45 protein-coding genes and 1 tRNA gene (1 of these 46 running past the window's edge) are annotated in these 57,671 nt (G+C 73.4%); 26 read left to right on the top strand and 20 right to left on the bottom strand.

The window, feature by feature from the left end; all coding sequences use genetic code 11:
• On the top strand, window positions 1-257 hold a 257-nt coding region (locus IH44_RS0115070; protein ID WP_030460052.1), incomplete at its 5' end, for a 3-mercaptopyruvate sulfurtransferase.
• A gap of 55 nt (window positions 258-312) precedes the next feature.
• Here the strand turns inward: IH44_RS0115070 and IH44_RS41050 are convergent.
• The 5 genes from IH44_RS41050 to IH44_RS0115095 all read right to left on the bottom strand — a co-directional run bounded on the left by IH44_RS41050 (window position 313) and on the right by IH44_RS0115095 (window position 7,710).
• Window positions 313-1,452: a hypothetical protein gene (locus IH44_RS41050; protein WP_051816923.1), complete on the bottom strand. Its 1,140-nt coding sequence runs from the start codon at window positions 1,450-1,452 to the stop codon at window positions 313-315.
• The gene (locus IH44_RS0115080; protein WP_051816924.1) at window positions 1,449-3,386 is read right to left on the bottom strand and encodes a hypothetical protein; all 1,938 of its coding nucleotides are present in this window, start codon (window positions 3,384-3,386) and stop codon (window positions 1,449-1,451) included. The genes IH44_RS41050 and IH44_RS0115080 overlap by 4 nt, the downstream gene beginning before the upstream one ends.
• Window positions 3,383-4,147: a toll/interleukin-1 receptor domain-containing protein gene (locus IH44_RS0115085; RefSeq protein WP_030460055.1), complete on the bottom strand. Its 765-nt coding sequence runs from the start codon at window positions 4,145-4,147 to the stop codon at window positions 3,383-3,385. The genes IH44_RS0115080 and IH44_RS0115085 overlap by 4 nt, the downstream gene beginning before the upstream one ends.
• A gap of 54 nt (window positions 4,148-4,201) precedes the next feature.
• Window positions 4,202-5,446 (bottom strand): helix-turn-helix domain-containing protein, encoded by a 1,245-nt coding sequence (locus IH44_RS0115090; protein ID WP_030460056.1) that lies wholly within the window; start codon window positions 5,444-5,446, stop codon window positions 4,202-4,204.
• Between the two features lie 152 nt (window positions 5,447-5,598).
• Complete coding sequence (locus IH44_RS0115095; RefSeq protein WP_030460057.1) at window positions 5,599-7,710, bottom strand: MMPL family transporter; 2,112 nt, start codon at window positions 7,708-7,710, stop codon at window positions 5,599-5,601.
• A 396-nt stretch (window positions 7,711-8,106) separates the two neighbouring features.
• On the opposite strand from IH44_RS0115095, the gene IH44_RS0115100 reads away from it, so the two are divergent.
• The gene (locus IH44_RS0115100; RefSeq protein WP_030460058.1) at window positions 8,107-8,661 is read left to right on the top strand and encodes a hypothetical protein; all 555 of its coding nucleotides are present in this window, start codon (window positions 8,107-8,109) and stop codon (window positions 8,659-8,661) included.
• A 7-nt stretch (window positions 8,662-8,668) separates the two neighbouring features.
• On the opposite strand, the gene coaE is transcribed toward IH44_RS0115100, so the two are convergent.
• Window positions 8,669-9,265 carry a dephospho-CoA kinase gene (coaE, locus tag IH44_RS0115105; protein ID WP_030460059.1) on the bottom strand — a complete coding sequence of 199 codons (597 nt, stop codon included), beginning with the start codon at window positions 9,263-9,265 and terminating at the stop codon, window positions 8,669-8,671.
• Between the two features lie 208 nt (window positions 9,266-9,473).
• Between coaE and IH44_RS0115110 the strand changes: the two genes are divergently transcribed.
• On the top strand, window positions 9,474-10,358 hold the full coding sequence (locus IH44_RS0115110) for an alkaline phosphatase family protein (RefSeq protein ID WP_030460060.1): 885 nt from the start codon (window positions 9,474-9,476) through the stop codon (window positions 10,356-10,358).
• Between the two features lie 33 nt (window positions 10,359-10,391).
• Here the strand turns inward: IH44_RS0115110 and IH44_RS0115115 are convergent, their stop codons facing one another.
• The 3 genes from IH44_RS0115115 to rpsA all read right to left on the bottom strand — a co-directional run bounded on the left by IH44_RS0115115 (window position 10,392) and on the right by rpsA (window position 15,013).
• Complete coding sequence (locus tag IH44_RS0115115; protein ID WP_030460061.1) at window positions 10,392-11,036, bottom strand: MBL fold metallo-hydrolase; 645 nt, start codon at window positions 11,034-11,036, stop codon at window positions 10,392-10,394.
• A gap of 27 nt (window positions 11,037-11,063) precedes the next feature.
• Entirely contained in the window at window positions 11,064-13,181 is a 2,118-nt protein-coding gene (locus IH44_RS49400) for an MMPL family transporter (protein WP_198544993.1), read from the bottom strand.
• Window positions 13,182-13,522: 341 nt separating this feature from the next.
• Entirely contained in the window at window positions 13,523-15,013 is a 1,491-nt protein-coding gene (gene rpsA, locus IH44_RS0115125; RefSeq protein WP_030460063.1) for a 30S ribosomal protein S1, read from the bottom strand.
• A 430-nt stretch (window positions 15,014-15,443) separates the two neighbouring features.
• Between rpsA and IH44_RS0115130 the strand changes: the two genes are divergently transcribed.
• Window positions 15,444-16,367, top strand: a complete 924-nt coding sequence (locus IH44_RS0115130) for a class I SAM-dependent methyltransferase (protein ID WP_232794951.1) — start codon at window positions 15,444-15,446, stop codon at window positions 16,365-16,367.
• A gap of 5 nt (window positions 16,368-16,372) precedes the next feature.
• A complete protein-coding gene (hrpB, locus tag IH44_RS0115135; protein ID WP_030460065.1) occupies window positions 16,373-18,910 on the top strand; it encodes an ATP-dependent helicase HrpB in 2,538 nt (845 codons plus the stop codon).
• 7 nt (window positions 18,911-18,917) lie between these two features.
• Here hrpB and IH44_RS46520 read toward each other — a convergent pair whose 3' ends face one another.
• The 3 genes from IH44_RS46520 to polA form a co-directional block, all read right to left on the bottom strand.
• On the bottom strand, window positions 18,918-19,229 hold the full coding sequence (locus IH44_RS46520) for a hypothetical protein (RefSeq protein WP_157852324.1): 312 nt from the start codon (window positions 19,227-19,229) through the stop codon (window positions 18,918-18,920).
• A gap of 255 nt (window positions 19,230-19,484) precedes the next feature.
• Entirely contained in the window at window positions 19,485-20,048 is a 564-nt protein-coding gene (locus IH44_RS0115145; protein WP_030460067.1) for a GNAT family N-acetyltransferase, read from the bottom strand.
• 43 nt (window positions 20,049-20,091) lie between these two features.
• A complete protein-coding gene (gene polA, locus IH44_RS0115150; protein WP_030460068.1) occupies window positions 20,092-22,824 on the bottom strand; it encodes a DNA polymerase I in 2,733 nt (910 codons plus the stop codon).
• A 149-nt stretch (window positions 22,825-22,973) separates the two neighbouring features.
• Between polA and IH44_RS0115155 the strand changes: the two genes are divergently transcribed.
• The 7 genes from IH44_RS0115155 (at window position 22,974) to IH44_RS0115185 (ending at window position 30,263) form a co-directional block, all read left to right on the top strand.
• Window positions 22,974-23,426, top strand: a complete 453-nt coding sequence (locus IH44_RS0115155; protein ID WP_030460069.1) for a PaaI family thioesterase — start codon at window positions 22,974-22,976, stop codon at window positions 23,424-23,426.
• 84 nt (window positions 23,427-23,510) lie between these two features.
• Complete coding sequence (locus IH44_RS0115160; RefSeq protein ID WP_051816926.1) at window positions 23,511-24,170, top strand: hypothetical protein; 660 nt, start codon at window positions 23,511-23,513, stop codon at window positions 24,168-24,170.
• Between the two features lie 314 nt (window positions 24,171-24,484).
• Window positions 24,485-25,726 (top strand): branched-chain amino acid ABC transporter substrate-binding protein, encoded by a 1,242-nt coding sequence (locus IH44_RS0115165; protein ID WP_030460071.1) that lies wholly within the window; start codon window positions 24,485-24,487, stop codon window positions 25,724-25,726.
• Window positions 25,727-25,820: 94 nt separating this feature from the next.
• Window positions 25,821-26,750 carry a branched-chain amino acid ABC transporter permease gene (locus tag IH44_RS0115170; protein ID WP_030460072.1) on the top strand — a complete coding sequence of 310 codons (930 nt, stop codon included), beginning with the start codon at window positions 25,821-25,823 and terminating at the stop codon, window positions 26,748-26,750.
• Window positions 26,751-26,755: 5 nt separating this feature from the next.
• The gene (locus IH44_RS0115175) at window positions 26,756-28,705 is read left to right on the top strand and encodes a branched-chain amino acid ABC transporter permease (protein ID WP_063759612.1); all 1,950 of its coding nucleotides are present in this window, start codon (window positions 26,756-26,758) and stop codon (window positions 28,703-28,705) included.
• Entirely contained in the window at window positions 28,702-29,550 is an 849-nt protein-coding gene (locus IH44_RS0115180) for an ABC transporter ATP-binding protein (protein ID WP_030460074.1), read from the top strand. The genes IH44_RS0115175 and IH44_RS0115180 overlap by 4 nt, the downstream gene beginning before the upstream one ends.
• On the top strand, window positions 29,547-30,263 hold the full coding sequence (locus IH44_RS0115185; protein ID WP_030460075.1) for an ABC transporter ATP-binding protein: 717 nt from the start codon (window positions 29,547-29,549) through the stop codon (window positions 30,261-30,263). The genes IH44_RS0115180 and IH44_RS0115185 overlap by 4 nt, the downstream gene beginning before the upstream one ends.
• Before the next feature lie 76 nt (window positions 30,264-30,339).
• Here the strand turns inward: IH44_RS0115185 and IH44_RS0115190 are convergent, their stop codons facing one another.
• Window positions 30,340-31,023 (bottom strand): ANTAR domain-containing response regulator, encoded by a 684-nt coding sequence (locus IH44_RS0115190; protein WP_369794951.1) that lies wholly within the window; start codon window positions 31,021-31,023, stop codon window positions 30,340-30,342.
• Window positions 31,024-31,085: 62 nt separating this feature from the next.
• Between IH44_RS0115190 and IH44_RS0115195 the strand changes: the two genes are divergently transcribed.
• Together IH44_RS0115195 and IH44_RS0115200 are read left to right on the top strand one after the other, a co-directional pair.
• Window positions 31,086-31,168 (top strand) — tRNA-Leu (locus IH44_RS0115195).
• A gap of 108 nt (window positions 31,169-31,276) precedes the next feature.
• Window positions 31,277-32,059: a hypothetical protein gene (locus tag IH44_RS0115200; RefSeq protein ID WP_030460077.1), complete on the top strand. Its 783-nt coding sequence runs from the start codon at window positions 31,277-31,279 to the stop codon at window positions 32,057-32,059.
• Window positions 32,060-32,147: 88 nt separating this feature from the next.
• Here IH44_RS0115200 and IH44_RS0115205 read toward each other — a convergent pair whose 3' ends face one another.
• Window positions 32,148-33,077, bottom strand: coding sequence for a hypothetical protein (locus tag IH44_RS0115205; RefSeq protein WP_030460078.1), 930 nt, complete (start codon window positions 33,075-33,077; stop codon window positions 32,148-32,150).
• Between the two features lie 162 nt (window positions 33,078-33,239).
• Complete coding sequence (pyk, locus tag IH44_RS0115210; RefSeq protein ID WP_030460079.1) at window positions 33,240-34,667, bottom strand: pyruvate kinase; 1,428 nt, start codon at window positions 34,665-34,667, stop codon at window positions 33,240-33,242.
• A gap of 393 nt (window positions 34,668-35,060) precedes the next feature.
• On the opposite strand from pyk, the gene IH44_RS0115215 reads away from it, so the two are divergent.
• The 11 genes from IH44_RS0115215 to IH44_RS0115265 all read left to right on the top strand — a co-directional run bounded on the left by IH44_RS0115215 (window position 35,061) and on the right by IH44_RS0115265 (window position 48,458).
• The gene (locus IH44_RS0115215) at window positions 35,061-36,902 is read left to right on the top strand and encodes a bifunctional UDP-sugar hydrolase/5'-nucleotidase (protein WP_030460080.1); all 1,842 of its coding nucleotides are present in this window, start codon (window positions 35,061-35,063) and stop codon (window positions 36,900-36,902) included.
• A 228-nt stretch (window positions 36,903-37,130) separates the two neighbouring features.
• Entirely contained in the window at window positions 37,131-38,075 is a 945-nt protein-coding gene (locus tag IH44_RS0115220) for a hypothetical protein (protein ID WP_157852326.1), read from the top strand.
• A 944-nt stretch (window positions 38,076-39,019) separates the two neighbouring features.
• Window positions 39,020-40,396 carry a nitroreductase family protein gene (locus tag IH44_RS0115225; protein ID WP_327059453.1) on the top strand — a complete coding sequence of 459 codons (1,377 nt, stop codon included), beginning with the start codon at window positions 39,020-39,022 and terminating at the stop codon, window positions 40,394-40,396.
• A gap of 7 nt (window positions 40,397-40,403) precedes the next feature.
• The gene (locus tag IH44_RS0115230) at window positions 40,404-41,879 is read left to right on the top strand and encodes a class I adenylate-forming enzyme family protein (RefSeq protein WP_030460083.1); all 1,476 of its coding nucleotides are present in this window, start codon (window positions 40,404-40,406) and stop codon (window positions 41,877-41,879) included.
• A gap of 26 nt (window positions 41,880-41,905) precedes the next feature.
• A complete protein-coding gene (locus IH44_RS0115235; RefSeq protein WP_030460084.1) occupies window positions 41,906-42,169 on the top strand; it encodes a hypothetical protein in 264 nt (87 codons plus the stop codon).
• Entirely contained in the window at window positions 42,162-42,884 is a 723-nt protein-coding gene (locus IH44_RS0115240; RefSeq protein WP_157852328.1) for a dihydrodipicolinate reductase C-terminal domain-containing protein, read from the top strand. The genes IH44_RS0115235 and IH44_RS0115240 overlap by 8 nt, the downstream gene beginning before the upstream one ends.
• On the top strand, window positions 42,881-43,630 hold the full coding sequence (locus IH44_RS0115245; protein WP_030460086.1) for a class II aldolase/adducin family protein: 750 nt from the start codon (window positions 42,881-42,883) through the stop codon (window positions 43,628-43,630). The genes IH44_RS0115240 and IH44_RS0115245 overlap by 4 nt, the downstream gene beginning before the upstream one ends.
• A gap of 103 nt (window positions 43,631-43,733) precedes the next feature.
• Entirely contained in the window at window positions 43,734-44,999 is a 1,266-nt protein-coding gene (locus IH44_RS0115250; protein WP_035955177.1) for an MFS transporter, read from the top strand.
• Window positions 45,000-45,046: 47 nt separating this feature from the next.
• Window positions 45,047-46,498, top strand: a complete 1,452-nt coding sequence (locus IH44_RS41055; protein WP_035955179.1) for a condensation domain-containing protein — start codon at window positions 45,047-45,049, stop codon at window positions 46,496-46,498.
• The gene (locus IH44_RS0115260; protein ID WP_035955181.1) at window positions 46,495-47,322 is read left to right on the top strand and encodes an HAD family hydrolase; all 828 of its coding nucleotides are present in this window, start codon (window positions 46,495-46,497) and stop codon (window positions 47,320-47,322) included. Before IH44_RS41055 ends, IH44_RS0115260 begins: the two co-directional genes overlap by 4 nt.
• Window positions 47,319-48,458 (top strand): acyl-CoA dehydrogenase family protein, encoded by a 1,140-nt coding sequence (locus IH44_RS0115265; protein WP_030460088.1) that lies wholly within the window; start codon window positions 47,319-47,321, stop codon window positions 48,456-48,458. The genes IH44_RS0115260 and IH44_RS0115265 overlap by 4 nt, the downstream gene beginning before the upstream one ends.
• Window positions 48,459-48,489: 31 nt before the next feature.
• Here IH44_RS0115265 and IH44_RS0115270 read toward each other — a convergent pair whose 3' ends face one another.
• From IH44_RS0115270 to IH44_RS0115280, 3 genes are all read right to left on the bottom strand, one after another.
• Window positions 48,490-49,947, bottom strand: a complete 1,458-nt coding sequence (locus IH44_RS0115270; protein ID WP_030460089.1) for an aldehyde dehydrogenase family protein — start codon at window positions 49,945-49,947, stop codon at window positions 48,490-48,492.
• A gap of 57 nt (window positions 49,948-50,004) precedes the next feature.
• A complete protein-coding gene (locus IH44_RS0115275; RefSeq protein WP_030460090.1) occupies window positions 50,005-50,874 on the bottom strand; it encodes a helix-turn-helix transcriptional regulator in 870 nt (289 codons plus the stop codon).
• 127 nt (window positions 50,875-51,001) lie between these two features.
• On the bottom strand, window positions 51,002-53,881 hold the full coding sequence (locus tag IH44_RS0115280) for a LuxR family transcriptional regulator (protein WP_030460091.1): 2,880 nt from the start codon (window positions 53,879-53,881) through the stop codon (window positions 51,002-51,004).
• A gap of 96 nt (window positions 53,882-53,977) precedes the next feature.
• Here IH44_RS0115280 and IH44_RS0115285 point away from each other — a divergent pair, with 96 nt between their 5' ends.
• Window positions 53,978-54,340 carry a nuclear transport factor 2 family protein gene (locus IH44_RS0115285; protein WP_030460092.1) on the top strand — a complete coding sequence of 121 codons (363 nt, stop codon included), beginning with the start codon at window positions 53,978-53,980 and terminating at the stop codon, window positions 54,338-54,340.
• Between the two features lie 156 nt (window positions 54,341-54,496).
• On the opposite strand, the gene IH44_RS0115290 is transcribed toward IH44_RS0115285, so the two are convergent.
• Window positions 54,497-55,957, bottom strand: a complete 1,461-nt coding sequence (locus IH44_RS0115290) for a glutamate synthase subunit beta (protein ID WP_030460093.1) — start codon at window positions 55,955-55,957, stop codon at window positions 54,497-54,499.
• On the bottom strand, window positions 55,950-57,671 hold the 3' portion of the coding sequence (gene gltB, locus IH44_RS0115295; RefSeq protein WP_030460094.1) for a glutamate synthase large subunit. The gene runs 2,874 nt beyond the window's last position; only the last 1,722 of its 4,596 coding nucleotides appear in the window; its start codon lies off the right edge, out of view; its stop codon occupies window positions 55,950-55,952. The genes IH44_RS0115290 and gltB overlap by 8 nt, the downstream gene beginning before the upstream one ends.

Raw genomic sequence — 57,671 nt, forward strand, 5'->3', positions numbered from 1 at the left:
CCACCAACCTCCCCTTCACCGACCTGCTCACCCCCGACGGCCGCCACTACCTCCCCCTCCCCGCCCTGCGCGCCCGCCTCACCGCCGCCACCGCCGGCCGCCCCCACCTCGTCACCACCTGCGGCTCCGGCGTCACCGCCTGCATCCTCGCCTTCGCCGCCCACCTCACCGGCCACCCCGCCCCCGCCGTCTACGACGGCTCCTGGTCCGACTGGGGCCGCCCGGAGACCGGACTCCCGGCGGCCACCGGCGAGTGAACGGAGCCTTGTCCGGTCCTGCACGTCGGTGGCGTGCGGGACCGGACAGGGACGGTCAGTCGTTCTGGAAGTCCTGCCACGGGGCTCCGGGCCGGGGCGGTTCCCGGTCGTACTGGTCGGACGTTCCACCGGTGCCGGCCAGGTCCTCCGGGTCCGGCCCGGCCGCTTCCCGGTCGGGCCGGGCCGCGTGCGTGGCGCGTCCGACCCGGTCGAGCCACACCAGGCCCTCCGCGCTGTCGGGAGAGAGGCCGAGGTCGTTCATCAGGTCGGCCATCTTCTCGGCGAAACCGTCGTCGCCGGTGCCGCTCGCCGCCTGCTTCTCCTGCGTCAGCAGGTCCGTCAGCTCGTCGTCCAACCCGGAGCCCCCGCAGGGGTCTCCCGGAGCACCGGGCCGTCGGCCGACATAGCACCGGAAGACCTCGGGCACATCGGAGTCGTTGGCCGCTGCGGACAGTTCCGCGAGCGGCCCGATGAGCTGCACCGCCTGTTCGATCTCGTCCTCGTGCCTGCTCAGCCACCACACCACCGCGGAACCCGGGCTCTTCAACACCTCACCGGCGAAGTAGTCCCGGCGGCCGCGCTCGTACTGGCGGTGCTGCTCCCAGGCTTCCTCCACCTTGCGGAGGACCGTCATCTTCTCGAGCCGCTCGGTGTCCTCACCGGTCAGGGTCACGGTGATCCCGGCGGCCATGGCCAGCACCAGGCCACCGCCGTCGTACGCGGGACTGCCGAGCAGTCCCGTGAGCCGCATCGCCAGCAGATCGGGCCGGCCGGGATCCTCGTTCGCGGAGACCTGCCGGGCCCGCACGAGGATCGCGTCCGCGGCGAGGCCGGCCAGGTTGGCGTGCGAGGTCAACGACAGCGGCTGGGTCGGCCGCCACAGAACGGTCGCGGAGAACCGGAAGTCGTAGTCCGGCCGGGAGCTCGGGAGCGGCAGGTTCTGCAGGGGCACTTCGCGGAACGGCGGTTCGGTCGGCGGCTCCGGCTCGGGCACCGGCCGCTGCACGGGCGGCACCTCCGATGCGGCCGCCCGGGGGATCCGGGCCATCATGAGCAGCCCCGTGCACGCCACCAGCACCGCGCTGCCGAAGACGCACAGCCAGATCGACCAGCCGAAGTGCCGACCGAGGAAGATCGGTGTCAGGCCGCTCAGCAGAACCGCGAAGAACAGCTGGGCCCGATGACGGGTGTTCACGAGACCTCCGAAGAATTCGTCGTTTCGTTGTCGTGGCGGCGCGGGCCGGTGCCCTGCGCCCGGTCGACGGCCTGCCGCAGCCGTTCGGCGACCGCCCGGCGACCGGCACCGGGGATTTCCGGGCCGGCCCGCTCCCATCCCAGGGCCACCAGGTAGAGCCGGGTGAGCAGGTCGTTCCGGTGCCGGGCCGCCCGGACCAGGACGTCCGGCGCTGCTTCCCAACCGCGTTCGGTCGCGGCCGCGGTGAGCCACTCGTACGCCACGCGGGCCCAACGGGCCGGCTCCGTACCTGACATGACGTTGCGCCAGACTGACTCGACTTCTTCCGAGGTCGGCTCGATCAGCAGGTGGCGCGGATCGAGCAGTCCGATCAGCAGGTCCTCGCCGCGGCGCGGCTCCGGTCCGGCACGGAGCGGGACCCGTTCGGACAGGTGCCGGAACAGCCGGCGGTCGCTGCGGGCCAGTTCGAGTGCCGCCTCGGCCGCTGCGGCCGATCCCTGCCGGCTCGCCAGGTGGTAGAGCCGGGTCAGTGCCATGGACGGATGGGTCGCGGCCAGCACGTGCCGGCACACATCGGTCAGTACCTGCTTGAGGTGCGGCGTCGGGTTGCCCGTCGTGGTCCAGGTGTAGATCTGATCCCGTACGCCCGCAGCGTGCTTCTCGTGGTCGAGCCCCTCGGCGAGCAGCAGCGCCGCCTCCGCCGGCATCGGCTTGCCGGGGGAGGTCCACCGTTCGACGAGGGTGTACAGGTCCTCCGGCCGGCCCATGGCCAGGGCCTGCTCCGCGAAGCGGACCACCAGATCGCGCTGCTCGGGACGGCCGAGCCCCGGTAGCCGGACGGCGTCGCCCATCCAGTCCCGCAGGCCGTCCCGCAGCCCGGGGAAGTAGGTCCAGAAGTGCGACCGTACTGCGCCGCTGTAGGCGAACTGTTTGAACTCGACCCGGCCGTCCGGGTCCCGCGCCATCTCCAACTCGTCGAGCTGGACCCGGAGGTCGGGGCCGTCCAGGGCCGACGCGCTGTCGCGGTCGCGTCCGAGGAGCCGGAGGAGGTCGCCGGTGCCGGCCACCGCAGCGTCGACCGGAGCGCCGTCGAACATCGCGCCCACGAGGAGCAGCGCGCGCTTGGAGCCGTCCTCCAGCGCGCCCACCTGCCGGGCGGCGGTGTCACCCCAGTCGGTGACCACGTGGAGTGCGGCGGTACACCAGTCCTCGAACCCACTGCCGTGCCTCCGGCTCTCCCGCACCTGACCGATCGTCCGGACCAGTCTGGCGATCTCCCGCATGGGGGCCGTTGCCAGCAGGAGGTCGAGATCCGGCCGCTTCAGGTCTTCCGAGGTGAACGGAATCCCGTCCAGCCGGAGGTAGCGGTGCAGCACGATGTCCGGTCGGGGCCGCCCGATCCGGACCACCTGCTGCTGGATCTCCGAGGGGAGCATCGGCTCGATCGGATCGGGGAGGATCACCACCAGCCGGGCACCGGCCTGCTCGGTCGCGGAGCGGTAGACCCCGAGTTTCTGCAGGGCCCGCTCCTGGTCCTGGTCCGCGATCGCCGACAGGTCGAGGAGCAGCCGGTCTCCGGCGGAGATCGCGGCTCGGTCGTCGTCCTTGACCGAGAGTTCCTCGAGTTGCCCTCCCTCGTCGGAGAGTTCGTGCAGGAGGAAGGTTCCGGCGGCTCTCCGGCCGGTGCCGACCGGTCCGGTCAGCAGGACCGTCGCCCCCGGCTTGGCGAGCCGCTCGGCGGCCCGGCCCAGGTTGCCCGGGGGAACGAAGCGCCGGCTCAGCCAGTGCCGGTGGTCCTCCGCGATCCGGAGCCGTTCGGCCCGTGACCCCAGGAACTCACCCGCGCCGTAGCCGTAGTGGATGTGCTGGTCGCCCGAGCCTGCGTGGACGGGGCCTCCGGGATCGGTGACCCAGGTGTGGCCGGGACCGCTCACCTGTCCTGACCGTCCTCGGGCCCGGCCGGCCGGCCCACCTGCTGCCGGAGTTCCCGGACCCGGCCGACGTACTGGATGTCCCCGTCGCCGTTGAACTGCGGGCCGTTGTGCTGAGCCCCGCTGCCGGTGTGGACCGGGCCCCGCGGGGCGGTGACCACCGTCCCGGACAGGTCGCGGCCCACCTGGCCCAGACCGTCCCGCGTCCGGATCCTGGTCCCGCTTTCACCCCTCCCCTTCTTCTCCTTCGTCTCCTTGTCCTTGGTGCCTCCCGCCAGCGGCGGCCTGGTGTCCACCTTGGCCAGCACCGGTACGAGCCGGGACAGGTCGTCCCCGATCCGGTCGAGGTCGGCGTGCGAATTGCGCATGCTGAGCCGGCGGTACTGGCAGTCGGCGAGGACGGACAGCTCCAGCGGCAGGAGGCTCCGGTCGATCCGCACGGAGTCGACCAGCACGGGGATGACCAGCGCCCCGGTCTCGAACGCCTCGATGATCTCCCGGCGCGTCCAGTCGTCCGGGTCCTCCACGGCCGGCCGGCCTCCGGGCGTCCTGGGGTCGAACCACCGGCGGCCGATCACCGCGAGCAGCACGTGGCTGCGCCGGACCGCGGTGATCAGTGCCTGCGGGAACCGGCTCCCGGCCGGAATCGACTTGCTCGCCCGGAACACCTGCTCGCTGCCGAACCTGGCGGACAGCTCGTGCTCCAGCAACGCGGCGACCTCGTCGCCGTCTCCCGTGCGGTAGTTGACGAAGACAGTGGACATGACGAAACAGCCCCTTCTACACGATGGATGGAAAACTCGACTTCTGACGATCGGTCAGCAGCTGTCGGCCAGAGCGCCGAGCAGTGCGGGCTGGAGTTCCCGGACGGCCCGGCTCGTCCGGAACCGCCTGAGCTCGCGGTCGAGTCGGCGCACATCGGCCGTGATGGTCGCGGACCTCACCTCACCCGCGATGCCGAGCAGGTCCTCGGCGACCGCGCACGACTGCTCGACCTCCCCCGCGGCGGCGTGGGCCAGCGCCTGCCGCAGGCCGTACCGGGCCCGGGTGCGCAAGGCGTGCGCCGGGATGCGCCGGCACTCGCGTGCGAGCAGTTCCGCCGCTTCCCGGGGGTGGCCCAGGTCGTACAGGCACCAGCCGCTGACCATCGCAGCCGGGTTGGCGAGGTTGCTCGTTCCGATGACCGGGCTCGACTCCTCTCCGTCGTCCCCGGCGGCGGACAGGAGGCCGTGGGCCTGTTCCAGGCTCCGCAAACACCGCAGGTGGTCTCCTGCCAGGGCGTACCCCTGGGCCTCCCGCTGCGCGGCCAGGCCCCTGATCCGGGGCGGGAGTTTGCGGTCCCCCGCCGCTGCGGCTGCCAGGTCGATGGTCCGGGCCGCGTCGTTGTCGTAGAACGTCACCAGCGCCCGGCGGACCAGCGCGTAGGAGGCGAGGTGCGGATCCCCGGCCTCCTCGGCGAGGCCCACCGCCTCTTCGGTGTGCGCCAGCGCGGCAGCGGGGTCACCGGCCTCCTGCGCCATCCAGCCGGTGAACTCGGCGAAGCGGGAAGCCAGCAGGAGGAGTTCGGACCGGGTGCGCCCCCGGGAGCACGCTGCGAGCCGCGCCGTGGTCCGGGCCTGCTCCGTCAGCATCGGCAGCAGGAAGGCCGGGTCGACGCACTGCCCGAGCCGACGGGCGTGGTCGTACCCCTGCCGCAGCAGAACCGGGACGCTGAATTCGGACGGGTCCGCGGTCCGGTGCTCCGCACCACGGTCCGTGCGATCGGTCGGTACCGACAGGGCCAGCAGCGAGAGGGCCCCGGCGGCGATCAGCTCGCGGCGCCCGCTGAGGCCCGGCCGATCGTTCCGGTCCTCCCGCTCGACCAGCGCGAGCAGGCGTCCGTCAGCCCGGAGAACTGCGTCGCATCGCCGGACGAGGTCTACCGATGCTGTCCGTTCGCCGCGTTCGACCCTGCTGAGGTAGCCCTTGGTGTACTTCAGCCGCGCGGCGAGGGTGTCGAGCGACAGTCCCCTCTCCTGCCGCAATCGCCGGAGTTCGGCGCCGAACGATAATGCCATGGACATGCCATAACCCCCTCCGAGAATATCCCCGCTCGCCATCGGACCGGGGAACCGGGACGCTCCGGGCGTCCCGAGGAAGGAGTCTGCCACGCGTTGGAATCGCCCCGTAGCGTTCTGTGAGGGTTGCCTGTCGCCAAAATCCGCCCACCGTACGGTCAGGGAACGGCTCTGTCCGTTCTGCCAGCCCGGGGGGCCTCCGCCGGCCCGGTCCGGTGTGGGTGGCCGGGCCACCACATGTGGTGGTCGAGGTCGGCGGTGAGGGCGGTGACCAGTACCGAGCGGACCACCAGGGTGTCCAGCAGGACGCCGAGGGCGACGGCGAAGCCGATCTCGGCGAAGCCCACCACCGGGAGGGTGCCGAGGACGGCGAAGGTCGCGGCCAGGATCAGCCCGGCGGAGGTGATCACGCCGCCGGTGGCGGCCAGGCCCGCGACCGCGCCCCGACGGGTGCCCAGGCGGGCGGACTCCTCGCGCACCCTGGTCATCAGGAAGATGTTGTAGTCGATGCCCAGCGCCACCAGGAAGACGAACACGAACAGCGGGAACGCCTGGTCCTGGCCCTCGAAGTGGAAGACGTGCGCGAAGAAGAACGCGCTGATGCCGAGCGCCGCGGCGTACGACAGCACCACGGTGGCGATCAGCACCAGCGGCGCGACCACCGCGCGCAGCAGCGCGGCCAGGATCAGCAGCACCACCGCCAGCACCAGCGGGATGACCACCCTGTTGTCGTGCGCGGCGGCCCGTCCGGCGTCCAGCACCACCGCGGTGGAGCCGCCGACCTCGGCATCGGCGTCCGGCACCGCGTGCACGGCCTCCCGGACCCGGTCGACGGTGGCCTTGGCGGCGGCGGAGTCCGGCGGGTCGGCCAGGACGGCCGGGAAGTACGCCTCGCCGCCGGCCGTCACCGGCGGCCCGATCCCGGCGATGCCGGGGGTGCTCGCGGCGGCCTGCCGGACGGCGTCCAGCGGGGCCGCGTCGCTGACCACCGACAGCGGGGCGCCCGTCCCGCCGGGGAAGTGCGCGGCCAGCACCTGCTGCCCGGTGACGGAGTCGGGCCGGCCGGTGAACGTCCCGGCGGCGCTCAGCCCGCCCGCGTTCAGCGAGACCAGCCCGGCCGTGCAGGCCGCCAGCGCCAGCGCGGTGCCCACCCACACCTTGCGCGGCCGGCCCGCGATCCAGCCGCCGATGTGCGCCCACCGGCCGGTGGCGGTCGGCTCGGGCGTGCCGTACCCGGGCCGCACCGGCCAGAACACCCAGCGCCCGCACGCCACCAGCAGCGCGGGCAGCAGGGTCAGCATCGCCAGCAGCGCCACCACCACGCCGATCGCGCAGACCGGGCCGAGGCCGCTGGTGGAGTTCATCTCGGCGACCATCAGGCACAGCATCGACGCGGCGACCGTCGCCGAACTCGCCAGCACCGCGGGGCCGGCCCGGTGCAGCGCCGCCGCCATCGCCTCGTGCCGGTCCCGGTGCCGGCGCAGCTCCTCCCGGTAGCGGGCGGTCAGCAGCAGCGCGTAGTCGGTGCCCGCGCCGAGCACCAGCACGATCAGGATGCCCGCGCTCTGCGCGTTGACGGTCAGCCCGGCGTGCGCCGCGAACAGGTACACCACGCCCTCGGCGACGGTGAGCGCCGCGCCCGCCGACAGCAGCGGCAGCAGCCACAGCACCGGGCTGCGGTAGGTGAGCAGCAGCAGGACGACGACCACCGTGACGGTGGCGTACAGCAGGGTGCCGTCGATGCCCTGGAACGCCTTCGACTGGTCGGCCCCGATCCCGGCCGGGCCGGTGACGTGGGTGGCCAGACCGGGCTGCGCGCCGGCCGCGGCGGTGGCGCGCAGGCTGTCGACGGCCGGGCCGAGGTTGTTCCAGCCGCTGTCGCCGGTGACCACCGGCACCACGGTCTGCAGCGCCCGGCCGTCCGCGGACTCGGTCGGGCCGACGATCGGCGCGGTGGCGTGCGGGGCCCCGGCGAACTCCCGGGCGTCGCGCGCCGCTTCGGCCCGGTCCTCGACGGTGATGCCGCTGTCGCGCTGGTACACCACCACCGCGTCCGCGGTCTGCACCGGCTGGAAGCGCAGTTGGGCGTCCAGCACCCGGGTGGACTCGGCGTTCGCGGGCAGCCAGCTGGACGCCTGGTTGTCCTCCGCGCCGTTGAGCTTCCCCGCCAGCGGCGCCGCCACCAGCAGCACCAGCAGCCAGAGGGCGAGCACCACCCACTTCCCGCGCCGCCCGCACGGCAGCGCGGCCGCTCTCCTGCCGGGGCTCATCACGACCGTCCCTCCGGCACCGGGCCCGTCCGGCCCCGCGCGCTCCTTCCACCATCGCGCCCCGCTCCGCGCCCCGCACCCGGCGGCGCGCCGGTCGGCGTTTGCGCCCAGGACCCGTGCGGGGACGAATCGTTCGGGGACCGACCCGCCCCCGGGGGGCAGGACTCCGCCGACCAGCACGAGGGGACTTCCTTGACCGCACCGACCCCGCCCGACGGAACGCCCCCGCACCCGGCCCTGCCGCCGCCGGTCCCCGCGCCGCCGCCTTCCACGGAAGCGCACCCCGCGCCGCCGCCTCCCGCGGAAGCGCACCCCGCAGAACCGCCTCCCGGGGAACCGCCTCCCGCGGAAGCGGCCCCGTCCGGCCGGTTCGACCTGCAGGGGTGGAGCGCCGTGGTGACCGCGCTGGTCGGCGTCGCCACCCTCGGGGCCGGCTTCGCGGGCGGCTACCTCAGCCAGTCCCGGCCCGCCCCCGGCAGCCGTCCGCAGCCGACCGTGACGGTCGCCGTGCCCGGCCCCACCGTCACGGTGACCGTCCCGGGGCCCACCGCACCGGCCGTCGACACCCTGCCCGGCGGAGCACCGACCGGCGGGGCGCCGACCGGCGGAGCACCGACCGGCGGAGCACCGACCGGCCCGCGGCCGAGCGCGGCCCCGGCCCTGCTGGCCTCGCCGGACTCCGGGCGCGGCGGGACGCGGACGGTGCTCTCCGGGCAGGGCTTCCCGCCCGGCGCGATGGTCCGGGTCTCCTTCGTGGTCAAGGGCGAGAACGACGTGGAGTACCTGCACCGGGACCTGCGGGACACCGCGTCCGACGCCGCGGGCGCCTTCTCGGTCGAGGTGGCCGTCCCGTCCGACCTGGACGGCTACGCCGACCGCAACACCTACCTGCGGGCCCGGGCCGGCACCGGCGCGGTGCTCGCCGAGACGGTGTTCGACCTGCTGCCCTGACCGCCGCTCAGCCCCGGCGCCGCTCCAGCTGCTGCCACAACTCGTCGACCCGGGCGGTCAGTTGCTCCAGGTCGCCGCTGTTGTCGAGCACCAGGTCGGCGACCGCGAGGCGGGCCTCCCGGGTGGCCTGGGCGGCCATCCGGGCCTTCGCCTCGTCCTCGGCCATGCCGCGCAGCGCGACCAGCCGGCGCAGCCGTTCCGCGTCGGGGACGTCGATCACCACGACCAGGTCGTACAGCGGGGCGAGGCCGTTCTCGGCGAGCAGCGGGACGTCGTGGACGACGATCGCGTCCGGCCCGGCGGCGGCCTCGAGTTCGGCGGAGCGGGCCCGCACCAGCGGGTGGACGACGGCGTTCAGCTTCGCCAGCCGGTCCGGGTCGGCGAAGACGATCCGGCCGAGCGCGGGGCGGTCCAGCGCGCCGTCGGGGAGCAGCACGCCGGGCCCGAACTCGGCGGCGACGGCGGCCAGTCCGGGCGTCCCGGGGGCGACCACCTCGCGGGCGATCACGTCCGAGTCGACGATCACCGCGCCGTGCGCGGCCAGTTGGCGGGAGACCTCGCTCTTGCCCGCGCCGATCCCGCCGGTCAGTCCGATCCTCAGCATGCCGCCAGGTTACCGGCCCGTACCGCCCTCGCCGCAGCGGCCCCGGCCGGGACGGACGGCGGGGACGAACGGCGGGCGAACATCGCGGGAACTCTCCGGCGGCCGCCCCTTGCGGCGCCTGGCCCGGGTTGTCCGGACAGGATTCCGGGCGCCGGACGGCCGTCTATGGTGCCGGAGACCCTCACCCGTCCCCCACAGGAGCACCCCCGTGTCCAGCCCCTGGCCCGCCGGGCCGCGCCGCGTCCTGGTCGTCGGCATCGACGGCGTCCGCCTCGACCTGCTGCCCGCCCTGCACACCCCGCACCTGGACGCGGTGGCCGCGGCCGGCTTCCTCGCCCCCGTCGAGGTGGACGACGCCACCCCGACCATGTCCGGCCCGTGCTGGGCGACCATCGCCACCGGCGTCGGCCCGGCCAAGCACGGCGTGTACGGCAACCACCTGGGCGGCCACCGCCTCGACGTGTTCCCGGACTTCACCACCCGGCTGGCGAAGGCGCACCGCCGCCGCACCTTCGCGGCCGGCGGCTGGGAGCCGCTGTTCCTGGCCCGCGACGGCGGCCCGCTGTTCGCCGCCCCCGGCCGGCTCGCGTACATCGCGCCGCTGGAGGACACCCCGGAGGCGTGGGAGGTGTGCGACGAGCGGGTCACCGCCGAGGCCGAGTACGTGCTGGGCCGCTCGGACGACGACCCGCAGGCGTCCTTCGTCTACCTGGGCGCGGTCGACGAGACCGCGCACTTCCGGGGCTGCGGCGCGGACTACCGGCGGGCGATCGAGACCGCCGACGCCCGGCTCGGCCGCCTGCTCGCCGCGCTGGAGGCCCGCCCCGGCCGCCCCCACGAGCAGTGGACGGTCATCGTGGTCACCGACCACGGCCACGTCGACGCGGGCGGCCACGGCGGCCGCACCGCCCTGGAGCGCACCGCCTGGATCGCCGCCCGCGGCCCCGGCATCACCCCGGGCGCCCCGGTGCTCGGCCCGCTGCACCACACCGACGTGGCCGCGCACGTGTACGCGGCGCTGGAGATCGTCCCGGACCCGCACTGGACGCTCGACGGGCGGCCGTTCACCAGCGCGCCGGTGCCCGTCTCCTGACGGAGCGTCGACTCCGGCCCCGCGCACGGCGGTTCAGGCGATGTCGAGCGACTCCCCGGCGGTCAGCGTCCGGTACTCCACGCCGCCGGTGCCGGGGCCCTGCGGGCCGAGCAGCCGCCCGTGGATGGCCTGCCCGGCCTCGCTGAGCGTCGCCTCGTGGATCGCCACCGCCTGCCGGGGCCGGGCGTCGCGCAGGTAGTCGACCAGCTCGCCGGCCCGCAGCCAGGGCGCGCCGAGCGGCAGCAGCAGGGTGTCGACGGTGTCCGGCGGGACGGTCAGCGCGTCGCCCGGGTGGAAGGCCCGGGCGCCGAGCAGGAAGCCGATGTTCGGGATCCGCGGGATGTCGGGGTGGATCTCGGCGTGCCACTCGCCGTGCACCGTCACCGGCAGCCCGTCCAGGTCGAACGCGTCGCCGTCGCCGACCACCGTCACCTTCGTGCCGATGCCCTCCAGCTGCCGGGCCACCGAGGAGTTGGTGTACACCCGCAGACCCGGGTTGGCCTCGACGGCGGCCCGGACCTGCCCCTCGGTGAAGTGGTCGGCGTGCTCGTGGGTGATCAGCAGGGCGTCCACGCCCGCCACCACCTCGGGCCCGCTGAACATGCCGGGGTCGATCAGCACCGCCCCCTCGGCGTGCTCGATCCGGACGCAGGCGTGGCCGTACTTCGTCAGTCGCATGCGGCCCAGCGTACGACCGGGTCGCGGCTAGGGGGCGCCCACCAGGCCGCGCGGCTTCACGTGCGGCTTCACCAGCCGGGGCGCGGGCAGCACCACGGGGCGCAGCGGCGGCAGTTCGACGTTCTCGTGCAGGCCGACGATCCGGTGCAGGCGGCGCAGCGGGGCGGGCGCCCACCAGTTGAGCCGGCCGAACAGCGTCATGGTGGCGGGCACCAGCAGGGTCCGCACCAGGGTGGCGTCCACCGCGACGGCCACCGCCAGCGCGATGCCCATCTGCTTGACCATCAGCATCTGCCCGGCCGCGAACCCGGCGAACACGATCACCATCAGCAACCCGGCCGAGGTGATGATCCGACCGCTGCGCTGCAGGCCCAGCTCCACCGACTTCGCACAGTCGTAGCCCTGGTCGTGCAGCTCCTTGATCCGCGACAGCAGGAACACCTCGTAGTCCATCGACAACCCGAACGCGAAGGCGAACACCAGCACCGGGATCACCGTCTCCAGGCCGCCGGTCGGCGTGAACCCCAGCAGCGAGCTGAAGTACCCGTGCTGGAACACCAGGGTCAGCGCGCCCAGCGACGCCCCCAGCGACAGCACGTTCATCAGCAGCGCCTTCACCGGCAGCACCACCGAGCCGGTCATCAGGAACAGCAGCACCAGCGTCCCCGCCGCGACCAGGCCCAGCGCCCACGGCCCGCGCGAGCCGATCTCGTGCTGGAAGTCCACCAGCGACGCCGCGTCGCCCGTCACGTACGTGTCCAGCCCGCCGCGCTCCGAACGCAGCTCGCCGACCACCCGCTTCGCCTCCGTGCCCTGCGGGTCGCCCTTCACCAGCACGTCCACGGTCTGCACCCGGTCCGAGACCGGCGACACCGCCCGCACCCCGGCCACCCCCGGCAGCTTCGCCACCACGGTGTCCGCGTACTGCTGCGCCTGCTGCGCCGTCCCCTCCACGACCACCTGCACCGCCGCCGGCACCTGGCCGGGGAAGCGCGCCTCGACCGTCTCCGCGACCTGCCGGGACGCGAAGCTCTTCGGCAGCACGTCGGCGCCCGAGTTGCGGAAGTGCGAGCCCAGGAACGGCGCCCCCGCCGCCAGCAGCAGCGCCACGCACGCCAGCATCACCGGCACCGCCCGGCGCTGCACCCGGCGCACCGTGCGGGAGAAGAACCCCTCGTCCGGGACCGGCGCGGACGGCGCCTTGATCCGCCGCCCCATGAAACCCAGCAGCGCCGGCACCAGCGTCAGCGCCGCCGCCACCGCGATCACCACCACGCTCACGCCCGCCACCGCGACCGCCCGGAACACCGGGCTGGTGAACACGAACAGCCCGCTCAGCGCGACCGCCACCGTCAGCCCGGAGAACGCCACCGTCCGGCCGGCCGTCGCCGCCGTCCGCTCCACCGCCTGCGCGATGTCCGCGCCGTGGCCGCGCTCCTCCCGGAACCGGTTCACCATCAGCAGCGCGTAGTCGATCGACAGGCCCAGGCCCAGCACCGTGGCGATCGGCAGCACCGAGGTGTCGATGTCCATCAGCTTGCTGAACCCGAACATCGCCAGCAGCGCCCCGCCCACCGAGGCGATCGCCCCGATCCCCGGCAGCCCCGCCGCGGCCAGCCCGCCGAACACCAGCACCATCACGACCAGGGTCAGCGGCAGCGTCACGATCTCGCCGAACCGGGTGTCCTTCGCGGTCTGGTCCTTCACCTCCTGCTGCAGCACCAGGTCGCCGCCGACCACGGTGCGCGCCCCGTCCGCGTCGATCGCCTCCAGCCGGTCGGTCACCGCCGCCAGCTGCTTCGGCGTCGACCCGTCCGCCATCCGCACGCTCACCAGCGACGCCTTGCCGTCGCTCGCGGTCAGCTGCCCGCCCGACGCGTACGTGTCCGCCACCGAGACCACGCCCGGCAGCTTCGCCACCTCCGCGCTCGCCCGCTCGACCGCCGCCTTCACCCCGGCCCCGTCGACGGCCGGCCCGTCCACCACCGCCGTCACCGTGCCCTGCACCGGATCCGCGGCCTGCACCACCGCCGTCCCCGCCGCCGACTCCGACCCGCCGCTCCCGGTCGCCGCCACCGACCCCTCGAACACCCGCCCGCCGAACACCACCCCCACCGCGAGCACCAGCGCCCAGAACGCCAACACCCAACGCCGGTGCCGGAAACACACTCGCCCCAGCGCGGCCAACCGGCCGGAAACCTGGGAAACCTGGACCTCTGCTGCGGTGGAGCGGGAGCTGCGCATGCGGGGAGCCTTTCGGACAAGTCCCCTCAATGTATGTGCGACTTCGCTTTCGTCCTATAGGCGGACGATGAGCCTCATCTCACAATTCCCTTCACATAAAAGCCACTTAAGCGCCACGCCCTGTCCATGCCCACTGCGCGCACGGGCGGGCGGGCAGCGAAAAGCAGCAACCCCCCGCCCAGGAAGACCCTGGAACGGGGGGTTGCTGTCAGTCAGCTAGGCAGCTGCCGAAGCGCGGGGCTTCAGCTCTGGCCGCCGGCCAGCTTCTCGCGGAGCGCGGCCAGGGCCTCGTCCGAGGCGAGCGCGCCGGAGCCCTCGTCGCTGCTGGAGGAGTACGAGCCGCCACCGGACACCGGGGCCTCCTCGCCGGCCTCGGCCGCAGCGGCGGCGTCGGCCTCGCGGGACTTGATGACCTGGGCCTGGTGCTGCTCGAAGCGGGCCTGGGCCTCGGCGTACTGCCGCTCCCACTCCTCGCGCTGCTTCTCGAAGCCGGGCAGCCAGTCGTTCGCCTCGGGGTCGAAGCCCTCCGGGTAGATGTAGTTGCCCTGGTCGTCGTAGGACGCGGCCATGCCGTACAGGGTCGGGTCGAACTCGACCGACGCCGGGTCGGCACCGAGGGACTCGTTGGCCTGCTTCAGCGAGAGGCTGATGCGGCGGCGCTCGAGGTCGATGTCGATGACCTTGACGAAGATCTCGTCGCCGACCTGGACGACCTGCTCCGGGATCTCGACGTGGCGCTCGGCCAGCTCGGAGATGTGGACCAGGCCCTCGATGCCCTCGTCCACGCGGACGAACGCACCGAACGGGACCAGCTTGGTGACCTTACCCGGGACGACCTGCGAGATCTGGTGGGTCCGGGCGAACTGCTGCCACGGGTCCTCCTGGGTCGCCTTCAGCGACAGGGAGACGCGCTCGCGGTCCATGTCCACGTCGAGAACCTCGACGGTGACCTCCTGGCCGACCTCGACGACCTCGTTCGGGTGGTCGATGTGCTTCCAGGACAGCTCGGAGACGTGCACCAGACCGTCGACGCCGCCGAGGTCGACGAACGCACCGAAGTTGACGATCGAGGAGACGACGCCGGAGCGCACCTGGCCCTTCTGCAGGGTGGTGAGGAAGGTCTGGCGGACCTCGCTCTGGGTCTGCTCCAGCCAGGCGCGGCGGGACAGGACCACGTTGTTGCGGTTCTTGTCCAGCTCGATGATCTTCGCCTCGAGCTCCTTGCCCACGTAGGGCTGGAGGTCGCGGACGCGGCGCATCTCGACCAGCGAGGCCGGGAGGAAGCCGCGGAGGCCGATGTCGAGGATGAGACCACCCTTGACGACCTCGATGACGGTACCGGTGACGATGCCGTCCTCTTCCTTGATCTTCTCGATCGTGCCCCAGGCGCGCTCGTACTGCGCACGCTTCTTGGACAGGATGAGGCGACCCTCCTTGTCCTCCTTCTGGAGAACCAGGGCCTCGATCTCGTCGCCGACCTTGACGACCTCGTGCGGGTCAACGTCGTGCTTGATCGAGAGCTCGCGGGAGGGGATGACACCCTCGGTCTTGTAACCGATGTCGAGGAGCACCTCGTCACGGTCGACCTTCACGATGATGCCCTCGACGATGTCGCCATCGTTGAAGTACTTGATGGTCTCGTCGATCGCGGCGAGGAACGCGTCCGCGTCGCCGATGTCGTTGACCGCGACCTGCGGGGTGGTGCTGACAGAGGTGTCGGTGGGGCTCGTCATTAGGAAAAGGGCTCCGGTACGGACATGAAGTCGTAGGTAATGCCACGCGGGGGCCCTGATCGCTCCCACCGAAAGCCGTACAGGCCAGAGAACGGCCCACCGGAAGAATCCCCATACGAGTGGAGGATCCCGGCGTCCGTCTGACGACCGTGGGGTCTTCGACAGATGCGAGCGCGACCTGCTCCGTCCGAGGCGCGCAGGCCCGCAGCGCAACTTGTAGCATACGGGGACACCCCGGCACGGTCAACGTCGAAGCCGACGAGACCGGTAGAGGCCGGGACGGATCAGGCCATATCCTCCAACGGCGCTTCTCGCACCGACCAGGAGCAGCGGCCCTACCCCGAATGCCACCGCCCGACCCGGTCCCCGTACAGGGCCGGCTCCGCGGCAGCGGCGCTTCCGCAAGCCCATAGCCTACGTGACGGATTCCATGACCCACTCCACCGCCCCCGGTCCCGACGAGCCCCGCGACGACGAGCCCGGCGGGTACGACCCGTCCGGGTACGACGTGCCCTCCGTCCCGCAGCCGGCGGACGGGGAGGAGGACGGCGACGAGGCGCTGCGGCGGGAGGCCGGGGAGCAGGAGTCGAGCCGGGCCAGCCGGCACTGGTGGGACCGGAACGCGGACGACTACCAGGACGAGCACGGGGAGTTCCTCGGCGACGACCGGTTCACCTGGTGCCCGGAGGGGGTGGACGAGGCCGAGGCGCGGCTGCTCGGCGACCCGGCCGAGCTCAAGGGCGCGGACGTGCTGGAGATCGGCTCGGGCGCCGCGCAGTGCTCGCGCTGGCTGGCCGCCCGGGGCGCGCGCCCGGTCGCGCTGGACATCTCCTACCGGCAGTTGCAGCACTCGCGCCGGATCGACCTCGGCCGCGGGCTGGAGCCCGTCGCCGTGGTGCAGGCGGACGCGGCGGTGCTGCCGTTCGCGGACGGCTCGTTCGACCACGCGTGCTCGGCGTACGGCGCGGTGCCGTTCAGCGCGGACACCGGGCGGCTGATGCGCGAGGTGCACCGGGTGCTGCGGCCGGGCGGGCGCTGGGTGTTCTCGGTGACGCACCCGATCCGCTGGGCGTTCCCGGACGAGCCGGGGGTGGAGGGGCTGACCGCCACCTCCTCGTACTTCGACCGCACCCCGTACGTCGAGCAGGACGAGCAGGGCGTCGCCACCTACGTCGAGCACCACCGGACGCTGGGCGACCGGGTGCGGGAGCTGGTCGCGGCCGGGTTCGTGCTGCTGGACCTGGTCGAGCCGGAGTGGCCGGAGGAGCTGGAGCAGGAGTGGGGCGGCTGGAGCCCGCTGCGCGGCGCGCACATCCCCGGCACGGCGATCTTCGTCGCCCGCCGGAACGGCTGACCGCGGTGCGGCCCGGGGGGCTCTCACTGCCGGTCGCCGCGGTGCTCCCCGAGCTGGCCGCCGCGCTGGACGGCAGCGGCGCGGCGGTGCTGTCCGCGCCGCCCGGCACCGGCAAGACCACCCTGGTGCCGCTGGCCCTGGCCGGGCTGCTCGGCGGCCCGCCGCGCCGGGTACTGGTCGCCGAGCCGCGCCGGCTCGCGGTGCGGGCGGCGGCCCGGCGGATGGCCTGGCTGCTGGAGGAGCCGGTCGGCACCTCGGTCGGGTTCACGGTCCGCGGCGAGCGGAAGGTCGGGCCCGGCACCCGGGTCGAGGTGGTCACCACCGGCGTCCTGCTGCAGCGCCTGCAGCGCGACCCCGAACTGCCGGGCGTGGACGCGGTGGTGCTCGACGAGTGCCACGAGCGGCACCTGGACGCCGACACCGCACTCGCCTTCCTGCTGGACGTCCGGGCCGCGCTCCGTCCCGAACTGCGGCTGCTGCTGGCCTCGGCGACCGCCGACACCGCGGCCTGGGCCGAACTGCTGGGCGGCGCACCGGTGGTGGCCGCCGCGGGCGTCTCGCACCCGGTGGAGACGGTGTGGGCGCCGCCGCCGTCGGCCGTCCGCCCGCCGCACGGCACGAGGGGCGACCCGGCGCTGCTCGCGCACGTCGCGGCGACGGTCCGCCGGGCGCTGGCCGAACGGGACGGCGACGTGCTGTGCTTCCTGCCCGGCGTGGGCGAGATCGCCCGGGTGGCCGGGCAGCTGTCCCCGGACGGGGTCGAGGTGCTGCACCTGCACGGGCAGGCGCCGCAGGCCGTGCAGGACGCGGCGCTGGCCGCCGGGGAGCGGCGGCGGGTGGTGCTGGCCACCTCGGTCGCCGAGTCCTCGCTGACCGTGCCGGGCGTGCGGGTGGTGGTCGACTCCGGGCTGACCAGGGAACCGCGCACCGACCACGCCCGCGGCCTGTCCGCCCTGGTCACCGTCCGCACCTCGCTGGCCGCCGCCCGGCAGCGCGCCGGCCGCGCCGGGCGCGAGGCCCCCGGCACCGTCTACCGGTGCTGGGCCGAGGCCGAGGACGCCCGCGCCGCCCGCTTCCCCACCCCCGAGATCGCGCTCGCCGACCTCACCTCCTTCGCCCTGCAGGCCGCCTGCTGGGGCGACCCCGACGCCGCCGGCCTCACCCTGCCCGACCCGCCGCCGGCCGGGGCGATGGCCGCAGCCCGCGAGGTGCTGCGCGCCCTGGCCGCCGTCGACGGGGCGGGCCGCCCCACCGACCGCGGCCGCGCCATCGCCCGCACCGGCCTGCACCCCCGGCTGGCCCGCGCGCTGCTCGACGGCGCCCCCGCGGTCGGGCCGCGCCGCGCCGCCGAACTCGTCGCGCTGCTCTCCGAGGAGCCGCCGCGCGCCCTCGGCGACGACCTGGCCGAGATCCACCGCACCGTCCGCCGGGCCGCCGGCGACCCGTACGCCCGGCGCTGGAAGGACGAGGCCCGCCGCCTCGAACGCGCGCTGCCCGCCGGGTCCGACGGGGAGTCCGGCGGCGGGGCAGGCGGCGGGTCCGGGCCGTCCGACGCCGTCGCGGCCGGGCTGGTGGTCGGGCTGGCGTACCCGGAGCGGGTGGCGCGGGCCCGGGACGGCGGGGACGGCGCGTACCTGATGGCCTCCGGGACGGCCGCCCAACTGCCGGCCGGGACGCGGTTGCCGGCCGGCGGATGGCTGGCCGTCGCGGTCGCCGACCGGCCCGCCGGGTCGCCGTCCGCGCGGGTGCTGCGGGCGGTCGCGGTGGACGAGGCGACCGCCCGGCGGGCGGCCGGGCCGCTGCTGACCGCCCGCGAGGAGGTGCACTGGTCGGCCCGGCAGCGCGAGGTGACCTCCCGCCGGGTGGAGGCGCTGGGGGCGATCGAACTGGCCGCCGCCCCGCTCGCCGCCCCCGACCCGGCGCTGCTGCGGGCCGCGCTGCTGGACGGGCTCGAACGGGAGGGCGTCTCGGCGCTGCTGACCTGGCCGCCCGCCGCGAGCGGGCTGCGCGAACGGCTCGCCTTCCTGCACCGGACGGTCGGCGACCCGTGGCCGGACGTCGACGACGCCGCGCTGCTGGCCGCCGCCGACCGGTGGCTGGAGCCCGAACTCTCCCGGGCCCGCCGCCGCGCCGACCTCGAACGGATCGACACCGCCGCCGCCCTGCCACGCCTGCTGCCCTGGGCGAGCGGCCAGGCCGGACGGCTGGACGAGCTCGCCCCGGAGCGGATCACCGTCCCCAGCGGCAGCCGGATCCGGGTCGACTACGCGAGCGACCCCGAGCGGCCCGTCCTCGCCGTCAAGCTCCAGGAGCTGTTCGGCTGGTCCGCCGCCCCGGCCCTGGCCGGCGGCCGCGTCCCGCTCACCGTCCACCTGCTCTCCCCCGCCGGCCGCCCGGCCGCCGTCACCGGCGACCTGGCCGCCTTCTGGCGCACCGGCTACCCCGCGGTCCGCGCCGACCTCCGCGGCCGCTACCCCCGCCACCCCTGGCCCGAGGACCCCACCACGGCGGAGGCCACCCGCCGGGCCAACCCGCGCAAGTGATGGGCCGTCAGGGAGTCTGCCGGGACGGCGAGGCGTACGGGATGCCCGGGACGGCCGGGTTGGGCAGCGGCGTCGCCGTGAGGACCGGGTCGCAGGTCATCAACCGGCCCTGCGGGTCGTAGAAGCAGCCCGGACGCCGGGCGTAGGTGCCCTCCTCGCCCGGCAGCGCGGGCTTGGGGCTGACCTCGGTGCGCGGAGTGGTCTTCGCCGCCCTGGGCTTGGTGGCGGTCGGGTGCGGGGTGGCGGCCGCCGCCGGGGAGTCGTCAGCAGGGGGTCCGGTGAGGGTGGGGCTCGGCGTGGCGCTCGGGGACGGGGACACCTCGGGCGCAGCCGTCGTGGTCCCGGGGGACGGTGTCGCCGGGGCGGCCTGCGGCGCCGGGTCCGACGCCGGGTGCGGACCGGAACCCGGTACCGCTGCCCACACCGCCCCGCCGACCGCTGCGGCGGCCACCGCCGCCACGATCCCGGCCCGACGGCCCTTCCCCTGCCACGCCTTCACGGCCCCACCTCTGCGTTCGTGCCGGTCCTCGGTGCGCGAAGCCTAGTGCCGCGCGCGGGGACGGGGCCGTCAGGTCTAGTCGTCCGCGAGGGCGGCCATGTCGATGTCGTCGATCCACTCGTCCCCGTAGCGCAGCACCTGGCGGCGGACGCCCTCGACCTTGAAGCCGGCCTTCTCGTAGGCGCGTCGGCCGCGGGCGTTGAAGGCGTAGACCGAGAGCGAGACCCGGTTGAGGCCGAGGGCGCGGAGGGCGTGGTCGGTGAGCAGGCGGACGGCTTCGGTGCCCAGGCCGCGGTCGCGGCCGTCGGGGCCGATGGCGATGCGGAGGTTGCAGGCGCGGTTGGGTTCGTCCCACTCGTTGAGGACGACCTCGCCGACGCCGCGGCCGGTGGCCCGGTCGACGACGATCAGGTCGAGGCGGTCGCTCTGCTCGTTGCGGGTGGTGTACCACTCGACGACGCGGCGCTCCATCGCCTCGTCCCACTCGGGGGCGACGGGGGTGTACACGTTGGAGGTGTAGCGCAGCACGTCCGGGTCGTTGAGCATGACGCGGAGCATCGGGAGGTCCTCCTCCGGCCGCACGGGCCGCAGGAGGACCTTCTCGCCCAACAGGGTGGGCTTGTCGGAGAAGGTGGGCATCCGGCCAGTCTCGGAGGGCCGGCCGGACGCCCGCAACGCAATATCAGTGCGCCGCGGCCTCCCAGTTCGCCCCGGCGCCGACCGAGACGTCCAGCGGGGCGCGCAGCGGGTACGCGCCGGCCATCTGCTCGCGGACCAGGGCCTCGACCTGCTCGCGCTCGCCGGGGGCGACCTCCAGGACGATCTCGTCGTGCACCTGGAGCAGCATCCGGGTGGTGAGGCCGGCGGCGCGCAGGGCCTCGTCGACCCGGAGCATGGCGATCTTGACGATGTCGGCGGCGGTGCCCTGGATCGGGGCGTTGAGGGCCATCCGCTCGGCCATCTCGCGGCGCTGCCGGTTGTCGCTGGTGAGGTCGGGCAGGTAGCGGCGGCGGCCGAGCAGCGTCTCGGTGTAGCCGACGGCGCGGGCCTCCTCGACCACGTTGTGCAGGTAGTCGCGGACGCCGCCGAAGCGCTCGAAGTAGGTGTCCATCAGGCCCTGGGCCTCGGCGGGCTTGATGCCGAGCTGCTGGGAGAGGCCGTACGCGGACAGGCCGTAGGCGAGGCCGTACGACATGGCCTTGATCTTGCGGCGCATCTCGGCGTCGACGTCCGCCGGGGCGACCGAGAAGACCTGGGAGGCGACGGTGGTGTGCAGGTCCTCGCCGCTGGCGAAGGCCTCGATCAGGGCCTCGTCCTCGGAGAGGTGGGCCATGATGCGCAGTTCGATCTGCGAGTAGTCGGCGGTGAGCAGCGTCTCGTAGCCCGCGCCGACCACGAAGGCGCGGCGGATGGCGCGGCCCTCCTCGGTGCGGACCGGGATGTTCTGCAGGTTCGGGTCCTGGGAGGAGAGCCGGCCGGTGGCGGCGACCATCTGGTTGAAGGTGGTGTGGATCCGGCCCTGCGGGGAGACGGTCTTGAGCAGGCCCTCGACGGTGGTGCGGAGCTTGGCCTGGTCGCGGTGGCGGAGCAGGATCACCGGGAGCTCGTTGGTGGTCTGGGTGGCGAGCCAGGTCAGGGCGTCCGCGTCGGTGGTGTAACCGGTCTTGATCTTCTTGGTCTTCGGCAGGCCGAGGTCGCCGAACAGGACCTCCTGGAGCTGCTTGGGCGAGCCGAGGTTGAACTCGCGGCCGGCCGCGGCGTGCGCCTCCTCGACGCAGCGCTGGATCTCGACCGCGAACTGCGACTCCAGGCCCTGCAGCCACGCGCGGTCGGCGGCGATGCCGTGGCGCTCCATCCGGGCCAGGAGTTCGGCGATCGGCAGTTCCATGTCGTGGAACAGCTCGACCGCGCCGACCTGGGCGAGCCGGGTGTCGAACAGGACGGCGAGGTCGTGGACGGCGCGGGCCTGGGTCATCAGGGCCTGGGCGCCGGCCGTCGGGTCGGGCTCGTCGGAGTCGAAGCTGAGCTGGCCGGTCTCGGCCTCGGCGGCGGGGGCGAGCGAGCGGCCCAGGTACTCCTCGGCGAGGACGTCGAGGGTGAAGGCGCGGCGGCCGGGCTTCTCCAGGTAGGCGGCGAGCGCGGTGTCGGCGGTGACGCCGGCGAACTGCCAGCCCTGCTCGGCGAAGGCCCGCATGACCTGCTTGGCGATGTGCAGGGCCTTGGGGCGCTTGGGGTCGGCGAGCCAGGCGGTGAAGGCGCGGTCGTCGTCCTCGCCGAGCGCGGCCGGGTCGAACCAGGCGGCGGCGGTGCCGGTGGCGAGGGCGACCTGCTCGACCTTGCCGGTGCCCAGGGCCCAGCTGTAGTCGGCGGCGAGCGCGGTGCGCCCGGCCTCGCCGGTGTGCTCCTCCAGCCAGGCGGCGAGCGCGCCGGGGACGGTGAGCAGGTCGCCGTCGACGGCGGGGCCGGCCGGGACCTCGACGGCGGCGGCGGACTCGGCGCCGGCCGGGTCGATGCCGGCCACCCGGTCGCGGAAGTTGGGGTTGCGGAACTCGAGCGCCTCCATCAGCCGGGCGACCTCGTCCTTGTCGAACGGGGCGCGGGCCAGTTCGGCGACGCCGAGCGGGAGTTCGACGTCCCGGACGAGCTCGGTGAGGAAGCGGTTGCGCTTGACGGAGTCGAGGTGCTCGCGGAGCTTCTCGCCGACCTTGCCCTTGACCTCGTCGGCCCGGTTGACCAGTTCCTCGAAGGAGCCGAACTGGTTGACCCACTTCGCGGCGGTCTTCTCGCCGACGCCGGGGATGCCGGGCAGGTTGTCCGACGGGTCGCCGCGCAGGGCCGCGAGGTCCGGGTACTGGTCGGGGCGGACGCCGTACTTCTCGGCGACCTTCTCGGGGGTGTAGCGCGTCAGCTCGGAGACGCCCTTGGTGGGGTACAGCACGGTGACGTGCTCGTTGACGAGCTGCAGCGAATCCCGGTCGCCGGTGACGACCAGCACCTCGAAGCCCTCGGCCGCGGCGGCGGTGGCCAGGGTGGCGATGACGTCGTCGGCCTCGAAGTTCTCGGCGGTGATCCGGGGCACCCGCATGGCGTCCAGGAGTTCGCCGATCAGCGGGATCTGGCTGCGGAACTCGTCCGGCGTGGCCGAGCGGTTGGCCTTGTACTCGGGGTACTCGGCGGACCGGAAGGTCTGCCGGGAGAGATCGAAGGCGACCGCGAGGTGGGTGGGCCGCTCGTCGCGGACGGTGTTGGCCAGCATCGAGGCGAAGCCGTAGACCGCGTTGGTGTGCTGTCCGGTGGCGGTGGAGAAGTTCTCCACCGGCAGGGCGAAGAAGGCCCGGTAGGCCATCGAATGCCCGTCCAGCAGCATCAGCCGGGGCCGTTCGGCCGCACTCTTGCCCGCACCCTGTGTCGCCACGTCACGTCCCGTTCCTGCCGGTTGCTCTGCCTCCCCGATCCTATGGCCCGGCGCCGACATCCCCGGCGCGGCGCGGGGCCTCCCTACCGGCGGGTAGACAGTCGTACGATCGACGCGCAACGAAGCGAACCCCCGGAAGCAGGAGCACCATGACCGACTCGGCGCCCGTACTGAAAGTGCCCCAGGACGTGCTGGACCACTTCGCCAAGCTGGGGGTGAGCCCGAGCACCTTCTCCGGCGGGCACCTGGGCGAGAAGCTGGGCATCACCATCGTCGAGGCGTCCCCGGACCGGGTGGTGGGGACGATGCCGGTCGAGGGCAACCAGCAGCCGTACGGGCTGCTGCACGGCGGGGCGTCGGCGGCGCTGGCCGAGACGGTGGGTTCGATCGGCGCGATGCTGCACGCCGGCCCGGGCCGCTACGCGGTGGGCGTGGACCTGAACGCGACGCACCACCGGTCGGCCACCTCGGGCCTGGTGACGGGCGTGGCGACGGCGGTCTTCAAGGGCCGCACCGCGGCGACGTACGAGATCGCGGTGACGGACGACACCGGCCGCCGGATCACCTCCTGCCGGCTGACCTGCATGCTGCGCGACCTGTAGCGGCACCGCGGTCCCGCACGCGCCCCCTCGGAGTTTGGCCGGGCCCCGCCAAGGGCAACCTGGGCTGGACGAGGGGGCGCCGCCATGTCCGGAGAGCGCGAACTGCCAAGCGGACCAGGGGGGTTCCTCGGTCCGGTCGAGCCGGGCGAGGGCACCTGGACGCCGCTCGTGCTGCGCCCGGAGCCGCCGCCGGAGCGCCCGCCGCGGTTGCTGAGCAGGCGTCAGAAGTACCTGCTGGCAAGTTTCTTGCTGATCGCGGCGCTGGGGCTGACGATCGCGCACGCCGCGAACCATCCTGAGCAGGCGGCGAATTCGCCCCCGCCGCACCAGCAGGTGCCGCCCTTCCCCTCGCAGTCGACCAGGTTCCAGTACGGCGGCCCGGCCCCCCGGTACCAGGACTCCTTCGCCCTCCGGCTGACGGTGCGCAACACCGGCCCGGCCGCGGTGGACGTGCTGGGGGTGAGCCAGGGCTACCCGGGCCTGACCGTGCGGGTGTCGGGCTGGCTGCCGCAGACGGTGCCGTCCGGCGGGACGATCGAGCTGCGGGTGGGGCTGGAGGTGACGGACTGCTCGGGAGCCCCGGCGGACGCGACCCTTCCTTTCCTCGATGTAACGCTGCGTAATACGCGTGCAATGGAGACCGTGAGTCAGATCCTGGGGGACGCCTATGCCCGCGATCTCTCCGCCGCCCTGCATTCCGCCTGCGACGGTACCGATTATCGGACGCCCACGACCACCCCGTGAGCTCCGGACAAACCTGTCCGATAATCGGCGAACCCTTGCGTGACCAGGGAGTTGAGGAAGGAGGCCATCCGCTACTCGGGACGGATCCCGGAATTTCGGGCTCCACCTGGGGTTTTCGACCATGATGTGAGATCAACATCCGCCGTGGTCATAACAAGAGAATCACAGCCTCTCCCGTCCCACTGCCCGAGTCGGCAGCGGCGGTCTAGAGTCACGCCCAGTCACCGCTCCGTCCGGTTCTCGGGCCGGGCCGTCGCTACCGGCACCGCCAGCCCTGTGCGCGTGTCCTCCAGATCCAGAAGGAGACCCTCGTCGTGCGAAAGAGCTCACTTCTCGTCGTGGCCGTTGCGGTAACCGGAGCGCTCACCCTCTCCGCCTGCGGTTCGCGCGGCGGCAACTCCGGCTCCGGCTCCGGATCCGACAAGGCGAGCGGCGGGACGAAGGTCGTCATCGGCGTCGACGCGCCGATCAGCGGCAGCCTGTCGGCCCTCGGCCTGGGCATCCGCAACTCGGTCGAACTCGCCACCAAGCAGGCCAACGAGAAGAACTACGTCCCCGGCGTGACCTTCTCCATCGAGGCCAAGGACGACCAGGCCAACCCGACCACCGGCAAGCAGAACGCCACCGCCCTGGTCGACACCAAGGGCGTCGTCGGCGTGGTCGGCCCGCTCAACTCCAGCGTCTCGCAGACCATGCAGAAGGTCTTCGACGACGCCAAGCTGGCCCAGGTCTCGCCGGCCAACACCAGCCCGGAGCTGTCGCTCGGCCCGAAGTGGGGCGAGAACCAGTTCGCCCGCCAGTACAAGTCGTACTTCCGCACCGCCACCACCGACGTGGTGCAGGGCAAGTTCGCCGCCCAGTACCTGTACAACGACGCGAAGAAGACCAAGGTCTACGTCATCGACGACAAGAAGACCTACGGCGCGGGCCTGGCCGCCATCTTCCAGGCCGAGTTCAAGCAGCTCGGCGGCACCGTGGTCGGCGCCGACCACATCAACCCGGGCGACAAGGACTTCTCCGCGGTCGCCACCAAGGTCGCCTCCTCCGGCGCCGACTCGGTCTACTACGGCGGCGAGTACCCGGACGCCGGCCCGCTGAGCGACCAGATCAAGAAGGGCGGCGCCAAGGTCCCGCTGTTCGGCGGCGACGGCATCTACGACCCCGAGTTCATCAAGCTCGCCAACGGCAACGGCGAGGGCGACCTGGCCACCTCGGTCGGCGTCCCGGTCGAGGAGCTGGACACCGCCAAGGAGTTCGTCGCCAACTACGCCAAGGCCGGCTACAAGGACCCGTACGCGGCCTACGGCGGCTACTCCTACGACGCCGCCTGGTCGGTCATCGAGGCGGTCAAGGCCGCGGTCGAGCACAACGGCGGCAAGGTCCCGGACGACCTGCGCACCAAGGTGCTGGACGAGCTCGGCAAGGTGAAGTTCACCGGCGTCACCGGCCCGGTCTCCTTCGACGAGTACGGCGACACCACCAACAAGCAGCTCACCGTGTACAGCGTCCAGGGCGGCGCGTGGAAGAAGGTCAAGAGCGGTACCTACTCCGGCTGATCCGCACCGTTCCCCCCGCAAGACAGCCGTGACGGCGGAGGGCACCACAAGTGCCCTCCGCCTCCTCGTACCCCCCTATCCACGGAGGCCCGCGGTGCACGAACTGCCGCAAAACCTGGCCAACGGACTGATGCTCGGCCTGATGTACGGCCTGATCGCCATCGGCTACACGATGGTCTACGGCATCGTCCAGCTCATCAACTTCGCCCACGGCGAGATATTCATGATCGGCGGCTTCGGCGCGCTGACCGCCTACGCGGCGCTGCCGCACGGCACCTCCCTCTGGCTGGCGCTGCCGGTCATGATCCTCGGCGGTGTGCTCGCCTCCGTGCTCACCGCCGCCGCCGCCGAGCGGTTCGCCTACCGGCCGCTGCGCACGGCGCCCCGGCTGGCGCCGCTGATCACCGCGATCGGCCTGTCGATCGCGCTGCAGCAGGTGGTGTGGGCGTTCTACCCGGGCGCCAAGAAGGCGCTGTCCTTCCCGCAGTTCGAGGGCGACCCGATCGGCCTGGGCTCCTTCCACCTGCAGCGCAACGACCTGTTCCTGCTGGTCGCCGCGCCGCTGTGCATGCTGGTGCTGGCCGCCTTCGTGCGGCTGACCCGCACCGGCCGGGCGATGCAGGCCACCGCGCAGGACCCGGACACCGCGAAGCTGATGGGCATCGACACCGACCGGATCATCGTGGTGGCGTTCGCGCTCGGCGCGGCCTTCGCCGCCGTCGCGGCCGTCGCGCACGGCCTGCGGTACGGCCAGGTCGACTTCACGATGGGCTTCCTGGCCGGCCTGAAGGCGTTCACCGCGGCCGTGCTGGGCGGCATCGGCAACATCTACGGCGCGATGCTGGGCGGCCTGGTGCTGGGCGTCGCCGAGTCGCTGGCCACCGCGTACATCCAGGACGTCCCGGGCATGCACCAGCTCGGCGGCGGCGCCTGGGCCAACGTGTGGGCGTTCGTGCTGCTGATCGTGGTCCTGCTGGTGCGGCCGCAGGGCCTGCTCGGCGAGCGCGTCGCGGATCGGGTGTGAGGACGATGACGACTGCGACGACCCACGAGACCTCCCCCGTCCTGCCGCTGCCCGCCCGGCTCGGCTACGGCGCGGCGGTGCTCGGCGGCGTGCTCGCCGCCGCCTCCGCGGCCATGTCCTGGACCTGGACGCCGGACTTCCCCGGCGACCTGACGTACTACGGCTCCCCGGCCGGCCTGCAGTGGCTGGCGCTGGCCGGCGGCCTGCTGACCGCGCTGCTGGCGCTGGCCGCGGCCGGCCTGAAGGGCCTGCGCTGGCTGAGCCCCTCGGGCGGCCACAACGGCGTGCTGCTCGCCGCGCTGGGCACCATGGCAGTGTGCTGGTACGCGGTGGTGGCGATCGCCGTCGAGCTGAACGGCCTGGTCAACCTGGACCCGGGCGGCTGGCTGGCCGCGGCCGGCTCGCTGCTCGCCGTCCTCGGCGCGCTCGGCCTGCCGCTGGACCGCCGCCGCACCGTCCGCCACCCCGAGCTGCACTGGAGCCTGTACGCGGCGCTGCTGGTCTCGGTGGTGCTGCGGGTCGGCTTCGGCCAGGGCTGGGCGCTGCACGCGGTGCCGCCGGGCATCCGGCCGATCTTCACCGAGAACCTGTGGTTCTTCGTCGCGCTGCCGCTGGCCATCGCCGGGTTCCGGCTGTGGCGGCTGCTGGACGGCCTGCTGCGGATCGGCCGGATCGAGCGCCCGCTGCCCGCCGCCCGGAAGCTGCCCGCCTGGGCGGAGATCCTGGTGGTCACCGCGGTGTTCGCGGTGGGCCTGGGCGTGGTCGAGTTCGGCGTCTCCACCGAGTACGGCGAGCTGTTCGTCGGCTTCCTGCTGCTGACGGCCTTCGGCACCGCGGCGCTGCTCGCCTCGGGCGCGATCGGCCGGCTGCGCGAACTGACCGCCCGGAACCGGGCGGTGACCACCGGCGCGGCGTTCGCGGCGGCGGGCGCGTTCCCGTTCACCCAGGGCAGCGAGACGTACGTGCTGATCGGCACGAACATCCTGATCTTCGCCACGGTGGCGCTCGGCCTGAACGTGGTGGTCGGCCTGGCCGGCCTGCTGGACCTCGGCTACGTGGCCTTCCTGGGCGTCGGCGCGTACGCGGCGGCGCTGGTGTCGGGCTCGCAGTTCTCGGTGTTCAGCGGCGTGCACCTGCCGTTCCCGGTGGCGGTGCTGATCGGCGCGCTGGCGGCGCTGGTGTTCGGCGTGGTGATCGGCGCGCCGACGCTGCGGCTGCGCGGCGACTACCTGGCGATCGTGACGCTGGGCTTCGGCGAGATCTTCCGGATCGCCATGAACAACCTGGACGGCCGCTCCGGCCCGAGCCTGACCAACGGCCCGAACGGCATCGCGGCGATCCCGGACGTCAACCTGTTCGGCTTCGACTTCGGTTCGGCGCACGACTTCGCGGGCCTGCACCTGGGCAAGAACGGCAACTACCTGCTGCTGATGCTGGTGGCCACCGCGATCGTGGTGACGGTGTTCGGCCGGGTCGCCAACTCCCGGATCGGCCGGGCCTGGGTGGCGATCCGCGAGGACGAGACGGCGGCCGAGGCGATGGGCATCAACGGCTTCCGGGTGAAGCTGATCGCCTTCGCGCTGGGCGCGACGCTGGCCGGCCTGGCCGGCGCGGTGCAGGCGCACGTGTCGGGCGCGATCTCGCCCGACCAGTACCTGTTCAGCAGCCCGACGCCGCCGAACTCGGCGTTCCTGCTGGCCGCGGTGATCCTCGGCGGCATGGGCACCATCAGCGGCCCGCTGGTGGGCGCGGCGCTGCTGTTCCTGATCCCGGCGAAGCTGGAGTTCCTGCAGTCCTACCAGCTGCTGGCGTTCGGCGTGGCGCTGATCCTGCTGATGCGCTTCCGCCCGGAGGGCCTGATCGCCGGCCGGCGGCAGCAGCTGGAGTTCCACGAGGCGCAGCTGCCCGCGCAGGCCGCCCCGACCGACGACGTACCGACCAAGGCAGGGGCGTGAGCGCCGTGACCACCGACACCGCCCCCGCCGCCGCGGCGCCCGCGCCGTCCGCCGAGACCGTGCTGGAGGCCTCCGGCGTGGTGATGCGCTTCGGCGGCCTCACCGCGGTCAACAACGTGGACCTGACGGTCCGCCAGGGTGAGATCGTCGGTCTGATCGGCCCGAACGGGGCCGGGAAGACCACCTTCTTCAACTGCCTGACGGGGCTGTACGTCCCGACCGAGGGCACCGTGACGTACAAGGGCCGGGTGCTGCCGCCGAAGCCGCACCTGGTGACCCAGGCCGGGATCGCCCGGACCTTCCAGAACATCCGGCTGTTCGCCAACATGACGGCGCTGGAGAACGTCCTGGTGGGCCGGCACACCCGCACCAAGGAGGGGCTGTTCTCGGCGATCCTGCGCGGCCCGGGCTACCGGCGGGCCGAGCGGGAGGGCCGGGAGCGGGCCCGGGAGCTGCTGGAGTTCTGCGGGCTCGGCGCGAAGGCCGACCACCTGGCCCGGAACCTGCCCTACGGCGAGCAGCGCAAGCTGGAGATCGCCCGGGCGCTGGCGTCCGAGCCGGGCCTGCTGCTGCTGGACGAGCCGACCGCGGGCATGAACCCGCAGGAGACCCGGGCCGCCGAGGAACTGGTGTTCGCCATCCGGGACCTGGGCATCGCGGTGCTGGTGATCGAGCACGACATGAAGTTCATCTTCAACCTGTGCGACCGGACCGCCGTGCTGGTGCAGGGCCAGAAGATCGTCGAGGGCGACCGGGAGACCGTGCAGAACGACGAACGGGTCGTCACCGCCTACCTGGGCGCCCCGCTCGAAGGAACCACCGCAGCTCAGGAGGACGGCCAGTGACCGCTCTGCTGGAGGTCGAGGACCTCCGTGTCGCCTACGGCAAGATCGAGGCCGTCAAGGGCATCTCGTTCACCGTCGAGCAGGGCGAGGTCACCACCCTGATCGGCACCAACGGCGCCGGCAAGACCACCACCCTGCGCACCCTGTCCGGGCTGCTGCGGCCGACCGCGGGCAAGGTCCTGTTCGAGGGGCAGGCGATCGACACGGTGCCCGCGCACCGGATCGTCGCGCTGGGCCTGGCCCACTCCCCCGAGGGCCGGCACATCTTCCCGCGGATGACCATCGAGGAGAACCTGCTGCTCGGCGCGTTCCTGCGGCGCGACGCGGCGGGCATCGCCGAGGACGTGGAGCGGGCCTGCACGCTGTTCCCGATCCTGGCCGAGCGCCGCAAGCAGGCCGCCGGCACCCTGTCGGGCGGCGAGCAGCAGATGCTGGCGATGGGGCGGGCGCTGATGTCCCGGCCCAAGCTGCTGATGCTGGACGAGCCGTCGATGGGCCTGTCGCCGCTGATGATGCAGAAGATCATGGCGACCATCGTGGAGCTGAAGGCCGCGGGCACCACCATCCTGCTGGTGGAGCAGAACGCGCAGGCCGCGCTCTCGCTCTCGGACCGGGCGTACGTGATGACCACCGGGAAGATCACGCTGTCCGGCACCGGCGCGGAGCTGCTGCACGACGAGTCGGTGCGCCGCCAGTACCTGGGCGAGGACTGACCGCCCGTCGGGCGCGGGAGCGCCCCCGTCCGGACCGGTGTCCGGGCGGGGGCGCTCCTTCGCGTGCGGGGCCGGCTCAGCCCTCGGCGGTGTCGGCCTTCTTGCGGTCCTGGGCGGCGCCCTCCTCGATCACGGCCTCGGCGACGGCGGCCATGGTCATCCGGCGGTCCATCGAGGTCTTCTGGATCCAGCGGAACGCGGCGGGCTCGTTCAGGCCGAACTTGGTCTGCAGCACGCTCTTGGCGCGGTCGACCAGCTTGCGGGTCTCCAGCCGCTGCGAGAGGTCCGCGATCTCCTGCTCCAGGGTGCGCATCTCGGTGTAGCGGGAGACCGCCATCTCGATCGCGGGCACCAGGTCGCTCTTGCTGAACGGCTTGACGATGTAGGCCATCGCACCGGCGTCCCGGGCCCGGTCGACCAGCTCGCGCTGGGAGAACGCGGTGAGCATCAGCACCGGGGCGAGGTGCTGCTCGTGGATCCGCTCGGCGGCCGAGAGGCCGTCCAGGACGGGCATCTTCACGTCCAGGATGGCCAGGTCGGGCTTGAGCTCCTCGACCAGTTTGACCGCCGTCTCGCCGTCACCGGCCTCACCGACGACGGTGTAGCCCTCCTCCTCCAGCATCTCCTTGAGGTCGAGGCGGATCAGTGCCTCGTCCTCGGCGATGACGATTCGGGTGATCTGGGGCGAGTCGGTGTCAAGCGGCTGGGCCTGCTCGTCGGCGGTGCTCACGGGGCTCCTCGGTCCGGCGGGGTGCTGCATGCATGAGCCTACCCAGCTGCAACCGGGAGCGCGCACAGGGTATCCTTCTGCCACCCACCCCTGCCGGGTTGGTGGAACGGCATACACGGATGTCTCAAACACATCTGCCCGAGAGGGCTTGCGGGTTCGAATCCCGCACCCGGCACTCACGATTACTTTCCACTCGAAGGGCAGGACTGCCCACGGCTCACCTCTTGGGGTGAAGTCCGGCGAGTCAGCCCCTCGCGGGTCCACTACCGGCGAAGCTGCCGCCATGGTTGAACGATCGATCCGGGACCAGGCGACCCACCTGCTGCGACAGGGGGTCTCGAACGCCGACGTCGCCCGGAGGCTGTGCGTGCCGAGCGGCACGGTCGCGTGGTGGAAACACCGCGACCTCGCCGGACGGGGCATGCTCCCCGGCCGGAAGCGGTCGACCTGCCCTCACTGTTTCGGCGATCCCCTCGACGGCCCCGCCTACTGCTACCTCCTCGGCCTCTACCTCGGGGACGGCCACATCACGCACCCCGCGCAGCACCGCAGCCCGGCTCTCTCGATCACCTGCGACGACAAGTGGCCCGGGGTGACGGACTCCGTCGAGCGGACCATGCGCGTGGTGCTGCCCCACAACCGACCCTGCCGGGTTCGCCGTACCGGCTGCCACGACGTCAAGGTCTACTCGACCCACCTGGTCTGTCACTTCCCCCAGCACGGTCCCGGGAAGAAGCACGAACGCCCCATCGTCCTCGAGCCCTGGCAGCGGGAGTTGACCGACCGCCACCCCTGGGAGCTGCTGCGCGGGCTGATCCACTCCGACGGCTGCCGGATCACCAACCGGGCGACCCGGACGGTACGCGGCGAGGTCCGGCACCATGCGTACCCGCGGTACCTCTTCACCAACACCTCGCCCGACATCGTGCGGCTGTTCACCGACGCCCTTGATGCCGTCGGCGTGCCGTGGAGGTCGAACCGGCGGGCGTCCGGAGCGGTGAACGTCTCGATCGCCCGCCGGGCTGCCGTGGAACTACTGGACGCGCACGTCGGCCCGAAGGACTGACGGTGCGGGCCACGGTCCTGACCGTCTCGACCGGGTACGTGCCGACCGAGGCCGCGCCGCCTCGGAGCCGTCGCGCTGCCCGACGCCCTCACCGCGCCACCAGCGTGAGCACCGTCGGCTCGTCCGGCTGCTGCGCGTCCGCGGCCTCCAGGGTGTATGTGCCGGCGGTGTCGCCGTAGAAGTCGAACCAGGCCGCCAGGCTGACGGTGTCCGGCCGGCCCGGGTGGGCGGTGGCGTCGACCGGGGTGCTCGGGGCGAGCCGGCGGCCGTCCGGGAGCGTCAGGTGCAGCACCAACTGCTCGGGGGTGGTGCCGGCCGGGGCCTCGAACAGGACCTCCACGCTGTGCTGACCGGGCTTCAGGGCGCGCAGCGAGCGGGGCACGAAGGGCGTGGTGCCGAGCGGCACGGCCCGGGCCGGCACCGGGTTGCCGGTGCAGTCCTCGCGCAGCCGGGCCGAGGACAGCACCAGCCGGTAGCGGCCGGCGCGCACGGTGTCGGCGGAGGGGTGCAGCACGGTCGGCCGGAGGTCCACCGGGTCCTGCCCGGAGCGGGCCCCGATCGGGAGCACCGCGCGGGCGGCCCCGGGGGCGGCCAGCACCAGGGCGAGCCGGTTCGGGTCGAGCAGCTGCCCGGGCGGGCCGACGTCCTGCACGGTGACGGTCAGCGAGGCCCGGCCGAACGGCGGCGGCTGGACCTCCAGCGGGCCGCTGACCGCGACGCCCTCCTGCTCCAGCGCCACCCGGGGCAGCGCGGAGGCGGCGGGCACCGGCGACTCGACCACGACGCCCAGGACCAGTTCGACCTCGGTGCGGCCGTCGGGCTGCGCGGTCGCGGTCACCCCGGTGAGCCGGTAGGAGCTGCCGCCCCACCACGCCGTCCGGTCCACCGCCACGCTCCGGGCCACCGGCCGCACCGGGCTCGCGGAGGCCACCGCCTGCAGGGTGTCCGCGCCGTAGGGGGTGCAGCCGGCGGTGAGCACGGCCGCGGCGCAGAGCGCAGCGGTGCGGCGGCGTATCAAGCGGTTCCAACCCCCCGTTCGCGGCGCGGGCCCGACCCCGGGGGCCCGCCCGAGGCATGCTACCCACAGCGGTGGCGGTGGTGCGGCGGGTGACTGACGGGACGTCACGCGACGGCCGGGGCCGCCCCGTCCGGAGCGGACGGAACGGCCCCGGCCGCAGGGTCAGTTGGCCGGTTCGCCGACGTGGTGCACCCGCACCAGGTTGGTCGATCCGGCCAGGCCGGGCGGGGAGCCGGCCGTGATGATCACGACGTCGCCGGGCTTGCAGCGGCCCAGGCTCAGCAGCGCGGAGTCGACCTGGGCGACCAGTTCGTCGGTGGTGGTGACGAACGGGCCGAGGAAGGTCTCCACGCCCCAGGTGAGCGCCAACTGGCTGCGCACGGCGGGCTCGCAGGTGAACGCCAGGACCGGGATCGGCGAGCGGTAGCGGGTCAGCCGGCGGGCGGTGTCGCCGCTCCGGGTGAACGCGATCAGGTACTTGGCGTCCAGGAAGTCGCCGATCTCGGCGGCCGCCCGGGCCACCGCGCCGCCCTGGGTGCGGGGCTTACTGCTGGGGGTGAGCTCGGGCAGGCCGGCCGCGAGGACGTCCTGCTCGGCGGCCTCGACGATCCGGGCCATCGTCTTGACCGTCTCGACCGGGTACTTGCCGACCGAGGTCTCGCCGGAGAGCATCACCGCGTCGGTGCCGTCCAGCACCGCGTTGGCCACGTCGGACGCCTCGGCGCGGGTCGGCCGGGAGGCGTTGATCATCGAGTCCAGCATCTGGGTGGCGACGATCACCGGCTTGGCGTTGCGCTTGGCCAGCTTGACCGCGCGCTTCTGGACGATCGGCACCTGCTCCAGCGGGAGTTCGACGCCCAGGTCGCCGCGGGCCACCATGATGCCGTCGAAGGCGTCCACGATGGACTCGAGGTTCTCCACCGCCTGCGGCTTCTCGATCTTGGCGATGACCGGGATCCGGCGGCCCTCCTCGGCCATGATCCGGTGCACCGCCTCGACGTCCTTCCCGCTGCGCACGAACGACAGCGCGATGACGTCGGCCCCGGTCCGCAGGGCCCAGCGCAGGTCTTCGACGTCCTTGTCGGAGAGCGCGGGCACCGAGACGGCGACACCGGGGAGGTTGAGGCCCTTGTGGTCGGAGACCAGTCCGCCCTCGATCACGATGCAGTGCACCCGGGGGCCCTCGACGTGGGTGACCTCCAGGCAGACCCGGCCGTCGTCGACCAGGATCCGCTCGCCGCGCGAGACGTCCGCGGCCAGGCCCTTGTACGTGGTGCCGCAGATCTCCCGGTCCCCGGGGACGTCGTCGACGGTGATGGTGAACTCGTCCCCGCGCTCCAGCAGGACCGGCCCGTCGGCGAAGGTGGCGAGGCGGATCTTCGGGCCCTGGAGGTCGGCCAGCACCCCGACGCTGCGGCCCGACTCGTCCGAGGCCTTGCGGACCCGGTGGTAACGCTCCTCGTGCTCCGCGTGGGAGCCGTGGCTGAGGTTCAGTCGGGCGATGTCCATGCCGGCGTCGACCAGGGCCTTGATCTGGTCGTACGAGTCCGCGGCAGGCCCGAGAGTACAAACGATTTTTGCTCGGCGCATACAGCAGAGCCTAGGCATTACCGGGTCGTAACAGCGCGGTTCCGGCCAGTCCTCCCATGGCAGTTGGCAAAAGATTTGGTGAACGGACCTGCACCGCGCGGGCGGTGGCGCGCGGAGTGAGGGCCCGCCGCCCGGGTTGACGCACGGCAGTTCGCCCGGCGGGCGCCGTGCGGGCGTCCGGCGGCCCCGGGACGGGCCTGTCGCGGGCGGGCGCGCCACCCGGGGGTCACCCGGATCTCACCTGTTGGATGGCGAATGGGTCTGGCCTCGGGGGCCGGAAACCGGCAGACTGCCAGTCGCGTTTTCTACGCGCGTCACCACGGGTGGCGGGGTGTCACCTGCCCCGCCCCGGACGCCGGCTGACCGCCCGTACCGCCCGACTTGGAGTCCTCGATGTCCCTCAACCGCCGTGACTTCGTCACCCGCTCCGCCGCCACCGCGGCCGGTGCCGCCCTGGTCGGCGGCCTGTCCGCCGCCGCGGCCACCCCCGCCGCCGCCGCGGACCACGACCGGGACGAGTCCCACGGCAGGGGCCCCGTCCCGTTCAAGGGCGCCTTCACCGTGATGGGCACCACCGACCTGCACGGCCACGTCCTCAACTGGGAGTACTTCACCGACTCCGAGTACGACGACAACGCCCACAACGACGTCGGCCTCGCCAAGATCTCCACCCTGGTCGAGCAGGTCCGGCAGGAGAAGGGCCGCGGCCGCACCCTGCTGATCGACGCCGGCGACACCATCCAGGGCACCCAGCTCTCCTACTACTTCGCCCGGATCGAGCCGATCACCGGCAAGAAGGCCCCGCGCCACCCGATGGCCACCGCCATGAACGCCATCGGCTACGACGCCGCCGCGCTCGGCAACCACGAGTTCAACTACGGCATCCCGCTGCTGCGCGCCTACCAGGACCAGCTGGAGTTCCCGCTGCTCGGCGCCAACGCGGTCGACCCCAAGAGCGAGAAGCCCGCCTTCCCGCCGTACGTCATCCGCGAGCTGCACCTCGGCCACGGCCGCCCCGTCCGGGTCGGCATCCTCGGCCTGACCAACCCCGGCATCGCCATCTGGGACAAGGCCAACGTGCAGGGCAAGCTGGCCTTCCCGGGCATCCCCGAGATCGCCGCCAAGTGGGTCCCCAAGGTCCGCGCGGCCGGCGCCGACGTGGTCGTGATCACCGCCCACACCGGCGTGGACGGCGCCTCCTCCTGGGGCGACCAGCTGCCCTTCTCGGAGAACGCGGGCGCCGAGATCGCCGCGACCGTCCCCGGCGTGGACGCCATCCTGGTCGGCCACGCCCACAAGGAGATCCCGCAGCGGATCGTGGTCAACCAGCAGACCGGCAAGAACGTCGTGCTCTCCGAGCCCGCGCTCTGGGGCGAGCGGCTGACCTGCTTCGACTTCGAGGTCGAGTTCTCCCGCGGCCACTGGACCGTCACCGGCGTCAGCGCCCGGCTGCTGAACTCCAACACCGTCACCGAGGACCCGAAGATCGTCAAGCTGGTCAAGGACCAGCACCAGAAGGTCGTCGCCTACGTCAACCAGGTCATCGGCACCTGCAAGGAGAGCCTCTCCATCGCCGAGTCCCGGTTCCGGGACACCCCGATCATCGACCTGATCGGCCGGGTCCAGGCCGACGCCGTCCGCGCCGCGCTGGCCGGCGGCCAGTACGCCGCGCTGCCGGTGCTCGCCCAGGCCGCGCCGTTCAACCGCACCGCGGTCATCCCGGCCGGCGAGGTCAAGCTGCGCGACGCGGCCGGCCTGTACATCTACGAGAACACCCTGGAAGCCCGGATCCTGACCGGCGCCCAGCTCAAGGACTACCTGGAGTACTCCGCCAAGTACTACGCCCAGGTCGCCCCCGGCGCGCCGATCGACCGGGACACCCTGACCAACCAGGCCAACAACACCCCCGACTACAACTACGACTCGCTCTACGGCCTGTCCTACGACATCGACATCGCGCAGCCGGTCGGCAGCCGCATCGTCAACCTGTCGTACCAGGGCGCGGCGGTCGACCCGGCCGCGCAGTTCGTCCTCGCCGTCAACAACTACCGCGCCAACGGCGGCGGCAACTTCCCGCACGTCGCGGCCGCCCAGCAGGTGTGGGCCAACTCCGACGAGATCCGCAACACGATGATCGCCTGGGTCAAGGCCAAGGGCGTCATCGACCCGGCCGACTTCTCCGGCGGCGCCAACGGCGGCTGGCGCCTGGTCCGGGCCGGCGTCCCGGTCTTCTGACCCCGACTTCCGACCCCGACCGGCGACAGCCGCCGCCGAGCTCGATCGGACGGCCGCGCGGGCACGACCCCTGGAGATCACTCCGGGCGGTCGTGCCCGCGCTGCTGCTGCGGGCCGGTCCGGCTGCCCGACGCCGACCACCCGCTGCCGCTCCGAGCCCCCGGAACCGAACCGCCGGGAGGACCGTCCGACTCACGACCCGCACAGGGGCGTTGAGGGGATCGCGAGATGCGTGGACGAGTCGCGACGGCGGCGATGGCGCTGCTGCTGCTGGTGGGCGGGTGTGCGAGCGAACCCGGCCCGCAGAGCACGGCGGTCGGGCCGAGCCCGGTCACGGCCGGGCCGAGCCTGGTCACGGCCGGGCCGGAGGTGCGCGCCGCGACCGGGGACGCGGCGCGGCGGGCGGCCGAGGTGACGGCGGCCTGGCCCGGGTCGGCCGCCCAACAGGCTTGGGAGCACGGTTACTTCCCGGTCGAGGACACCACCGAGTGGATGCCGGCGGGGGCGTTCCGCAGTGGCGCGGACAAGGCCGCCTACCTCTCCGGGCATCTCGACCTGGGAACCACGCTGCCGGTGTCCGTCTCCGGCACCGCCGAGGTGCGGTTCGCGGACGGCTCCCGGCTGACCCTGCCGCAGCGCTCCGCGAAGGAGGTCTTCGCCCGGCTGACCGCCCGGAGCGACGTCTGCGCCACCCACTGCGACAGCCGGCTGACCGTCACCGCCGTCCGGCCCGGCACCACCACCGTGGCCACCTCCCGCGGGCAAGCCACCGTCCCGGTCTGGGAGTTCACCCTCTCCGGCTACGACCGGCCGTTCCGCTACCCCGCCGTCCTCTCCCAGGCCCCGGCCGCCGGCCCCACCGCGAACACCTTCGACGGCTCCTCCACCGTGCTCGACTCGGTCTCCGCCGACGGCCTGGTCGTCACCGCCGTGGTCTCGTACGGCAGTTGCGACACCGTCCGCCCCGGCGAGGTCCACGAGACCGACCTGGCGGTCGTCCTGATCGGCCGCGTCGACCGCGCTCCCGCCCGGGCCTGCGACGCCGCCGCGCGCTCCACGCCGGTCGAGTTCCGCCTCTCCCGCCCGCTCGGCGCCCGCACCGTCCTGGGCCTCGCCGACGGCCGGCCCCAGCTCCCCCTCGGCCGCCTCGGCCGCCTCGGCCACCTCGGCTGACGCCGGCGGCCGGGCCGCCGCCCCCTCCCCGGCGGGCGCCGGAAATGTCTCGGAGCGGATGTGCCCACTGCTTCGAACAGCGACTCACCGGCGAGGGCCGGAAACCAATCACCGGCGATCAGGAAACGGCCCAGCCGATTCTCCACCGACCCACCGTCGGCGATTTTCATGGGCCACCGAATCGGGCCGCCAGCTCGGGCCGGTGAGCTTTCCCGGGTGATTCTCCGGGAGATTTCCCGGGAGATCTAACGGAGATTTCCTTCCGTATTCCGTTCCGGACCGGGACCGCCCCGGCCCGCCGGTCGGCGGCCCGACCGGCACCCGGGCCGCGCCGCGTACACGCGAGCTGTCAAGTCGCCCCCGGGCGGGTGTCCCGGCCCGTGCGGGCCGGAACGCCGACCGGCGGGCCGGGGCGGGCGAGCTTGTGCCCGATGTCGGCAGTTCCCGCAAGATATCCCGACATACAGGCAAGTTGATGGTTCGTCAGACATGCGCGGAACCTCTTCCGGCGGGTCTCGACCAGCCGCGCCGGAAGCCCGGCCCAACCGGAATGTGGTCTACTCCAATCCTTGACAGCGCTCACGCGGGTGCCCCAGGATGATCGTCAGCCGCCGCTGGTTCAGGGCGCGGAACAGGTGATTCATCCACTTCGTAGGCCGTTCACGGGGGACAGGCTGCCGGAGCTTGCAATGGCGCAGGCGGCACAGTCGGATCGAAGTCCTTGCACATTTCCCCGTGTCCGCCGCATGCCATCTGCTGAACAGGCCGGGGCTTTCGCCTGCCCTCTCGCATGCCTGGTCGGCAGTGCCACCAGACGGGATGAGGTTTCGTCAGACGTGCAAAGCAATGCAGAAACGAAATCCGCACGACCGGTTCACGCACGGCGGATCGCCCGGAGAGCCGAGCACGCGCCACCGGACTTCGAGACCGACATGTGGGCCCGGATGGCCCTGCCGGCGGCACCGTCCTTAGCGCCCGCCGAACCGCCCTCGGCCGCGGGTCTGAAACTCGCGCTGTCCCTCCTGGAGGAGGGCGTGCTGACCAGCCGGGGCGCGCGTTCTCGCGGGTCGCACGGGGCGCGGGCGGTACCGTCCGCCGGGGCCGTGTACCCGTACGAGTTCGCCGTCCTCACGATGGAGAACGGCCGGCCGACCGCCTTCCTGGTCGACTCCGACCGCCGCACCTGCACCCGGCTGGCCGCCGGGGACGTCGCCGGAGCGCTGCGTGCCTCGACGCTGGAGATCCCCGCGGACGGCGGCGCGGTGATCGTGGCCCTCACCCGCCCCTGGTTGTCGATGCGCAAGTACGGCGACCGCGGCTACCTGTACACCCAGCTCGATGCCGGGCACGCCGCCGGGAACCTGCTGCTGGCCACCACCGGCCGGCGCGCGCCGGGCACGCTGCGGCTGCGCTTCCCCCGCTCGCCCCTGTCGGACCTGCTGGAGGCCCGCGAGAACTGCCGGGAGGTGCACTCCGCCCTCCTGGTCCCGGCGGCCGAGGCCGACGACGCCTGGGCCCGCTGGACCGTGCACGACGAGGCCGACCGGGAGCGGCGCGAGCCGGCCTGGCGGTCCTGGCTGGAGGAGACCTGCTGGGACTCCCTCTCCGCACGGGCGGAGCACCCCGGGAGCACCCGTGCGCCGGACGCCCCCGCGCCCCTCGCGCAGCTGCCCGACAGCGGCCGGCCGACCGGCGCGCAGGACGGCCTGGGCGATCCGTCCGACTGGCCGGAACTGCTCGCCGCGCGGGCCTCCAGCAAGGCGTTCGCTCCCGGCACCGTCCCCGCGGCCGACGTCTGGCGGGCCGTCTCGGCCCTGTCCACGCCGGTGCGGACGGACCTGCCGGCCGACTCCCCGATGGGCGCCACCCTGGTCCTGCGGTCGGCGGAGGAACCCGAGCACAACGCCGTCCACCTGCTGACCGGCGAGGGTGCCCGGCGACCCGGCCGGCTGCCGTCCACCGACGAGGTGGTCCGCGCCTGCATGCAGCAGCGCAGCCTGGCCGACAGCGCAGCCGTCGTCCTGCTGCACGCGCCGCGAACCGCGCTCAGCGGCACCGCCGCCGAGGCGGCCGCCGGCAGCGAGGACCTGCGCGAACTCGCCTTCCGCTGCGGCGCCCTGGGGCAGTTGCTGTACCTGGGGGCGACTCGCGCCGGGATCGGTGTGACCGGCGTCGGCGGCTTCGACGCGGCGCTCTGGCACTCGCTGGCCGGGCTGCCGGACAGCGACGAGATCCTCTACGTCCTGCTGCTCGGGCGTCCGGACGACTCCGGCATCAAGTTCGACCGGCTCGCCACCGCCCACGCCCAGAACGAGCGGTGAGGCCGCGATGAACGCCGTCCTTCCCGGCGCCTTCGCGGACGCCCTCGCCCGGCACGGCGACCGTGTCGCGGTCACCGACGCCGACAGCTCGCTCAGCTACGCCGAACTGGCCGACCGGGCCCGGGCCGCCGCCGCCCGGCTGGCCCCGCACGGCGCGGCCGGCGAGCGACTGCGGATCGGCTTCTACGCCGCCAACTCCACCGACTACGTGGTGGGTTACCTGGCTGCCCTGTTCGCCGGCGCGGTTCCCTTCCTGGCCGACTCGGCCTTCGGACCGTTCGAGCTGGCCCGGATCGCCGAGGACTGCGGACTCGACCTGCTGGTCCACGCACCGGATGCCGACGTCGAGCAGGTCACCGAACAGGTCACCGAACAGGTCACCGAACAGGTCACCGGCGCGGTCGGGTTCGCGGGGGGCGGGTTCGGCGGCCTCACGGTCAGCCGGGTGCGCCGCTTCGACACCCCCGCCCCACCGCTGCTGCCCGACACCGAGGTCTGCCGCTTCACCTCCGGCTCCACCGGCCGGCCCAACTGCATCGAGTTCTCCGGCGCGGCCGTGCTGGCGGCGGCCCGCAACTGGGTCGCGGGAACCGGGCTCTCGGCCGAGGACCGGATCGCCTGCCTGGCCGCGCTCTCCAACGGCCTGGCCTTCAACACCTCCTTGCTCGCCGCCTTCCTGCCCGGTGCCTCGCTGCACCTGTCGCGCGGCCTGCCGACCGCCTCCCGGATCGTGCGGCTGCTGGAGAGCACCGGGGCCACCCGGCTGGTGGCCTTCCCGGCGCTGTACGAGTCGATCGTGCGGCGCTCCTCCACCGGGGGCTTCGCCGGCGTCCGCGCCGCGATCTCCTCGGGAGCCCCGCTGCGCGACGGCGTCCGTGCGGAGTTCACCCGGCTCACCGGCGTGCCGATCCACAACTACTACGGCGTGGCCGAGGCAGGGCCCCTGACCTTCGCCGCCGACGGCACCGGCACCGGGCTCGGCACCCCGCTGCCCGGTGTGGAGGTGATCGCGGACGAGGAGGGGCTCCGGGTCCGGAGCGAGTCGATGGGCTCCCGCTACCTCAACGCCCCCGGGGTCTTCGAAGCGCGGGTCGACGACGAGGGCCGCTACCGCACCGGCGACCAGGGCCACCTGCTCGACGGCGTGCTCCACCTCACCGGCCGCACCGGGCGGATGGTCAACGTGGGCGGACGCAAGATCGACCCGATCGAGATCGCCGAGGTGCTGCGGAAGGCCGCCGGAGTGCTCGACGTCGTCGCCTTCGAGGCCGAGGGCCGGCACGGCGACCCGGTCCTGGCCGCCGTCCTGGCCGTCGAGGCCGGTCCCACCGTGCAGTCCCTGCGCGCCCACTGCGCGGCGCTGCTGCCCTCCTTCAAGGTGCCCTCGGTCTTCCACCTGGTGGACCGGATACCGGTGAACTCGATCGGCAAGCCGTCGGTCGAGCGCCTGCGGCGGCTGCTCGCCGAAGCCCGGAACAACTGACCCCCTCCCCAGCCCAGGAGCCCACCATGGACAACAGCTCTCTCCGTACCAAGATCCTCGACCTCGCGGTCGCGGCCGGCGACGGCAGCTTCACCGCCGGCGAACTCGCCGAGGCCGGTTACTCGTTGAGCGCGGTCAGCTTCTCCTCGCTCTCCTACATGCGCCTGATCGACAGCATCGAGAACGTCCTCGGCGTCTACCTGGACCCGGAGGTCGGCGCCGAGCACTACGAGACCATCGACAGCGTCGCGGCCCTGGTGGTCGCCAGCGGTGTCGGCGCCGATGCCTGACGAGGTGCCCGCGGCCGGCGGCCCCGCCCTGGGCGTCGTCGGTCGCGGGCGGCTCGGCTCGGCCCTGCTGGCGGCCTGCCGGGCCGACGGCACGCGGGTGTCGCTGACCGCCTCCCGCCGCGACGGCTGGCAGGCCGACGCCGTGCCCGACGTCCTGGTCGACGCGAGCGCGCCCGGCGCGCACCCGGACGTCCTCGCGTACTGCACGGCGTACCGGGTGCCGCTGGTCGCCTGCGTCTCCAACCTGACGGACGCCCAGTGGACGTCCCTGGAGGAGCTGGCGGCGGTGGTGCCGGTGGTGCGCGCCACCAACCTGTCCTTCGCCCACTACGTCCAGCTGCGCATCGCCGAGTTCACCGCCGCCCTCACCCGGGGCCCGCTCGGCCCGACCACCACCACCGTCCGGGAGAGGCACCCGATCGGAAAGGCGCACCGGCCGAGCGCCACCGCGCTGGTCCTGGCGCAGACCTGGGCCGGGGCGAGCGGCCGGACGGTGGCCGACATCGCCGACGAACGCGCCGGACTTCCCGTCAGCGAACACGAGTTGACCCACACCTGGGACAGCGAGTCGCTGCACGTGCGCCACCACGTCGGCAGTTGGGCGGTACCGGCCCGGGGCGCGCTGACCGCCGCCGGCTGGGCCCGCACCGCCGCGCCCGGCCTGGTCACCATGCGGACCGTCTACGACGACCTGACAGCAAGGAGCACGCCATGACCACCGCAGAGGGGCGGCCGCTCAGCCCCGCCGAACGCCGGCTCGTCCTCCAGGTCGCGGTCGGTGCCCGGATGCTCTCCCTCGACGGGCACGACGACTTCAACCAGGGCCAGATCTCGGCCCGGATACCCGGCCGCGACGAGTTCTTCATCAAGGGCGCCCTGGTCGGCTTCGACGAGGCCGCCCCCGCCGACGTGGTCCGCTGCTCGGTCGACCACACGCTGCCCGCCCCGCCGCTGGCACCCCCGGAGCTGCCGCTGCACCAGGCGATCTACCGGGCGCGTCCGGACGTCAACGGCATCGTGCACAGCCACGCGCCGTACACCCTGCTGTTCGGGGCCACCGACCTGCCGATGCGCCCGATCTCCCACGACGGCGCGTACTTCCGGGACCGGATCGGCCTGTTCACCGAGACCAGCAACACGGTCCTGGACATCGGGACCGGTGACGCCATCGCCAAGGACCTCGGGGACCACCCGGCCGTCCTGCTGCGCAACCACGGCGGGGTGATCGTCGGCAAGAGCGTGCGGCACGCCGCCGTCTTCGCGCAGGTGCTGGAGCGCGCCTGCCGGCTCCAGCTGACCGCCGAGGGCACCGGCGTCCCGTACGTCTGGTCCACCGAGCAGGACGTGGCCGCCAAGCAGGACTTCATCTACGCCGACCTCTCCGTCCGCTCGTACTGGGACTACGCCGTCCGCCGGGTCGGCCGGCACTGGCCCGAGACCGTCGACTGGACCCGCGGCTGACCTTCGTCCCCCCGCCTCGGACGGCTCCCGGAGCGGTCCGGGCCCGTCCCTCCCCGCCCACGCACCCACGCACCCACGCACCCACGCACAGAGCCGGAGCGCCATGCCGACCTTGACCACCGCCGACCCGCCGCGCCACGACCGTGCCCGGGTGCAGCGACGGACCGTCCGGACCCTCGTGGTCGCCGAGGTGATCAGCGGCAGCGGCATCGCCACGGGTTTCGCCGTCACCAGCCTGCTGGCCGAGGAACTCGGCGGGAGCGCCAGCGTCGCCGGCCTGTCGCAGACCGCGGCGACGCTCGGCGGCGCGGCCGCGGTGGGGGCGATCGCGGCGATCACCCACGTCCGGGGGCGGCGCCCCGGGCTGGCCACCGGGTACCTGGCCGCCGCGGTGGGCGCGGTGGCCTGCGTGGTGGCCGCGGTGGTGCACAGCTTCCCGCTGTTCCTGCTCGGCATGGTGTTCTACGGGGCCGCCGGGGCCACCGGCCTGCAGGCCCGGTTCGCCGCCGCCGACCTGGCCGAGCCGCAGCGCCGGGGCCGGGCCATGTCCCTGGTGCTCACCACCACCGTGGTCGGCGCCGTGATCGGGCCCAATCTCACCGGGCCCGGTGCCGCGATCGCCGAACGCCTGGGCCTGCCGCCGCTGTCCGGCACCTACCTGTTCGCGGTCGTCGGCTTCGCCGCCGCGTTCACCGCGATCACCGTCTTCCTGCGCCCCGACCCGCTGCTGCTGGCACGCGGGCAGGACGAGGCCGGGGAGCGGGAGAAGCCGCCGCCGCTGCGCGCCATGCTGAAGGCGCTGCGCGGGAACCGCCCGGCCGTCCTGGCGATCCTCAGCATCGTCGCCGGGCACCTGGTGATGATCGCGGTGATGTCGATGACCGGCATCCACATGCACCACGCCGGCACCGGGCTGGGTGTCATCGGCATGGTGCTCAGCGGCCACCTGGCGGGGATGTACGGGTTCTCCACCGTGTTCGGCTGGGCCGTGGACCGTTTCCGCAGCACCCCGGTGCTCTACGGGGGCACCGCCGCGATGCTGCTCTCGCTGTGGCTCTGCGGCACCGCCGGCGGCGGCGACGTCGTCCAGCTCGCCGTCGCGCTGGCGCTGCTGGGGCTCTCCTGGTCGGCGGTGCTGGTGGCGGCCTCGGTCCGGCTCTCCGAGAGCGTCCCGGTCGCCGAACTGCCGGCCGCCCAGGGGTTCTCCGACATGGCGATGAACCTGGCCGCGGCCGCGGGGGCCGCGCTGTCCGGCGTCGTCCTCGAACGGCTCGGCTTCGCCACCCTGAGCGCGCTGTCCGCGATCGTCCTGCTGCTGCCCTTCCTCGCCCATCCCGCGCTGCACCCGAAGTCGAACCGATCCGCCTGAAGCCCGGGGCCGCTCCGGGCCCCTCCCTGCGAACGGACCGCCACACCATGACGATCCCCTCCACCTTCCACGTCACCCTGCCGACACCCAACACCTCCACGGAGGTCCGCCCCGCCACCCGGGGCGCGGCGGTGCCGGCCACCCACACCCAGCAGGAGCGCCTGATCTGGGGCCGGCACGTGCACCAGGTGAACAACAACATCGCGCTCGGCCTGCGCTTCGACGGGCGGCTCGACGTCGCCCTGCTGGAGCGCAGCCTCAACCTGCTGGCCGAACGCCACGAGACGCTGCGCACGGTCTTCCCCGAGGTGGGCGGGGAGTCCTCCGAGGAGCACGTGATGCTGCTGCTCCCGCCGCAGCCTCGCGCCCTCCCCGTCCTGGAGGCGCCCGACGAGCCCGCGGAGACCCGCCTGCCGCGGGTGCTCGCGCTGCTCGCCGAGCACGCCAACCAGCCCTTCGACCTGGCCGCCGGGCCGCTGTTCCGCCCCGTGCTCGGCCGGGTGAGCGAGAGCCTGCACGTGCTCTCGATGACCACCGACCACATCGTCTTCGACGCCTGGTCGGCCCGGATCATGATCAACGACCTGCTGACCATCTACGCCTCGGAACAGGGCGACGACGTACCGCCGCTCCCCGAACTCCCCGTCCAGTTCCCGGACTTCGCCCTCTGGCAGCACGGCCACCTGGGCGACGTGCAGCTGGAGCGCCAGCTCGGCTACTGGCGCAAGCAGCTCGACGGCATCACCCCGATCCCCGCCTCCGGCCTGGCCGACCCGGACGCGCCCACCGGCGCCGAGCCGGGCGTGACCAAGTCGCTCGAACCGGTCGGACCGGAACTGAGCGCCGCCGTCGAGGAGTTCGCGGTGCGCGAGCGGGTGACCTCGGCCGTGGTGCTCGCCGCGGCGCTCAAGGCCGCCATGTGGCGCCTGCGCCTGGAGACCGTGGGCGAGGACGCCGCCGGCGACGTGGCGACCTTCGGCTCGCTCGCCAACCGGACCCGGCCGGAGACCGACGCGATGGTCGGCTACGTGGCCACCCCGGCCACCTTCCGCACCCGCTTCACCGGGAGGACGCCCTTCGGCGAACTCGTCCGCCTGGAAGCGCAGACGCTGTTCAACGCGATGCGCCACCAGCGGATTCCGTTCTCGCTGATCAGCCGGGAACTCGCCCCCGAGCAGTACGGCGTCCGCTTCCGCGAACCCGGCAGCGTCCCGATCTACCTCAACTTCGACATGGACATGGTGGAGGACGAGCGCGAGCCGCTGCTCCGCCCGACCGGCCTCGACGTGCAGCCGATCGGCATCCCGATGCCCGAGGTACCGCGGGGCGGCCTGCGGGTCATCGGCTACCGGCGCAAGGACGGCATCGCGATCGAACTCCGCTACCGCCACGACCTCTACGGCCGCGGCTGGGCCACCCGCTTCCTCCGCCTGATCCACGCGTTCCTGCAGCACGGCGTGGACGCGCCCGACACCCCGATCGAGGAGCTCGCCGCATGACCGCCGTCCCCGACCTGCCCCGCCTGATCGCCGTGGACCTGGACGGCACCCTGCTGCGCCCCGACTACTCGGTCTCGCCGCGGACCCGCCGGGCCGTCGCCCTGGCCCACGAGCACGGCATCGAGACGGTCTTCGTGACCGTCCGCCACGCCGCCGCCGTCGAGTACATCGTCGAGGCCCTGGACCTGACCGGGGAGGCGATCTGCTGCGGCGGCGCCGCACTCTGGCAGGTGCCGTCGATGGAACTGACGGAGGCCTTCACGATCGACGCCGGGACCGCACGCGAGACGGCCGCCCGGCTGAAGCGGGCACTGCCGGACGCCGCGATCGGCTGGATGCTGGCGGACCGGCGCGTCGGCTACGCGCCCGACTACCCCGAGCCGCTGCTGATCGGCGAGTCCTACCGCGCCGACCCGGCGACCATCGACGTCCCGGTGCTCAAGCTCTTCGCCGTCTCGCCCCGGCTGCGCGAGATCGACACCGCGGAGGTCGAGGAGATCCTCGGCGGGCTGGTCACCGTCTCCCACCACCACAGCGGTGTCGTCGACCTGGTGACCCACGGGGTGAGCAAGATCGCCTCGCTGGAGAAGCTCTGCGCCGAGCGCGGCATCGCCCCCGCCGAGGTGATCGCCTTCGGTGACGCCCGGACCGACCTCGACATGATCCGCTGGGCCGGTCGCGGGGTGTTCATGGCGAACGCCGATCCCGCCCTGCACCCCGAGGCCGACCTGATCGCGCCCTCCAACGCCGAGGACGGCGTCGCCGTCGTCCTGGAGAACCTGCTGCGGCCGCAGCACCCGACGCTCACCGAGGTGGCCCGATGAAGATCCAGCGCATCCTGCCCAGCGAGGAGGCCGCCGACCTGCTCGACCTGGTCCGGGACCTCGCCGCCAACGAACTCGCCCCGCGGGTCGCCGAGTTCGAGGCCAATCACGAGTTCCCCCGGGAGGTCGTGCGCACGCTCGGCAAGGCCGGGCTGCTGAGCCTGCCCTACCCCGAGGAGTACGGCGGCGGCGGGCAGCCCTACGAGGTCTACCTCCAGGCGCTGGAGGAGGTCGCCTACCACTGGCTGGCCGTGGCCGAGTCGGTCAACGTGCACAACCTCGCGTGCTTCGGCACCGCCACGTACGGCACCCGGGCCCAGCGCGAGGAACTGCTGCCCGACATGCTCAGCGGCGAACTCCTCGGCGCGTACTGCCTGTCCGAGCCGGAGGCCGGTTCGGACGCGGCCTCGCTCTCGACCAGGGCGACCAAGGAGGACGGCGGTTACCGCATCTCGGGGACCAAGTCCTGGGTCACCCACGCCGGTCACGCGGACTTCTACAACGTGTTCAGCCGCACCGGCGGCCCGGGGGCCCGCGGCCTGTCCTGCCTGGTGGTGCCCGCGGGCACGCCCGGCATGGTGGTGCACGAGCGCGAGAAGAAGCTCGGCGTCTGGTCCTCGCCCACCGCGCAGATCGGCTTCGACTCCGTGCGGGTCCCGTCCGACCGGCTGGTCGGCCGCGAGGGCAAGGGCTTCCTGATCGCGATGGGCGCGCTGGACTGCGGCCGGCTGGGCATCGCCGCCTGCGCGGTCGGCCTCGCCCAGGCCGCCGTCGACTACGCCGTGCGGTACGCCAAGGACCGCCGGCAGTTCGGAGAACGGATCATCTCCTTCCAGGGCGTCGGATTCATGCTGGCGGACATGGCCACCCAGGTCGCCGCCGCGCGGGCGCTCACGCTGGCCGCCGCCCGCCTGAAGGACGCCGGCCTGCCCTACTCGCTGGAGGCGGCGAAGGCGAAGCTCTTCGCCACCGACATGGCGATGAAGGTGACCACCGACGCCGTCCAGGTGCTCGGCGGCGCCGGCTACGTCGCCGACCACCCGGTGGAGCGCTTCATGCGCGAGGCCAAGCTGCTGCAGATCGTCGAGGGGACCAACCAGATCCAGCGGCTGGTCATCGCCCAGGGCCTGGCCTGACCCGGGGGCGCGACGGGCTGCGCAGCGACTGTCAGAACGGGAAGCGCGAGCGCCCGTGCTGGATCGAGATCCACTTGACGGTGGTGAACGCGTCCAGGCTGGTGTCGCCGTTCAACCGGCCGACGCCGGAGCCCTTCTCGCCGCCGAACGGCACGATCGGCTCGTCCGCGATCGTGCCGTCGTTGACGTGGATCATGCCGGTGTCGATCCGCTGGGCGAACCGGACGCCGCGCTCGACGTTCGCGGTGTGGACGGCGCCGGAGAGGCCGAACGGGGTGTCGTTGGCGATCCGGACGGCCTCCTCCTCGCCGTCGAAGGGGATCAGCAGGGCGACCGGGCCGAACACCTCGCGGCGCAGGATCGGGTCGTCCGCGGGGATGTCGGTGAGGACGGTCGGCCGGACCAGGGTGCCGACGGTCGTACCGTGCAGCAGCGGGCGGGCACCGTCCGCTATCGCGCGGTCGACCTCGGCGGTGATCGCCTCGGCCTGGGCGGAGTTGATCAGCGGGCCGAGCTGGGTGGCCGGGTCGCCGGGGTCGCCGACGGTCAGCGAGGCGACCTTGGCGGTGAACTTCTCGCTGAACTCGGCGAGCACCGCGCGGTCGACCAGGATCCGGTTGGCGGCCATGCAGATCTGGCCCTGGTGGGTGAAGCGGCTGGCGACGGCGGCGTCCACCGCGTAGTCGAGGTCGGCGTCGTCGAGGACCACCAGCGCGCTGTTGCCGCCGAGTTCGAGCACCGTCCGCTTCAGATGCGCGGCGGCGACGGTGGCCACGTGCCGGCCGACGGAGTCCGAGCCGGTGAAGGCGATCACCTTGGGGACGGGGTGCTCGATGAAGGCGTCGCCGATCTCGGCGATGTCGGTGAGCACCACGTTCAGCAGGCCGGCCGGCAGCCCGGCCTCCTCGAAGACCTTGGCGATCAGGGTGCCGCCGGCCACCGGGGCGTCCTGGTGCGGCTTGAGGACGACCGCGTTGCCGAGCGCGAGCGCCGGGGCGACGGCCTTGAGCGAGAGGAAGACCGGGGCGTTGAACGGGCTGATCACGCCGACCACGCCGACCGGGAGCCGGTAGAGCCGGTTCTCCTTGCCGGGGACGGGCGAGGGCAGGATCTTCCCCTCGGCCCGCAGGGCCAGCGCGCCGGCCTCCCGCAGCATGTCCTTGACCAGGGCGAGCTCGAAGGCGGACTTCCCCAGGGTGCCGCCGAGTTCGACGGTCATCACCCGGAGGATCTCGGCCTCGCGCTCCTCGACCACCCGCAGCGCGCGCTCGAAGACCAGGCGCCGCTCGTAGGGGCTGGTGGCGGCCCAGGCGGGCTGGGCCCGCTCGGCGGCGCGGTAGGCCAGGTCGATCTCCTCGGCGGTGGCGACCGTGAACGAGGCCAGTTTCTCCCCGCTGTACGGGTCCAGGTCCACGATGTCCCAGGAGCCGGTGCCCGGCCGCCACTGGCCGTCGATGTACTGCAGGGCGAGTTCCGCGATCAAGGACATCCGATCCCTCTCGGCGCTGACGATCTCCTACTGACGGATCATCATCCTAATTGCGGTTCAGGCGTCTTGGAGGATCTCCGCGAGAAGCGACCTGGTCTCCTCCTCGGACAGCGCGGCCGCCGCCACCCGCTCCAGCGCGGTCGTGTACTCCGCCACCTCGACCGGCTTGTCCAGGTACAGCGCGGTGGTGAACTGCTCGACGTAGACCACGTCCGCCAGGTCCGGCTCGGGGAAGCACAGCACGGTGAACGCCCCGCTGTCCGCCGCCAGCGCGCCCATCCCCAGCGGCAGCACCCGCAGGCTGATCGTCTCGCGCCGCGAGAGCTCGGCCAGCCGGGCCAGCTGACCGCCCATCACCTCGGGGCCGCCGCACGGGCGGCGCAGCGCCGTCTCGTCGACGATCAGCTCCAGCCGGGCGGTCGCCCCCTCGGCCAGGAAGCGCTGCTGCCGGCGCAGCCGGACCGCGGCCCGGCGGGCGATCTCCTCCTCCGGCGCGGCCGGGCTGCCCGCCCGCATCACCGCGTGCACGTACTCGGGGGTCTGCAGCAGCCCGGGCACGAACTGCACCTCGTAGCTGCGGACCAGGTCCGCGGCGTCCTCCAGGTTGAGGTACGTCTGGAACCAGCCGGGGACGACGTCCCCGTAACCGTGCCACCAGGACGGGGCGTTGGTGCCGCCGACCAGGCCGAGCAGCGAGGCCCGGGACTCCTCGTCGTCGACGCCGTAGAGCGTCAGCAGGTCCGCCACGTCGCGCTGCTTGAAGCCGACCCGGCCGAGCTCCATCCGGCTGATCTTCGACTCCGAGGCCCGGATCGAGTACCCGGCGTCCTCCCGGGTCACGCCGCGGGCCTCGCGCAGGCGCCGCAACTGGGCCCCCAACTGGATGCGACGCGCGGTCGCACCGCTGCCCGTCTGCAGGCCCGTCATGCAAACCTCCGCCCCAGGAACGCCGATTGGACCCCGTGGGATGCAGTCTGCCACTGCGCGACGACACTCCGCGAGATCCTTCCGGTATTTGGCCAATCCGTTGTACGGGCCCGGGTTTCGACTCCGCTCAGGACAGCGCCGGCAGCACGCCCGCCAGATCGGTGCGGGAGCCCACGCCGAGCTTCGGGTACGCCTTGTACAGGTGGTGCCCGACGGTGCGGGCGCTCAGGAACAACTGCGCGGCGATCTCCCGGTTGGACAGGCCCTGCGCGGCCAGCCGGACGATCTGCGACTCCTGCGGGGTCAGCCCGGCCACCGTCCGGTCCGGGCCCGCGGCGGCCGGGCCGCCGGTGGCGTCCAGCTCCAGCCGGGCCCGCTCCGCCCACGGCCCGGCGCCCAGCCGCCGGAAGGCCTGCTCGGCGGAGCGCAGCGGGGCCCGGGCCTCCGCCTTGCGGCGGCCGCGGCGCAGCCACTCGCCGTACAGCAGCTCGGTCCGGGCCTGCTCCCAGGGCCGGGGCTGCTCGGCGTGCTCGGCCAGCGCCGCCAGGTAGCGGTCCTCGGCGAGCTCGTCGGGCGCCAGCAGCGCGTGGCAGCGGTGCACCAGGGCCCGGGCCCACGGCCGGTCGGCCCGCGCGGCCCAGCGCTCGAACCCGGCCAGCGGCCCGGCGGTCCGCTCCTCCCGGCGCAGCCGCACCGCGGCCTCCACCAGGTCGGGCACCGCGCGCACCGCGCTGACGTGGTGCGCGTGCGGGCCGCCGGTGAGCGCGGCCAACTGCCCGAGGGCGTCCTCGGCCCGGCCCGCGCCCAGGTCGAGCACGCCCAGCGCCCAGCGCGCCCAGGGAGCGCCCGCGCCGCCCCGGGCGAAGGCCGCGGCGGCCTGCTCCCGGCACGGGTCGCCGTCGCCGCGGACGGCGGACAGGTAGGCCAGGAATCCGTGCAACTGCCCGGTCCACAGCGGCTGTCCGGTGTCCCGGGCCAGCCCCAGCGCCTCGGCCGCGTGGTCGGCGGCCAGGCCGGGGCGGCCGTCGAAGAGCTCGGCCTCGGCGAGGAAGAACAGCAGCGTCGGCAGCGTCCCGAAGGCCCCGGCCTCCCGCCCCTCCCGGACCAGCCGACGGGCCAGGTCCAGCACCTCCGCGTCGTGGCCGGGCACCAGCCCCGCCCCGCAGGCCAGCGCCAGGTCGACGGGCACCGCCGCCCCGGCCGCCCGCGCGGCCCGCTCCGCCTCGGGCAACGTGGGACCCCCGACGCCCGCTCGCCCAGCGTCCGCTGCCCCAACGCCCGCTCGCCCAGCGTCTGTTGCCCCGGCGCCGGCCGGATCCGCGCCTGCTGCCGGGGCCCCAACGCCCGCTCGCCCAGCGCCTGTCCCTTCTACTCCCTCTCCCTCCACACCGACACCCGCTCCCCCGGCGCCGGCCGGATCCGCGTCCGGCTCCTGCCCCTGCTCCTGCCCCTGCTCCCCCACCAGCGGCCCGAGCGCCGCCGCCAGGTAGCGGACGACCGGTGCGAGCGGGTCGTCGACGGGCAGCGGCAGGGCGGTGAGCGCCGTCAGGGTGTCCCGGACGGCCGGGAGGCCGTCGTACCAGGCGACGTGCACGGCCTGCACCAGGACGCGGGCGGCCGGGCCGGGGTGCGGGTCGGCGACCAGTGCGGCGGCCTCGGTCAGCCGGCGGTGCGCGGGGCCGTGCTCGCCGCGCCAGAACTCGGCGACGCCGCGGGCGAACAGCAGGTGGGCGCGGGTCACCGGGTCGGCGTCCGGCCGGTCGGCGGCGAGGGCGAGCCGTTCGGCCCGGTCCACTTCGCCGGCCTCCAGCGCGGCCTCGACCGCCTCGACCGTCCAGCGGCGGGCGAGGTCGGGGTCGGGGCTGAGCCGGGCGGCCCGCTCGTAGGCGGCGGAGGCCCCGGTGTGCCCGCCGCGGGCGGCGGCGGCCCCGGCCGCGGCGGCGAGTTCGCCGGCGGCGTCGGCGTCCCGGCCGGTGGCGGCCAGGGCCCGGTGCCAGGCCCGGCGCAGCGGTTCGGCGGGCCCGTGGGCGGCGGCCAGGGCCCGGTGCGCGGCCAGCCGGTCGACGAGCGGGGCCCGGTCGGCGACGGCGGAGCGCAGCAGCGGGTGGCGGAACGCCACCCGGCCCGCCGTCAGGTCGACCTTCAGCAGGCCCTGTTCCTCGGCGGGGGCGAGGTCGGCGGCGTCCAGTCCGCTCTCGGCGGCGGCCCGCAGCAGTACTTCCAGGGCTCCGGTCTCCTCCAGGGCGGCGAGCAGCAGCCAGCGCTGGGTGCGGCCGGGCAGGCGGCTGACCTGGCCGTGGTAGGCGAGCCGGAGCCGTCCGGCGGGCGGCAGGGCGCCGGTGTCCGCGCCGTGCGGGAGTTCGCGCAGGGCCAGCGGGTTGCCGGCGGCGGCGGCCAGCACCCGTGCGGGGTCGGGGAGTTCGGGGGCGAGGTGGTGCAGCAGGGCGGCCGCGTCGGGCTCGGCCAGCGGTCCGATCCGCAGGTCGGGCAGTCCGGCCGGGTCGGGGCCGTCGTCCTCCCGGGTGGCGAGCAGCAGGGCGACGCGTTCGGCGCCGAGCCGGCGGGCGGCCAGCCGCAGCACCGCTGCGGACTCCGGGTCGGCCCACTGGAGGTCGTCCACCAGGGCCAGCACCGGCTGCCGTTCGGCGAGGTCGCCGAGCAGGGTGAGCACCGCGAGGCCGACCAGCAGCCGGTCCCCGGCGGGGCCGTCGGCCAGGCCCAGGGTCCGTTCCAGCGCGGCCCGTTGCGGTCCGGGCAGGCCGTCCAGTTCGCCCAGGGCGGGGGCCAGCAGTTGGCTGAGCACCGCGTGCGGCAGCCGGGCCTCGCTCTCCACTCCGGCGGCCCGCAGCACCCGCCATCCGGCGGCGGCTTCGGCGGCCGCGTCCAGCAGGGCGCTCTTCCCGATGCCCGGTTCGCCGCGCAGCACCAGCGCCCCGGCCCGTCCCCCGCCGGCCGCCGCGAGCAGCCGGTCGACCGCGGCCCGTTCCGTCCCCCGTCCGTACAGCATGGGTCGACCCTACCTATGGGTGACCGATTCCCCGGCCGGGCGATCTCCGTAACTTCTTGTCCTGCAAGGGGAACCGCAGCTCAGAAGGAGACCACGATGGACCTGCAGCACCTGGCCGAGCGCTACCTGGCCGCCTGGAACGAGACCGACCCGGCCGCGCGCCGCAAGCTCGTCGAGGAGACCTGGGCCCCCGACGGCAGCTACACCGACCCGCTGGTCGAGACCCGCGGCCACGAGCAGTTCGACGCCGCCCTGGCCGCCGTCCAGGCCCAGTTCGCGGGCCTGGTGTTCCGCCTCGGCCCGGTCGACGCCCACCACGACGTGGCCCGCTTCACCTGGGAGCTGGCCCCGGAGGGCGCCGCGGAGCCCCTGGTGGTCGGCTTCGACGTCCTGACCGCGGACGGGGACGGCCGGATCGCCACCGTGGTCGGCTTCCTGGACAAGGTCCCGGCGGCCTGAACGCGCCGGGTCCGGGAACGACAACGACGCCTGCCCTTACCTGGTCGGGGAGTGGGCAGGCGTCGTGATGACCGGGTCCCGGCGGCTCTGGCGGGTCGGTGTTTGTCGGCCGTACCCCCCTCGCGGGGGGCTGGGCGTTCGTGGGGCGGCGGTCGGTCAGACCACCAGCGAGCGGTCGGTCGGCTTGATCGGGGCGGGGAGCGGGGTCTTGCCGCCCAGGTAGGCGTCGACCGCCGAGGCGGCCGAGCGGCCTTCCGCGATCGCCCAGACGATCAGGGACTGGCCGCGACCGGCGTCACCGCAAACGTACACCCCGTCGACGTTGGTGCCGAACTTGCCGTCGCGGGCGACGTTGCCGCGGGCGTCGAGGTCGACGCCGAGCTGCTCGACGAGGCCGTTCTTGACGTCGGTGCCGGTGAAGCCCATGGCGAGGGTGACGAGCTGGGCCGGGATGACCTTCTCGCTGCCGGGGACGGGCTCGAACTTGCCGTTCTTGAACTCGACCTCGACCAGGTGCAGTTCCTGGACGTTGCCGTCCTCGTCGCCGGCGAAGTGGGTGGTGGAGACGGAGTAGATCCGCTCGCCGCCCTCCTCGTGGGCCGAGGTGACCTTGTAGGTCATCGGCATGGTCGGCCAGGGCTGGTTGGCCGGGCGGTCCTCGGACGGCCGCGGCATGATCTCCAGCTGGGTGACCGAGAGGGCGCCCTGGCGGTGCGCGGTGCCGACGCAGTCGGCGCCGGTGTCGCCGCCGCCGATGACGACGACGTGCTTGCCCTTGGCCGAGATCGGGGAGTCGACGTAGTCGCCCTCCTGGACCTTGTTGGCCAGCGGCAGGTACTCCATCGCCTGGTGGACGCCGTTCAGCTCCCGGCCGGGGACGGGCAGGTCGCGGGCGGTGGTGGCGCCGGCCGCGACGACGACCGCGTCGAAGCGCGAGCGCAGGTCCTGGCCGCTGATGTCGACGCCGGCCTCGACGCCGGTGCGGAAGCGGGTGCCCTCCGCGCGCATCTGCTCGATGCGGCGGTTGATGTGGCGCTTCTCCATCTTGAACTCGGGGATGCCGTAGCGCAGCAGGCCGCCGATCCGGTCGGCGCGCTCGTACACCACCACGGTGTGCCCGGCCCGGGTGAGCTGCTGGGCGGCGGCCAGGCCGGCCGGGCCGGAGCCGATCACGGCGACGGTCTTGCCGGACAGGCGCTCCGGGACCTGCGGGGTGACCCCGCCGCGGTCCCAGGCCTTGTCGATGATGGTGACCTCGACGTTCTTGATGGTCACCGCGTCCTGGTTGATGCCCAGGACGCACGCCGACTCGCACGGAGCCGGGCACAGGCGGCCGGTGAACTCCGGGAAGTTGTTGGTGGCGTGCAGCCGCTCGATCGCGCCGGACCAGTCGTCCCGGTAGGCGAGGTCGTTCCACTCGGGGATCAGGTTCCCGAGCGGGCAGCCGTTGTGGCAGAACGGGATGCCGCAGTCCATGCAGCGGCCGGCCTGCTTGGTGATGATCGGAAGGAGGCTGCGCTCGACGTAGACCTCGTTCCAGTCGCGGAGCCGGACGTCCACCGGACGGCGCTCCGCCAGCTGCTTGGGCGTGGTCAGGAAGCCCTTGGGGTCAGCCATTTGCCGCCTCCATCATCTTGCGAGTGGTCTCCACCTCGGAGAGGCCATCGCGCTCAGCGGCGTCCTTGGCGGCGAGCACAGCCTTGTAGTCGGTGGGCATGATCTTGGAGAAGCGGGAGACCCCGCTGCCCCAGTCGGCCAGGAGCTCGGCGGCGACGGTGGAGCCGGTCTCCTCGTAGTGCTGCTGGACGGTCTCGCGCAGCCATTCGCGGTCGGCGGCGCCGGGGGCCTCGATGCCCACCATGCCGCTGTTGACGTTGGCCGGGCGGAGGTCGAGCACGTAGGCGATGCCGCCGGACATGCCCGCCGCCAGGTTGCGGCCGGTCTCGCCGAGGATCAGCACCCGCCCGCCGGTCATGTACTCCAGACCGTGGTCGCCCACGCCTTCGACCACCAGGGTCGCACCGGAGTTGCGGACCGCAAAACGCTCGCCGGCCTTGCCGCGCAGGTGGATCCGGCCGGAGGTGGCGCCGTAGCCGATGGTGTTGCCGGCGATGACGTGGTTCTGCGCGTCGGCGCCGATCGCGGCGGCGTCCCGGGCGGGACGGACCACGATCACGCCGCCGGACAGGCCCTTGCCGACGTAGTCGTTGGCGTCGCCCTCCAGGCGCAGCGTGATGCCGCTGGGCACGAAGGCGCCGAACGACTGGCCGGCCGAGCCGGTCAGGGTGATGTCGATGGTGCCCTCGGGCAGGCCCTCGCCGCGGTACCGCTTGGTGACCTGGTGGCCGAGCATGGTGCCGACGGTGCGGTTGACGTTGCGGACCGGCAGCTGGATGCGGACGGCCTCGCCGCGCTCCAGGGCGTCCTCGGCGAGCTCGATGAGCTGGTTGTCGAGGGCCTTGTCGAGCGCGTGGTCCTGGCCCGTGGTGTTGTGCAGGGCCGCGCCCTCGGGCAGCGCCGGGACGTGGAACAGCGGGGCCAGGTCGAGCCCGGCGGCCTTCCAGTGGTCGATGGCGGCCTGGGCGTTGATGTGCTCGGCGTGGCCGACGGCCTCCTCGATCGAGCGGAAGCCGAGCTCGGCGAGCAGCTCGCGGACCTCCTCGGCGATGAACTCGAAGAAGTTGACCACGAACTCGGGCTTGCCGGAGAACCGGTCGCGCAGCACCGGGTTCTGGGTGGCGACGCCGACCGGGCAGGTGTCGAGGTGGCAGACCCGCATCATGATGCAGCCGGAGACCACCAGCGGGGCGGTGGCGAAGCCGAACTCCTCGGCGCCCAGCAGGGCGGCGATGACCACGTCGCGGCCGGTCTTCAGCTGGCCGTCGGTCTGCACGACGATGCGGTCGCGCAGGCCGTTGAGCAGCAGGGTCTGCTGGGTCTCGGCGAGGCCGAGCTCCCAGGGGCCGCCCGCGTGCTTGAGCGAGGTGAGCGGGGAGGCGCCGGTGCCGCCGTCGTGGCCGGAGACCAGGACGACGTCCGCGTGCGCCTTGGAGACGCCGGCCGCGACGGTGCCCACGCCGACCTCGGAGACCAGCTTCACGTGGATGCGGGCGTCCGGGTTGGCGTTCTTGAGGTCGTGGATCAGCTGAGCCAGGTCCTCGATGGAGTAGATGTCGTGGTGCGGCGGCGGGGAGATCAGGCCGACGCCCGGGGTCGAGTGCCGGGTCCTGGCCACCCACGGGTAGACCTTGTGGCCGGGCAGCTGGCCGCCCTCGCCGGGCTTGGCGCCCTGGGCCATCTTGATCTGGATGTCGTCGGCGTTGACCAGGTA

This window comes from Kitasatospora sp. NRRL B-11411, assembly GCF_000721345.1.
Taxonomy (GTDB): domain Bacteria; phylum Actinomycetota; class Actinomycetes; order Streptomycetales; family Streptomycetaceae; genus Kitasatospora; species Kitasatospora cineracea.

Coding starts and splice junctions, on each gene's coding strand:
- IH44_RS0115095 (WP_030460057.1), bottom strand. CDS start 7,710: ATGAGCCCCGGCAGGAGAGCGGCCGCGCTGCCGTGCGGGCGGCGCGGG.
- IH44_RS0115235 (WP_030460084.1), top strand. CDS start 41,906: ATGGACAACAGCTCTCTCCGTACCAAGATCCTCGACCTCGCGGTCGCG.
- IH44_RS0115275 (WP_030460090.1), bottom strand. CDS start 50,874: ATGACGGGCCTGCAGACGGGCAGCGGTGCGACCGCGCGTCGCATCCAG.
- IH44_RS0115285 (WP_030460092.1), top strand. CDS start 53,978: ATGGACCTGCAGCACCTGGCCGAGCGCTACCTGGCCGCCTGGAACGAG.
- IH44_RS0115130 (WP_232794951.1), top strand. CDS start 15,444: ATGACCCACTCCACCGCCCCCGGTCCCGACGAGCCCCGCGACGACGAG.
- IH44_RS0115090 (WP_030460056.1), bottom strand. CDS start 5,446: ATGTCCATGGCATTATCGTTCGGCGCCGAACTCCGGCGATTGCGGCAG.
- IH44_RS0115250 (WP_035955177.1), top strand. CDS start 43,734: ATGCCGACCTTGACCACCGCCGACCCGCCGCGCCACGACCGTGCCCGG.
- IH44_RS0115265 (WP_030460088.1), top strand. CDS start 47,319: ATGAAGATCCAGCGCATCCTGCCCAGCGAGGAGGCCGCCGACCTGCTC.
- IH44_RS0115260 (WP_035955181.1), top strand. CDS start 46,495: ATGACCGCCGTCCCCGACCTGCCCCGCCTGATCGCCGTGGACCTGGAC.
- IH44_RS0115175 (WP_063759612.1), top strand. CDS start 26,756: ATGACGACTGCGACGACCCACGAGACCTCCCCCGTCCTGCCGCTGCCC.
- IH44_RS0115220 (WP_157852326.1), top strand. CDS start 37,131: ATGCGTGGACGAGTCGCGACGGCGGCGATGGCGCTGCTGCTGCTGGTG.
- rpsA (WP_030460063.1), bottom strand. CDS start 15,013: ATGACGAGCCCCACCGACACCTCTGTCAGCACCACCCCGCAGGTCGCG.
- IH44_RS0115190 (WP_369794951.1), bottom strand. CDS start 31,023: ATGCAGCACCCCGCCGGACCGAGGAGCCCCGTGAGCACCGCCGACGAG.
- pyk (WP_030460079.1), bottom strand. CDS start 34,667: ATGCGCCGAGCAAAAATCGTTTGTACTCTCGGGCCTGCCGCGGACTCG.
- IH44_RS0115280 (WP_030460091.1), bottom strand. CDS start 53,881: ATGCTGTACGGACGGGGGACGGAACGGGCCGCGGTCGACCGGCTGCTC.
- IH44_RS0115145 (WP_030460067.1), bottom strand. CDS start 20,048: ATGCCCACCTTCTCCGACAAGCCCACCCTGTTGGGCGAGAAGGTCCTC.
- IH44_RS0115155 (WP_030460069.1), top strand. CDS start 22,974: ATGACCGACTCGGCGCCCGTACTGAAAGTGCCCCAGGACGTGCTGGAC.
- IH44_RS41055 (WP_035955179.1), top strand. CDS start 45,047: ATGACGATCCCCTCCACCTTCCACGTCACCCTGCCGACACCCAACACC.
- IH44_RS0115225 (WP_327059453.1), top strand. CDS start 39,020: ATGGCCCTGCCGGCGGCACCGTCCTTAGCGCCCGCCGAACCGCCCTCG.
- IH44_RS0115270 (WP_030460089.1), bottom strand. CDS start 49,947: ATGTCCTTGATCGCGGAACTCGCCCTGCAGTACATCGACGGCCAGTGG.
- IH44_RS0115200 (WP_030460077.1), top strand. CDS start 31,277: ATGGTTGAACGATCGATCCGGGACCAGGCGACCCACCTGCTGCGACAG.
- IH44_RS0115240 (WP_157852328.1), top strand. CDS start 42,162: ATGCCTGACGAGGTGCCCGCGGCCGGCGGCCCCGCCCTGGGCGTCGTC.
- IH44_RS0115115 (WP_030460061.1), bottom strand. CDS start 11,036: ATGCGACTGACGAAGTACGGCCACGCCTGCGTCCGGATCGAGCACGCC.
- IH44_RS0115290 (WP_030460093.1), bottom strand. CDS start 55,957: ATGGCTGACCCCAAGGGCTTCCTGACCACGCCCAAGCAGCTGGCGGAG.
- coaE (WP_030460059.1), bottom strand. CDS start 9,265: ATGCTGAGGATCGGACTGACCGGCGGGATCGGCGCGGGCAAGAGCGAG.
- IH44_RS0115230 (WP_030460083.1), top strand. CDS start 40,404: ATGAACGCCGTCCTTCCCGGCGCCTTCGCGGACGCCCTCGCCCGGCAC.
- IH44_RS0115160 (WP_051816926.1), top strand. CDS start 23,511: ATGTCCGGAGAGCGCGAACTGCCAAGCGGACCAGGGGGGTTCCTCGGT.
- IH44_RS0115245 (WP_030460086.1), top strand. CDS start 42,881: ATGACCACCGCAGAGGGGCGGCCGCTCAGCCCCGCCGAACGCCGGCTC.
- IH44_RS0115085 (WP_030460055.1), bottom strand. CDS start 4,147: ATGTCCACTGTCTTCGTCAACTACCGCACGGGAGACGGCGACGAGGTC.
- IH44_RS0115215 (WP_030460080.1), top strand. CDS start 35,061: ATGTCCCTCAACCGCCGTGACTTCGTCACCCGCTCCGCCGCCACCGCG.